Source organism: Flavobacterium zepuense, assembly GCF_007097145.1.
GTDB lineage: Bacteria > Bacteroidota > Bacteroidia > Flavobacteriales > Flavobacteriaceae > Flavobacterium > Flavobacterium zepuense.
Map to the genome: position 1 here is coordinate 1 of NZ_VJVZ01000014.1, position 57,671 is coordinate 57,671.

Here is a 57,671-nt window from a genome sequence, read left to right on the forward strand (position 1 = left end):
AATTAATACTACACCGGCACCGGTTAGTGATGATTTTACATTTTGTGCGGGTGCTACGGTTGCCAATCTTAATCCGGGAGGAGCCAGTGTAACATGGTATGCTACCGAAGGTGGTACTGCCCTTGCTGAAACTGAAGTTCTTGCTACAGGTACGTACTATGTAACGCAAACACTAAATGCATGCGAAAGCCCTGCTACTGCTGTTCAGGTTACTATTAATGCTGTTCCTGATGCTCCAACGGGTGTTGCTACACAAACTTTCACAGCCGGTGAAACTGTTGCCGACTTAGAAGTTACTACCGTTGAAGGCGCTACGGTTGTATGGTATGTTGAAAATGATATTGATGGCTACACTGCTATCCCAACTACCACCGTTCTTGAAGAAGGCGTTACATATTATGTAAGCCAGTCTACCAACGATTGCGAAAGTGCTTTATTTGGCATCACTGTAAGCCAGACTACAGGTACACGCGACTTTACTGTGGACAACCTTAAAGTATACCCTAACCCTGCTAACGAGTTTGTAACAGTATCACATACTGCACAAATATCTCAGGTAACGGTTACTAACCTTTTAGGCCAAACGGTTATTACACAATCGGCTAATGCCAATATGGTTCAGGTAAACCTTTCATCATTATCAGCAGGCACGTATATTCTGCAGGTTAATGCACAGGGTGGTACTGCTACCGTAAAAGTTGTTAAGCAATAAGCTTAATTCTCATACAATGTTTTAGAGCCCCGCAATTGCGGGGCTTTTTTTATGGGTTAGTGGCAAAAAGTGGGTCTTCAGCACAATAAATTTGAAATGTGATTTTAACACATAAACGCTGTGTATTTCTTATATTTGAAATTCCTCCAACCACATATACTTCAAATGCTTAAAGACGCAATAAATAAAGCCTTTTTATTTACCCTTATTATTGCAGGGGGTCTGTTTTGCAATGTATTAAGTGCGGCAGGATTACCTCCCCAAAAAAAGTGCGATTCGCTTATAAATGCAGGACGAAGGGAACTGGATAAAAACAACCACCTTAAATCGCTTGAGCTAACAAGCCAGGCATTAAAGCTTGCCGAAAAGAACCATTGGCAGGAGCAGTTATTCTCGGCTTACAGTAACATCGGTACCAATTACTTTGCCATGGTAGATTATAGCGAGGCGCTTAATAATTACCTGGTTGCCTACAACATTGCTATTAAAGAACACTGGCCGGAAAAAGAAATTCAAATACTCAATAATATTGCTGTGCTCTATGTTAAAGAGAAAAAGTTAGACAGGGCACACACCTATTTTAAAAAAGCCTATGATATATCTAAAAAGCACAACGACTCAGCAAGGATAGCGGGCTATACGCTTAATATGGGCCTGCTTATGAGCGATATGGGCAGCCTTGACAAATCACGTGCTTATTTAAACGAGGCGCTTGCCTTTGCTAAACCAGACCCTTCTTTTAGTTTGGTTATACAATGCGCCATTGCAGAAAATGAAATGCTTAAAAAACATTGGGCTAACGCTAAACAATTAGCAACTGGCTTATTAAATTCCATAAAAAACAAAGAAGGAGATAATACTGCGGTTAGCCTGCAACTCGTTTTGGCAAAAGTTTATATCCAGGAAAAGGATTATACAAAGGCTTTGGCTTATACACAATCGGCTTTGCAAAATAATAAAGACCTGGATACTAAAAAGACCATTTATGGAATTTTGGCCGATATACATACCAAAAGTAATTCGTTTTTAGAGGCGTTGCGCTGCAAGGATTCTATTTTTTCGCTACAGCAAAAGATCAATGAGGTTAAAGACGGCCGTGCTTTTGAAAACAGCCGTGCACGGTTTGAAATACAGGAATACCAAAACCAGATAGCACTTAAGGAAGCCGACATGGCTAATGACCGCAAGATATTTTATTCGGCATTGTTTGCAGTTACATCTGCCCTACTGCTTATTGTGTATGTTTTTAGGAACAGGGCCATACAGCACAAGCAAAAAAAGCTTATTGCCGAAAACAACCAGCAACTGCTTGCCCTGGAACTTGAAAAGAAAAAAACCGAAGCCCTTTTGCAGGAAAAAATGTTCCGCGAGCAGCAAACGCAAACACAGCTGGAGCAGGAACGGCTTAAAGACGAAATTGAGTACAAGAACAGGAAATTATCATCTAAGGCATTGCACATGTCGGGCAAGGATATGCTTATCGAGGAATTTGTGGGGATGCTCTCAGGCGAGCCCGAAGTGGCAAAGATACCCGCCGTGCGCAATCATATACGCCATTTAAAAAACACCCTTAAGACCGATAATGAGTGGGCAAGTTTCCTCAAACATTTTGAAGAGGTAAACCAGGGCTTCCTTAACCGCTTAAAGGCCCGCCATACCTACCTGACTGCAAATGACACCCGGTTTATTTGCTATGTGTACATGAACCTTAGCGCTAAAGAGATGGCAACCATGCTAAATATTTCTCTTGATGCCTGCCGAAAGCGTAAAGAAAGAGTAGCATTAAAGCTCGGATTGAATGATGCAACGGCACTTTATGGGTATCTGTCAGATATTTAAGGCTTTCCGATGTATAATATAGGGCAATGTCACAAATTTTCCGCCTGTATTTTTTCATACCATACACACATTACAGATTTTTACCATTCGCAAGTACGTCCCCAAAATGCTATTTGCGAAACTGTTATACTTTCACTACTAACAACTACAAATTTTTAATGTTATGAAAAAATTTACTTTAGCGGCCCTGCTGCTCTTTTCCGTTTGGGGCATGCACGCCCAAAATTTAATTTACTCTACCATTTTCCCATCGGGTGGCGAGCCATCGGGCTGGTCTCAGGAAATACTGGGTTTTGAGGCCGACAACGATTTTTACTTTGGCGATAGCTACATGCCCGGTGCCGGTAATTTCTCGGCACCAGCTGCTATCATTAACGATGACATTTCGTTTGACGACACTACCAATGTAAGGCTTATATCGCCTGCGTTTGATACCAGCGGTTATGAAACCATTTTCCTGTCGTTTGAATACAGCCTGAGCAAGACCGGCGATAACCTGGGTACATTTCAGGTAGAAGTTTACACGGGTACGGCCTGGCAGCAGGTTTTGTTTGTAAACACACATACACCTCCCGTTAACAGCGGAGACATTGATGTTACAGCTTACAAAAACGCTAACTTTAAAGTGCGCTTTACCTATAACGACCAGTTTAGCAGCAGCACATGGGGAGCGGGTATTACCAACTTTTTAGTGGAAGGCACTTATGATGTTGTACCAAACGACCTTATTGCAAATGCTTTTGCACTAACGTGCGATCAGACTATAGTTGGTACAACTGTTACCGCTACGGCTGAAACCGGCTTACCTGCGTGTAACAATGTAGATGGCAATACCATAGGTGTTTGGTATAAATTTTCAGATCCCGGGTTCCAGTCTACCGTTACCGCCAGCCTTTGCGGGTCGGGTACTGATTTTGACAGCCGACTGAGCGTGTTCAAAGGCCCTCTTACAGCATTAACCTGTGTTACTGCCAATGATAACAGCTGCGGCAACCTGAGCAGCGTTACTTTTGCTTACGATGGCTACTCTGATTACTACCTGCTGGTTTCCGGCGCTGCCGAAACTACGGGTAACTTTACCATTGCGGCTACCTGTACCCCTATACCCCCGGCAAATGACGAAATTGCAAATGCTTATGATGTAGATACCTTTACACAGCCGTATACCGATCATGCCGTACAGTTTACCTATGCTACTGCGGAGTCTCAGTCTTTTGATTATGAAGTGAATGGTTGCGATGGTGGCCAGCTGCCCTACGTTTGGTATAAATTTACCGCTGCTGCAAATGGTACGGCATTGGCTACGCTTACCACGCCAAGCCCGGGCGGACTTAACCTGATCCATTTTTACAGTGCTCCTAACGAAAGCGCTACCGTACCACAAATAGATTGGGTAAACCAGGCTTCTAACGCCTGTAATGTGTTCGACGATTCGAGGCAGATTGATATTACAGCAGGTACAACCTACTATGTTGCCATAACGCTGGAGGGCGGCAACTCTGATGTTGTTATTACCCTTACCTATGATTGCGATACTCCTGCCGGGCCTGTTGCTACAGCTCAATCACATTGCGAAGGCGCAACCGTTGCCAATTTAACGGCTACGTGTGTAGAAGGAAGTACCATTAATTGGTTTGCAACCGAAGGCGGCGAGCCGCTTGCATCAACTACCGAACTAACATCTGGCACCTATTATGTTACACAAACTATCGGCATCTGCGAAAGCGAGGCTATCGAAGTTATTGTTACTATCAATGCTGTACCTGATGCCCCAACAGGTATCGCTACGCAAACTTTCACAGCCGGTGAGACTATCGCCGACCTTGAAGTTACTACTGTAGAAGGCGCCACATTAACATGGTATGTTGAAAATGATATAGACGGCTATACTGTTATCCCTGCCACTACCGTACTTGAAAATGGCGTAACCTACTATGTTACACAAAGTGTAAACGGATGTGAGAGCGATTATTTTGGTATTGCAGCAAGCCAAACAACAGGTACAGGTTCTTTTGCCTTTAATAGCCTTAAAGTGTATCCTAACCCTGCTAATAGCGTTATAAACATTGCTAACAATACTGCTATTTCTCAAATTACGGTAACCAACCTTTTAGGCCAGACGGTGCTAAAACAAACGGCATCCGAAAATAATGTGCAGGTAAACATATCGGCACTTGCTGCAGGCACTTACATACTACAGCTTCAGGCAGAAAATGCTACGGCAACAATAAAAGTTATTAAGCAATAATATATCGCTAACAGCGTAAAGTAAAATGGAAGCCAATTGGCTTCCATTTTTTATTTCTGGTTTGTGTAGCTGTAAAAATAAGCTTCGAGCCCCTTTAGTTCCTCGTCGGTAAACGTCTTGGTAAGGATGAGGTTGGTTTTCATGGTTTCAAACATTTCCGGATCTACAATAGGGTCTTCATTCCCTTTAAGGAAGCTAACCATATTGCCCTTTTTAGTTTTATAGATGTTGGCAATTTCCTGTATGCTTGGGCCCACCACTTTTTGGTCGGGTTTGTGGCAGGAGTAGCAGTTGCCTTTGCCATCAAAAACTTCCTGCCCCAGTTGTGCTTCGGGGCTTAGATCGGATGTAGTGCCTTCAGCTATAGCCGAATTGGTATCCTGGTAAAGTGGTTCTTTTTCTTCTTTTTCGCTTTTACATGAAAAAAGCAATATAGCAAGTAATAATGTTGATAACTGTTTCATAGCGTGTTATGAATGCGATTGCTGTTAACTAAAAACCCTATTCGTACCCTAATTTTACCCTAACACGGCCTAAAACCTCGTTAGCAATAACAGCAGCCTTAGCGGCACCGGCTTTAAGCAGGTTATCCACTTCGGGCAGGTTATCCATATAGTAGGTATATTTTTCGCGTTCGGTTTTAAACTTCTCCGTTATCAATTCGTATAAAGCTTGTTTGGCATGGCCGTAGCCATAGTTACCACCCAGGTAGTTGGCGCGCATCTGTCCAATTTCTTCCGGAGTAGCCAGTAGTTTATAGATAGCGTACACATTATCGGTATCCGGGTTCTTAGGATCTTCCAGTGGGGTGCTGTCGGTTTGTATGGCCATAACCTGTTTGCGCAGCGCCTTATCATCTAAAAAAATGTTGATGAAGTTGTTGCGCGATTTGCTCATCTTTTCGCCATCGGTACCTGGTATAATTTTAGTTTCTTCAGCGCTAATAGCTTCGGGTAATACAAATGTTTCGCCCATCTGGTGATTAAAACGGCTTGCCACATCGCGGGTAATTTCAAGATGTTGTAACTGGTCTTTACCCACCGGTACAAACTCGGCATCATACAAAAGTATGTCGGCCGCCATAAGCATCGGGTAGGTAAAAAGGCCCGCGTTAACATCATCCAGCCTGTCGGCCTTATCTTTAAACGAGTGTGCCAGCGTTAAGCGCTGAAACGGAAAAAAGCAGCTAAGGTACCATGAAAGCTCTGCCGTTTGGGGCACATCGCTTTGGCGGTAAAAAGTAACTTTATTAATATCAAGTCCGCACGCAAGCCAGGTAGCAGCTACGCTATAGGTATTTTCGCGCAGGGTTTTGCCATCCTTAATCTGCGTAGCAGAGTGCAGGTCGGCTATAAACAAAAACGATTCATTTTCGGGTTTGTTGGCCATTTCTATGGCCGGCAGTATGGCTCCTAAAAGGTTGCCAAGGTGGGGTGTGCCGGTGCTTTGCACGCCCGTTAAGATCTTTGCCATTTACAATACAGTTGAAATTTACACAAAGGTAAGCGTTTTGCCACAAACATAAAGATTGAATTATTACATTTGAACTTATATGAAAGCAGTGAAATATATTTTATGGGCCTTATGGCGCGTTTGGTTTTACATTCTTATGGGGGTGCCCATAATTATCCTGTCGCCGTTGCTGGTTATTTCTATATTATCTGAAAAAACCTACCCAATGTTTTTCTTTTTTGCCCGCCTGTGGGCAAAGATCATACTGTATGGTATGGGCTTTTACCCAAAAATTGAACGTGAGCAGCAAATAGAAAAAGGGCATAGCTACATGCTGGTTGCCAACCACGCGAGCATGACCGATATTATGCTGATGCTGGTTATTTGTAAAAATCCGTTTGTATTTGTGGGGAAGAAGGAGCTGGCTAAAATTCCTATTTTTGGATTTTTTTATAAGCGCACCTGCATACTGGTAGACCGCAGCAGTTCTAAAAGCCGCTTTGAAGTTTTTAAACGCGCACAGGCAAGGCTGAACCAGGGGTTGAGCATTTGTATTTTTCCCGAAGGTGGCGTTACCGACGACCACAATGTTTTACTGGACGAATTTAAAGATGGCGCTTTCAGGCTGGCCATTGAACACCAGATACCTGTTGTGCCTATGACGTTTGTTGATAACCGGAAACGTTTTTCGTTTAATTTTTTTAGCGGAAGCCCCGGCAGGATGCGTGCCATAGTACACCGTTTTATACCTACCACCAGCCTTACCCTTGATGATAAAAAAGACCTGCGCGATACTGTTAGGCAGGTTATTTACCACCAGTTGTTGAAGAAGCAGAAAAAATAAAAGCGCCCCTTAGGAGCGCTTTTACACTTAACTATAGGCTAACCAACAAGCCTAAAAACTAAAACTGATGCCGGAATAAAGGCCAATAAAATAAGGCTTAAAGTTACCGTTGTCCCTGCTATATGTATTTACCTGGTATTTAAAGGTAGGCTCAAAATTTGCCTCGAACGACTTAAAGAACCTGTATTTAAAACCAACACCCACATTGGTGCTAAAGTGTATGCTGTTAAGGTTTTGTGCTTCGCCCACCCGGGTACTGAAACCTTCGGTTGAAACCACACTTACATTATTATCATTAAGGAAAAGTGTGCTTACACCCCCTATAATATCGATGCCGAATTTTTTATTGAGCAGCGCATACGACAGTTCTACCGGAACTTCTACATAGCCTGTGCTTTGTATCATGGCGCCGTTGTAGGTTTCTTTAGGGATAACATCGCTAAAGGCCATAGGCATAGCGGCTGTACCCTCGGGCACGTTTGGAGTATTATTGCCCCTGTTTTGTACTACGATAGTTGCTGTGCCGCCCGAGCCTGCACCCGACCTTGCCATTACATTATTGTTGGCCCCGTTGTTAAGGCTGGCGTAAAATTCGATATCCTGGGTGGCATAGCTAAGGTTTACTGTATTGATACCGGAGCGTATTGATAGCCGTTTGTTAACGGCATAGTTAACGCCAAGGCCCACGCTAAGATCATTATCATAACTTTTGCTATTTGATGCAAATTGCCCGTCTATAGGCGATCCCTGCGACAGCGAACTGTAAAACACCGGTGCTATTTGCGGTTTTATCTTCCACTTAGGGTTGTTGGCGTCGGCTACTTCGTCTTTTTTATCTTCGTCTTTGCCGTTAAGTTTTTCCTGTAATAGCTTTTCAAGCTCGTTTTCAGGAACTACAGCGGTAGTATCTACGGTTGCTTCGGCTACTGCCTCGTTAACAGGTAGGTCTTTGTCTATAATCGTTGGAGGAGTGGTATCGTTAGCAGTATTGTTGATATTACTGCCTGTACCGTTAGCAGTATTAGTACTATTGTTACGCTGGCCGTTTGTAGTGCCGTTGCTATCAGCGCCCGCTACAGCTGTTTCCGGGTTTGTAACGCCGCCCTGGTTACTGCCATTACGATTAGGCAAAGTGCCGTTTACCGAATTAGCACGGTTAACATTGCCTGCCCCGTTATTGTTAGCCGGATTGCTACTCGAAGTATTCCCGCGGTTAGCACCATTACCCTCTGTAGTCGATACAGCATTATTGCGGTTATACAGATTGTTATTATTATGGCTGCGGCTGCGCTTGTGGGTATTTCTCTCTGTAGCGTTGCTGTTGCCGTTACGGCCACCGTGTGCCACCGCATTATTGCTATCGTTGAAATTTGCCTCACGCTTATTTACCGAAGTTTTTGAACCTTTCTTATTATTTCCAATACTTCCGTTATTGTTTGTTGCAGAGCCATTTGCCGAATTATCATTATCTGATGATGGTGCCTCATTGTTCACAATGGCACTGTTCACATCATTGCTGTTAACGCTGTTGGTACTATCGGTTATGCTGCCGCCATTAGGTATGGGATTATCTGTTGGCCGTATTTTTAGAGGCTGGCTGGGCTGTGCGGCATCATTTTGCAGCACCACGGGCGTATCATTACCCGGTGTTGTGTTATTTAGGTATGAGATACCCAAAAACAACCCCACGATAAGTATTGCCGCCACCCCGGATAGCCTCATCCAAAGCGGAATAACCCTTTTCTTTTTCTTTTCCTCTAACTCCTCCCGTATGTTTTCCCATACAAATTCGGGGGGAGCGGCCTCAAAGTCCTTAAACTTTTCCTGGAAAAGCCTGTCTATGTTCTTTTTATCACTCATTTTGCCGTAGGTATACTATTACCATTGCCCTGTCGGGCATCAATTTTTTCTTTTAATATCATTCTTGCACGTGCAAGGTTAGATTTAGAGGTGCCATCTGTAATACTTAGCATCTCTGCGATCTCTTTGTGCGAATACCCATCTATAACATACAGGTTAAACACCATCCGGTAACGGTCTGGCAGTTCCTGTATAATTTTCATCAGGTAATCCATACTTATATCTTCTGCCTCAATTTCCACATCCGGGGTATCGGGCAGGTTTTCGCTCACTATTTCAAATATGCCTTCGGTACGGTACTTTTGCAATACATTGTTTACCATAACCCTTTTGGCCCAGCCCTCAAACGACCCCTGAAACCGATACTGCCCAATTTTGCGGAAAATAAGCAAAAACCCATCCTGCAGGTTGTCCTCAGCATCGGCGCGGTTGCGGCTGTACTTTAAGCACACCGCAAACAGCTTTGGGGCAAAGAGGCGGTATAACTGCTCCTGTGCCTTAATGCTATTGTCCTGACAATCTTTTATGAGCTGCTCTAAACCCAATTGGTTTCCCTTTATTTGTTATTGTTCTGTAATGGGTACCTCTACCTCAAGAAACTCCTGGTTGCCGTTAGCATCAAGGCCTTTATAAAATTTAAACGTATACGCGGTGCCGGTGTATTGTGTAGGGCATTCAAAATTTAGGGTTGCCACTTCGGGCAGGCTGCCTTCTATGGCAACACAGTCGTTCTGCTCAAAAACCTTAGATTGTATGGCAACTACGCGGGCGTTATTTGTTGCATCAATATCATAATAAAAGCCATCAAACACGTAACAGTCGGTTGGCCTTTGGTAATATAATTTTATGGCATAGGTATAACCGGGCGTAACATGCTCCGGCATTTCTACACTAATTGTAGGGATAAACTCCACATGAAAATTGCTCTGCGGATCGTTACCATCTACAGAACAGGAAGCTATAATACAAAGGGTTGCAAGCAGCAATAAAAGCTTTCTCATAAATCGTTTCTAAAAAAGTATATAATTCTCCTTATGCAGGTTAGATACACAAAGCGGCAAAAGGTTGCGTGTATTTTACTATAAATTTAGCAAAGAACTCGTTTAAACTTTTTCTAATTGGCTGCAAAATAATCTTTTCGCCTAATCTTTTATCTATTTCTTACTCCGTAGCCCAGCTATGCAGTGCAAAAAAGCCAAAATCTAAGCCAAAAATCTTTATTTTTCGCTTCAATCAAAAAAGCTTAAACAAGTTCATAAAAAAACCCCGATGCACATCGGGGTTTAAATTTTTAAGCCATATTTTCTTTAATGGCATCCTTTATTTTATGTTCCAGCTCATCGGCCATCTCCGGATTATCTTTAATTAAAGCCTTAACGGCATCGCGCCCCTGGCCTAATTTAGTATCGCCGTAGCTAAACCATGAACCCGATTTTTTAATGATCTCAAACTCAACGGCAAGGTCTAATATCTCGCCCGTCTTGCTAACGCCTTCGCCATACATAATATCGAATTCGGCTGTTTTAAACGGTGGCGCCACTTTATTTTTAACGATCTTAACCTTGGTACGGTTACCAATTACATTTTCGCCATCTTTAATTTGAGCCGACCTACGGATATCTATACGTACCGATGCGTAAAATTTAAGTGCGTTACCACCCGTAGTAGTCTCCGGGTTACCAAACATAACACCAATTTTTTCGCGCAGCTGGTTAATAAAGAAAACCGTACAGTTGGTTTTGCTAATGGTACCCGTAAGTTTACGAAGCGCCTGGCTCATAAGGCGTGCATGAAGACCCATTTTAGAGTCGCCCATTTCGCCCTCTATCTCGCTCTTTGGCGTAAGTGCCGCAACCGAGTCGATCACCACAATATCAATCGCTCCCGAACGGATAAGGTTTTCGGCAATTTCCAGTGCCTGCTCACCGTTATCGGGCTGCGATATAATAAGGTTTTCTACATCTACATTAAGTTTTTCGGCATAACTACGGTCAAAAGCATGCTCAGCATCTATAAAGGCAGCTATACCACCCGCTTTTTGGGCTTCGGCAATAGCGTGTAAGGTTAAGGTTGTTTTACCCGAAGATTCCGGGCCATATATTTCGATGATCCTGCCGCGCGGGTAGCCGTTAACCCCAAGGGCAAGGTCTACACCCAGCGAGCCTGATGGAATAGATTCTACTTCTTCAACGGCGCGGTCGCCCAGTTTCATTACGGTACCTTTACCGTAAGCTTTATCTAATTTATCCAGCGTTAGCTGTAGTGCTTTTAATTTTGCTTCTTTTTCTCCGCTCATGGTGCTTTTATATGTTTGAGTAAAAGTAATTCTTTTTTGTTACAGCAAAGATAAGAAAATAATCTTATAAACAATTATTTTCTTTTAAAATAATCATAGTCAATAAATAAATTATTTAATTAAAAATGAATTGATGAAAAAATTTGATTATTTTTAACACTAAGGTTTTCTAAATTAATATAGTATGGCATCAACAGTAAATTCTGCATTTAGTGATTTCAATAAAAATACAGTCAATTTAGAAAAAAATAATACTGATAATGCTCGTTCAAGTAGAGATTGGCTTTTAAGTCAATTAAATTCATTTCCGAATAAAGTCGAAAATTTTCCTTTAGATTATCCTGACAAACATATTAAATACGGATCATTTGCTAGAAATACGAAGATTAAACCATTAGATGATATTGATTTGATGTATTGTTTGCATGGTTCAGGAGGTTACTATCAAATAGATTTCTATAATCGTAATACGTACTATATTCATACAGAAAATTCTTCTGAGAATTTACAAAAACTTTCAGACCAAAATAAATTGAATTCTATAAAAGTTGTAAATAAATTTGTTAAATCACTATCAAATGTTCCTCAATATTCTAATTCTTCGGTTAAACGAAACCAAGAGGCGGCAGTACTTAATTTAATTTCTTATGATTGGTGTTTTGATATTGTGCCATGTTTTTTTACGACAGAGGGATTATATTTGATACCAGATGGTGTAGGTAATTGGAAAGCTACAAACCCTTTAATAGATAACGAGAATGTAAAATCAATAAATTCGAATTATAATGGCAAAGTTTTGCAACTTATTAGGGTATTAAAATATTGGAATGTTAATTCTTTAAGTCCTAAACTAGGGTCTTATTTTTTTGAAATCATAGTTTTAAATTTTGTAAAATCTAAAGTTGAACTACCTAGTTTTATCGATTTCGCAATTAGAGATTTTTTTGACTATTTGTCTTTACATATATATTATGATGTTTTTGATCCGAAAGGCATTCAGGGCAATATTAATGATTTAACTTATGATCAAAAGGTAAAAATATCTAATAAAGCTAAGTCTTGTCTAGAAATAGCAAATGATGCAATTTATCAAGAAACTAGCTTAAAAAATCAAAAAAAAGCAATCGAAAATTGGTGTAAAATCTTTGGTGATAAATTCCCTACATATGAATGAATACTATAATCCTTTGAGAGAATCATTTAAGCTAGCCAAAAAATTAGACAAGATAACATTTTGGTTTATGATAGTATCGGCTGCATTGACAATTTTTAATTATATATTTAATATATATCTTCAGGATTATAAAAGTATAGCTGTTATTTTAAGTACAATTAACACAATTATAATTACAATATATGCTCTACTAAAATTCGCGATTAGTTACATCATCTTTCACACTTCTTTCGATAAACGTTCAGATTTTATAGATAACTCTTTTGGAACAAATTATTCATCTAATAGATCAAATCAATATTATAATAACGATACAATAGAAAATGGCATTTTAAGAATGGGGGCAAATAGCTTTGAAAGTTGTTTTTTTACCTATAATTTATCTGTAAAATCTTTACAATCCAAATGGATAATTAATATCGCTGTAACTGTAATTATTATTGGTCTTGCATTGCAAGGTTATAACTCAGCTTTATCAATGATTTTGCAATTGGCATTACCATTATATCTGATTTCAGATGCTGTTAATAATTCAATATTTTGTTTAAGGATCAAAAATATTTTAGATAATTTTTGTCGCCTATATAATGATTTATTAGATAGCTCGCAGTTACAAAAAAAAGAGCCCGAAATCATTCTTATAGTATTAAATTATGAAACCACGTTGTCAACATTCAATTTATTAATTAGCGAAGAAGTATATAATAAATATAATCCAGATTTATCAGTAAGATGGACTGGTTTAAAAGAACAATACAATCTTAAATAAATAGTGACTCCTAAATTCATTATTTTCTCTTCCCAATAACCTCAAACAACAACTCCGGTTCGTTGGTGGTAATAAAATCAACGTTTTGGTTAAGCAGGGTTTCCATTTCGGGTTTGTCGTTCACCGTCCAGGCGTTAATGGTAAGGCCCAGTTTTTTGGCTTCGGTAATATAGTCGGGGTGCTCTTTGTACACGCTGTAATGGTAATCCAACCCGGTGTAGCCGGCGGCTTTGGCTTCGGCAGGGGTTTTGTCGCCATTTAAGTAGGCTATCATAGCCTTTGGTGCCAACTCGTGCAGGCGTATGCCCACCTCAAAACTAAAGCAGATATACTCCACCTGTTTTTCGGCTTTAAGCTTTTTAACCATATCTACACACAATTGGGTAAGCTGTAGCGATCGCTCGGGACTGACTTCCGATGTTTTTATCTCAAGTATCAGTTTAGTCTTCTTTTGCTTTAGCCCCTCGGTAAGGTAGGCTTGCAGGGTGGGTATCTTTTCGCGGTTGGGGTGCTGCTTTGTCAGCAGTTGAGCGTAAGTGCTTTTTTCTATATCAAGGCCATAAAACTCATGGTCGTGGTTAACCACAATTACGTTATCGGCCGTAAGGTGCACATCAAACTCGCTCCCAAAGCATTTTAACGCCACCGCATGGTTTAACGATGCTATGGAATTTTCGGGCAGGTTATTATTTTTCCAGGCGCCGCGGTGGGCAATAACCACGTTGTTGTTAAACTGGGCATAGGCGGTAAGGGTAAACAGTAACGCCAGGCTTAGGGTATACAGTTTTTTCATTCGGAAAAGTTTAAGGGCAAAGTTCGGGATAAAAATAGAGTTGGGAGTTATGGGAGAGTTAAGGAGCAGGCCTCACACCTCTCTGATATTTTATGGAGAATAATACAATAGACGACCTCACCCCCCAACCCCTCTCCGAAGGAGAGGGGAGCCAGGAACGGGTACAGTTCGGATTATGTGTTGTAAATTTTCAATGCGATGAACATTTAAGTGTAGCTACCCCCCTCTCCTTCGGAGAGGGGTTGGGGGTGAGGTTTTACTTTTTAAATATTTCACCCCATAGCAACCCCGACACTCCGGTTTTTGACATAGTTAGCGTAACTCAAAGTCCGAAAGTGAAATATTAAGCCTTTTTGGGCGTTTTACAGCGATTTTGAGCCGCAAAAGTGTCGCTCCCTGATTTACAAAATAACGCTTCAGGTGTCAAAAACCGCGTTTTTTTACCAAAAGTGAAATATCAGGCACCATCTAAACCATAAAAATTATTACTTTTGCAGCGGTTCCGCCAACAGGAGCCAAAACATACTGAAAAATCTCACTTAAACTTGTATAGCATGCAACTGTTCAACACTTTAAGCGCAGAAGAAAGAGCCGAACTTATAGAGCAGTCCGGTAAACAGCGCCTTACGCTTTCTTTCTATGCCTACACCCAACTACCTGATCCTAAACAATTTCGCGATAGCCTTTTCCTTGCCTGGAACCCTTTAGAGGTTTTAGGGAGGATATACGTGGCCAAAGAGGGCATTAACGCCCAGCTTTCGTTACCGGCTGATAACTTCTATACCTTTAAGGATCATTTAGATACGATTGATTTTCTTAAAGATATCCGCCTGAATGTTGCCGTAGAGCACGACGACCTGTCATTCCTGAAGCTAACTATCAAAGTCCGCGACAAGATCGTTGCCGATGGCCTTGACGATGCCTCGTTTGACGTGACTAACAAAGGTATTCACCTGGGTGCCAAGGACTTTAACCAAATGCTGGAAGACCCCAACACCATTGTGGTAGATTTCAGGAACCATTACGAGAGCGAAATAGGGCATTTCCGTAACGCGGTAACCCCTGATGTTGAGACGTTTAGGGAGTCGTTACCCATTATAGAGAATCAACTCGCCGACCATAAGGAAGACAAAAACCTGCTAATGTACTGTACCGGAGGCATTAGGTGCGAGAAAGCATCGGCATTCTTTAAGCACAAGGGCTTTAAAAACGTGTACCAGCTGGAGGGTGGCATTATAGAATACACCCGCCAGGTAAAAGCTGAAGGCCTGGAAAGCAAGTTTATAGGTAAGAATTTTGTGTTTGACGCCCGCCTTGGCGAGCGCATTACCGATGATATTGTGGCCCAATGCCACCAATGCGGCAAACCCTGCGACAACCACACCAACTGCGCTAATGAGGCCTGCCACCTGCTGTTCATTCAATGTGATGAATGTAAGGAAAGCATGCATAATACCTGCTCTTCTGAGTGTTTGGAAATCATTCAGTTACCGGAGGATAAACAGAAAGAACTGCGCCGTGGCATTATGAAGGGCAACATGATCTTCCGTAAAGGGAAGTCGGAAAAACTGGCCTTTAAAAAGTCGGGCGAACTTACCGATGTGCCTCTGGCTGTTGCAACTAAAGTCAAAACCGCACCAAGGCAGCGAATTAAAAAGGTGCTTATAGGTAGGGGCGAGCACTACTACCCTAAGGCGGGCGTTGGCCAGTTTACTATAGAGAATGGCGAGCTAACCGTTGGCGACCGCATATTAATCTCGGGCCCAAGTACTGGTGAAGAGCAACTTACCGTTGAAGCACTTCGTGTAAACGGTCAGGATGGTACTGTAGCTATAGCAGGTGATAAGGTTACGTTTAACCTGCCGTTCCGCATCAGGTTGTCTGATAAATTGTTTAAAATATTGGGGTAATTACTTGTTCCTTAATAATTTAGAAACCTGCCATCGTGCAGGTTTTTTATTTTCTTTTGTCTTGAAACAAAAGAAACAAAAATTCAAGGCTCGAACTTCTTATGCTACAAATCAGGAACTTTGGCTAAACGATTTGAACTCGCGGCGCTCAAACACCAAATCGTTCTTAACGCCTAAGCTCCTGATTTGCTTAACGCAACGAAGTTTAAGGCCTTAGCTCCACTCAAGCCTGCTCACTCATAGCAGATTGCTTACTTCCGTTTCATTTGGTGAGGGGCTGGCGGTCAGGCCTGTGGATTTTGCACCAATCCCGCAAAAAAATACTATCTTTACCCGCAAAACGTTTTACTAACATTAGAATCGTAGTGGCTAAGCCACGATCTATATATATCTACATAAACTATGGCATGTACCAACTGTTCTACGGGATCCAAAGACGGGACCCCGAGGGGATGTAAAAATAATGGGACCTGCGGTACCGATAGCTGCAATAAGCTTACGGTATTCGACTGGCTTTCTAACATGAGCCTGCCGGGTGGCGAGGCACCTTTTGATGGTGTTGAAGTGCGTTTTAAAAACGGGCGTAAAGAATTTTACCGCAATGCAGAAACCGTAACCCTTAGCATTGGCGACATTGTTGCTGTTGAGGCTGCACCGGGCCATGATATTGGTATTGTTACCCTTACAGGCGAGCTTGTAAAAATACAAATGAAGAAAAAAGGCGTTAAGCCTAATGCCGAGCTTGGTAAAATATACCGCAAGGCTTCGCAAAAAGATATTGACATCTGGAGCGATGCCCGTGCTAAAGAAGAGCCTATGAAGGTGGTAGCGCGTGAGATTGCCATACGCCTTAACCTGGAAATGAAAATATCTGATATTGAATATCAGGGAGATGGCTCTAAAGCTACATTTTACTATACTGCAAATGACCGTGTTGACTTTAGGCAGCTTATTAAAGATTTTGCCCGTGAGTTCAGCATCCGTATCGAGATGAAACAGGTGGGTTTCCGCCAGGAAGCTTCGCGCCTTGGTGGTATAGGCTCATGCGGCCGCGAATTGTGCTGCAGTACCTGGCTTACCGATTTTAGGAGCGTTAATACCAGCGCAGCACGTTACCAGCAGTTATCGCTTAATCCGCAAAAGCTTGCAGGACAGTGTGGTAAACTTAAATGCTGCCTTAACTACGAATTAGATACCTATCTGGATGCGCTTAAAGGCCTGCCGGATATGGATACCAAAATATATACCGATAAAGGCGATGCTTTCTGCCAGAAAGTAGACATTTTTAAAGGGATCATGTGGTTTGCTTATACTAATGATATGGCCCACTGGCATATTATAGAGGCTGCACAGGTTAAAGAAATGGTAGCGCTTAACAAGCAAAAAGAGCGTGTATCATCGTTAGAAGATTATGCTGTTGAAGCAGCCGACGAAACTCCGGAGAAAAACTTCCAGAATGCAGTAGGGCAGGACAGTCTTACCCGTTTTGATGCTCCTAAGAAATCGAACAAAAAGAGGCCGAACAAAAATAAAAAGCCCAGAGTTACTGAGGCTAACAATGCAAATCCGGCTGGTCAGGCAGCAACAGGTACAGCACCAAAAGCTAAAATGGTAATTACGCCAAATACCGGTGGTGTTAAGCCAGCTGAAGGCAATGCTGCATCAAAACAGGCTAATACTAATGCCCCAAGGCCTGCTAATAACCGCCCTCCAAGGCAGGTAGGCGAGCGCAAGCCTACTACCAACCCTAACCCGGAAGGTGGCACTAACACAGGTGCTAACACTAATGGCGGCACCAAAAAGAACTTTAATAATAAGAGGATAAATCCTAATCAGAACCCAAATCAAAATCCATCAAACGATAAAAATGGTAATGATAAAAAATAGCCTGCTGGCACTTGGCTTACTTTTTTTACTGAGCTCCTGCGATGAGCATCGCTTTTTTGATGAATATAAGGAGTTTAACGGCAAATGGAATAAGGATAGTGTTGTAACGTTTTCTTTTGAGCAAAAAGATACGGTATCGCGCTACAATATGTTTGTAACCATGCGCAATACCAACAGTTACCCGTATAATAACCTGTTTTTGATAGTACAGCTGCAACAGCCGGGCACGAAACTTGTTAAGGTAGACACGCTGGAGTACCAAATGGCAAACCCGGATGGTACCCTTATGGGAGAAGGCTTTAGCGATGTAAAAGAAAGTGCCCTGTGGTATAAGGAAAACGTAAATTTCCCAAAGGCGGGTAAGTACACAGTTAGCATTCAGCAGGCTGTAAGGCAGGCGGGTAATGTTACCGGGATACAGGAGCTTGATGGAGTTACCGAAGTAGGTTTAAGGATCGAATCAAAAGAATAAAAGAATATCATGGCAGTAAAAAAAAATAGCAATACAACATCTGCAAATCAATACTCAGGCTACGTACGAAAGTTTTGGAAGATCTTTGGGATAGGCTTTTTCGCGGTTATCCTGTTCTTTCTTTTAGCTTCTTGGGGCGTTTTTGGGAAAATGCCCGATTTTGAAACACTGGAGAATCCAAACTCTAACCAGGCTACCGAAATTATCTCGTCTGACGGGCAAACCCTGGGCAAATTTTACCTTGAAAACCGTACACCCATAAAATATGCCGATTTACCCAAGCATTTGGTAGATGCACTTATAGCTACAGAGGATGAGCGTTTTTACGACCACTCGGGTATTGATACGAGGGGTACACTGCGTGCGGTGGCAACCCTTGGTACAAGCGGTGGTGCAAGTACCATTACACAACAGCTTGCCAAGAACCTTTTTCACGGTGAGGGGTCTAAAAACCTTATAATGCGTGTGGTGCAAAAAGCAAAGGAATGGATAATTGCCATACGCCTGGAGCGCCAGTATACTAAAGAAGAAATTATTGCAATGTACCTTAACACGGTAGATTTTGTAAATAATGCCGTGGGTATACGTTCGGCATCAAAAATATATTTTGGCAAAGAGCCCAAAGACCTTAAGGTAGAAGAAGCTGCCGTATTGGTAGGAATGCTTAAAAATCCATCGTATTTTAACCCTAACAGGGCCTCTAAAAAAGAACTGGTATTTAACCGCAGGAACACCGTTTTAAGCCAGATGGTTAAGAACGGCAAGCTTGAGGAGGCCGAAAAAGAAAAACTGGCTAAGGAGCCGGTTAAGCTTCATTTTTCTCCCGAAAGCCACAAAGAAGGTATTGCTACCTATTTTAGGGAGTACCTAAGGGGCTTTATGGATAAATGGGTAAAAGAAAATCCTAAAGAAGATGGCAGCGATTATGATATTTACCGCGACGGTTTAAAGATCTATACCACTATCGATTCTAAAATGCAAATGTATGCCGAAGAGGCGGTACAGGCGCACCTTGCTAACCTTCAGGAAGAGTTTTTTATCCAGCAAAAGAAAAATACCAATGCACCTTTTGTAAATATATCTGAAGCTGAAACCAATAAAATATTAGACAGGGCCATGCGCACCAGTGAGCGCTGGAGGATAATGGATGGTCAGGGCAAAAGCGAAAGCGAAATAAAGGCATCGTTTAAAAAGAAAGCAGAGATGACTGTTTTTACCTGGAAAGGTGAACGCGATACACTAATGACACCATTGGATTCTATCCGTTATTATAAAAACTTCCTTCAAACAGGGGTTATGAGCATGGAGCCGCAAACCGGCTTTGTAAAAGCATGGGTAGGCGGTATCAACTATAAACATTTTCAGTACGACCACGTATTACAGGGCGCACGCCAGGTGGGCTCTACCTTTAAGCCGTTTGTATATGCTACGGCTATAGAGCACTTGCACCTTTCGCCATGCGACTCTATTCGCGATGAGCCTTTTAGCATGCCTAAAGGTAAATTTGGCATTGATGCCGACTGGAACCCTCAAAACTCTAATGGCCAGTATAGGGGCATGGTTACACTTAAGCAGGCGCTTGCCAACTCTATTAATACCGTATCGGCCAAGCTTATAGACAGGGTAGGCCCTAAAGCTGTGGTAGATATGGCACATAAGCTGGGCATAACCAGTAAAATACCAGAGCAGCCATCTATCGCGCTGGGTAGTGCCGATATTACCGTAAGCGAGATGGTTGCGGCCTATAGTACCTTTGCTAACCAGGGTATGTATGTTAAGCCAATAATCATTACAAAAATAGAAGATAAGAACGGTGTAGTGCTTTTTCATAGTGCTCCCGAAACCCACGAGGTTATAAGCAAGGATATTGCCTACGCTGTAGTGAAACTGCTTGAGGGCGTTACCGAAACAGGATCTGGCGCCAGACTTAAGTGGGGCGGGGGCGGCGGTACGGGCTATAACCGTATGACGGGCTATCCGTATAAAATAGTAAATCCTATTGCCGGTAAAACCGGTACTACACAAAACCAGAGCGACGGTTGGTTTGTAGGTATGGTACCTAACCTTTGTACAGGTATCTGGGTAGGTAACGAAGATAGGTCGGCACACTTTAAAGGCCTTATTTACGGGCAGGGCGCTACAATGGCGCTGCCTATATGGGGTATTTATATGCGCAAGATATATGATGACGACAGCATGGTGTTTAAAGTTTCAGAAAAACCTTTTGAGCGACCGGCAAACCTGTCTATTAAAGTAGACTGCTGGAAACCGCCGGTTAAAGATACTACGGCAGTTGACAGTTTAGATATAGGCGACGAATTTGGATTATAATACTAAAAACACCTTCAATTGAAGGTGTTTTTTTATATATTTATACGCGAAAACTAAAATTAATTGTATGATTAATAAAAAAGTAAATAACGTTAGCGAAGCGCTTAGCGATATAAAAAGCGGTATGACCATTATGCTGGGCGGTTTTGGCCTGTGCGGCATACCGGAGAACAGTATTGCCGAACTGGTTACTAAAGGCGTGTCAGATCTTACCTGTATCAGCAACAATGCCGGTGTAGATGATTTTGGGCTGGGACTGCTGCTGCAAAAAAAGCAGATTAAAAAAATGATCTCATCTTACGTGGGTGAAAATGCCGAATTTGAGCGCCAGATGCTTAGCGGCGAGCTCGAAGTAGAGCTTACCCCCCAAGGCACACTGGCCGAAAAATGCCGCGCTGCACAGGCGGGTATCCCTGCATTTTATACGCCTGCCGGTTATGGCACCGAGGTTGCCGAGGGTAAAGAAGCCCGTGAGTTTAACGGTAAGATGCATATAATGGAAGAGGCTTATAAAGCCGATTTTGCCATTGTAAAAGCCTGGAAAGGCGATGAGGCCGGTAACCTTATCTTTAAGGGTACTGCGCGTAACTTTAACTCGTGTATGGCCGGTGCTGCTGCCATTACCGTAGCAGAGGTTGAAGAACTGGTTCCTGCCGGAACGTTAGACCCTAACCAAGTACATATTCCCGGAATTTTTGTAAAAAGGATCTTTCAGGGAGAGAAGTATGAAAAGCGTATTGAACAGAGAACAGTGAGAAAAAGATAATTCGTTAATTCGGTAATTTGTTGATTTGAAGGGGCGACCCCAAATAACCAAATTGCCAAATAACCAAATCAACTATATATGGCATTAGGCAAAGAAGATATAGCTAAAAGAATAGCAAAAGAAGTAAAAGACGGTTATTTTGTTAACCTTGGTATTGGTATACCTACACTGGTTGCCAATTACGTAAGGGAAGATATTTCGGTTGAATTTCAGAGTGAGAACGGCGTACTGGGTATGGGGCCTTTCCCTTTTGAGGGTGAGGAAGATGCCGATGTAATTAATGCCGGCAAGCAAACCATAACTACTATGGCGGGTGCCTCATTTTTTGATTCGGCGCTGAGCTTTGGGATGATACGCGGCCAGCATGTAGACCTTACAATTCTTGGTGCGATGGAAGTTGCTGAGAACGGCGATATTGCCAACTGGAAGATACCGGGCAAAATGGTTAAAGGCATGGGCGGTGCGATGGATCTTGTGGCCTCGGCAGAGAATATTATCGTGGCCATGATGCATGTAAACAAAGCAGGCGAATCTAAACTACTAAAGCGTTGCACGCTGCCGTTAACGGGCGTAGGCTGCGTTAAAAAGGTTGTGACCGAACTGGCTGTTTTAGAAATTGTACCCGAGGGTTTTAAATTATTAGAGCGCGCTCCCGGTGTAACTGTTGAAGATATTATAAAAGCTACCGAAGGTAACCTTATCATTGAAGGAGAGATTCCTGAGATGGTTATTGATTAAAGCAATCAAAACGCGTTCAATGCGTCTTAATAATATAACCTGTAAGACTTAGGCTTTACAGGTTTTTTATTTACTCAGCCTTTACAATCTCGTTTATCTTATCAATAACGGCTTGTGGGCTGATGCTGCGTATAGCATCCTCATAGCCTTCTATAATTTTATTTCCGTAGATAGAGGTAGGCAGCATGGGATATTGCTCCCTGTTGGCGGTTAAGGCATTTTCTAAAGGCTGTTTAAACGGTGCAAAGCCCGCATACGGGTGGGTAGCCCCCCAAAGGGTAACAACAGGTACACCCAACATGGCTGCCATGTGTGCATTGCTGCTGTCCATGCTCAGCATCAGGTTTAAGTGGCTTATAAGTTTAAGTTCCTGCCTTAAAATAAGCCTTGCTCCTGCTACAACTTTAATATTGGGCTGTTGGGCATATTCGTCTAACAATTTCGCCTCCTGCCTGCCCGACCCGAAAAGAAAAAGCGTTGTATTTGCTTCTGCCGCCAGGCCATTTATAACCTGCTGCATAAGGTCTTTAGGGTATACCTTGCCCCTATGCTGTGCAAAGGGCGCAATGCCTATCCACGTGCCGTTTTTAGGGCCTGTAACATCGGTAATGTCTTCGGTAAGCGGCTGCTTTGGTGCGAATGGCGCTGCATTAACATCTATCGGGAAACCCAGTTGTACAAACACTTCGGCATGGCGCTCTGTAACCGGTGGTAACGGACTGATAATCTTGTCGGCCTTAAGTGCCGTAAGCTGTGCCCGCTCTTTACGGAATTTATTGGTTGTTGCCGTTTTCTTGCCTCGTAGCGAAAATAAAAAGGTTATAATACGGGAACGCAATACGTTGTGAAGATCGGCTACGGCATGTACATGTAGCCTCCTAAGATCCTTGTAGAGCCTTAAGATACCCAGCAAACCCTTGTGCCTGCGTTTCAGGTCGGGTTCAAAAAAGTATACGTTAGGGATGCCTTCAAAAAAAGCCCTGAAAAGCCCACGCGACACCACCGTAACTTTTACATTGGGGTGCTGCTGCGTTAAAGCGCGCAGTACGGGTACCGTCATGGCAACATCGCCCATGGCCGAAAGCCGTATTACCAATATATGCCTGTGCTTTTTACCCGATGACATCCGGGCTTACTTTTTATTTTGATATAAAACGGGGTTAAGTTCCTCGTCGTTATACATTTTCATTTGCTTGTACACCTTCATGAACTTCTCGCCATTTTCGATGTCCGATAAAAGGTCATCAATAGCAGTGCTAAGGTCTTTTTTCTGCTCCAGCAAAACAGCCAGCTTTTCGTTGCATTTTGCACGGTGTTCCGGCGAGGCATCCGGGCGGGTAGCCTCTTCGTTCATGTGATAAATTTTAAGCGCCAGTATAGACAGGCGGTCTAAAGCCCAGGCAGGGCTCTCTGAATTTATTTTAGCGCCATCTTTAACGGCAATGTCTTTGTATTTGTCTAAAAAATAGCTGTCTATGTACTCTACCATATCAGTACGCACCTGGTTAGAAGCATCAATTTTACGCTTTAGTACAAGGGCCTCAATAGGGTCTATCTCCGGGTTACGGATGATATCCTCATAATGCCACTGCACGGTATCTACCCAATTTTTTGCATAAAGCAAATGCTCTATTTTATCTTTACGAAAAGGGTTATTAATAGGCTGGTCTACGCTGTCATACTGGTGATAGTCGTTAATGCTTTGCTCAAAAATAGGGAATGCGATACCTGAAAACATAATGAATAAATTTTTACAAATATAGTTTTAATAGTTTTAACCTCCCAACACATTTTTTTTGGCAAAATGCCGATGGGTTGTTGCACTTAAAATAATGAAAATCTTAAAATTACAGCTGCATTACAAATATAAGGACAGCTATAACGGCTATAAGCGCGGCAGCAATTTCGCGCACCCAAATGTTATCCTGGCTTTCCAGGTAATTGGCACCCATAATTGCCATTGGCGCAAAGGTAAAGGCTAAAAAACTGTTGTTTTTATTGGCCGAAAGCACATAAATGCCCACCCCTATAAAAAACGAGAATAGTATTTTTTTGTGCGATGACTGCAAATTCAGCGGCTTGTTGGGTATAGATATCACGTAGGGCGCTACAAATAATGCAGCAATGGCAGCATAAATGGCAAGCGCTATATTCTGGTAAATATTCTCAAAATACGTGAAGTCAAAACTTGGGGTAAGCTCCTCTATAATATGGTCAAAAAATTCGTGCCCTACCATAAGGCCCAGCATAAAATAAATGATGCCTACCGCAAAAAAGGCTATAAAAGGGATGATCCAATTGCGGTAATCGCGCGATACGTGAAATACTACCGAGATAAAAACCAAAATAATGTAGATGATGCACCAAAAGTGAAAAAGTGCCGCAGCAAAGATCCAGAAAGAGGCATCAAATATCTTTTCTTTAGGCGTTACCAGCGATTGGAGGGAGATAAGCCTGCGCAGCGCCAACAACAAAAAAAAGTTGGCTATAATTACATTTACATTACTTAATGTACTGGGAAACAATACCTGAAAAAGCAAAAATAGCAGTAGCGCGTAACTGTTGGTTTTGGTAAGCGTATTCTTTAACGTTATAAAACCCGTTAAGAACAGCGTACCGGCAAGAAGCAGCAGCAGGGTAACTTTTAACCCTATTGTAGTGTACGATCCCAGCCAGCTTTGGTCTTGTAGCATGTGCAAGGCATAGAATAAAACAAGGACGCCGCCAAGCAAAACATAATTTATGGGCCTTGTTTTACTAAAAATACTTGCTAACATGGTATTATTTTATATTTTTGTGACTGTAAATATAACACTTGTCTAAAAATGAAAGCATTTTTTGAAGCTATAGGGTCACTCTTTACTGATTTCCTTTTTATCCCTTTGGATTTTTTCCGCAAACTGGAACTGGAAAACTGGTGGACCGCGAACATCCTTACATGGATCTTTATTATCATTTGCTGTGTAGCCTTTGTATACTGGATGAAACAGTTACAGATCTTTAAAGCAAACCACGAAGACGACCAGGATACTACGGCTCACTCGTTCTTATCATAAGTCGAAGCCGATATCTTTTCTAAAATACATCTTATCAAAATTTAGTTTATCTATGTTTTGGTAAGATTTTTTTATGGCCTCTTTAAAGTCATTTCCGTATGATGTTACCGCTATAACTCGCCCACCGGCTGTTACTGCCTGCCCGTCTTTAAGGGTAGTGCCTGCATGAAACGCAATAGAACCCTCTACATTTTCAAGGCCGGTAATTACCTTACCTTTTTCATAATCCTCCGGGTATCCGCCCGAAACCATCATAACCGTAGCAGCGCTCCTTGGGTCTATGGTTAGTGTAGCCTCATCTAACTTACTGTTAGCTACGGCTACAAACAATTCTACAAGGTCGCTTTCCAGCCTTGGTATAACAACCTCAGTTTCCGGGTCGCCCATACGCACGTTGTACTCTATTACAAACGGGTCGTTACCCACTTTTATAAGACCTATGAATACAAAGCCTTTGTACTCTATGTTATCATTTTTAAGGCCTGCTATAGTCGGTTTTACCACGCGCTCCTCGATCTTTTGCATAAATTCGGCATCTGCAAACGGAACCGGGGAAACCGCACCCATACCGCCTGTATTAAGGCCGGCATCGCCTTCGCCTATACGCTTGTAGTCTTTAGCCGTTGGCAGTATCTTATAGCTTTTGCCATCAGTAAGTACAAAGCAGCTAAGCTCTATACCATCTAAAAACTCCTCTATAACCACTTTAGCACTTGCATCGCCAAATTTTGCATCTACAAGCATGCTCCTAAGCTCATCCTGGGCTTCCTCAAGGCTGTTTAGTATTAAAACGCCCTTTCCTGCCGCCAGTCCATCTGCTTTAAGCACATACGGCGCTTTAAGCGTTTCCAGGAACTTACAGCCTTCTTCTACCGTTTCTTTGGTAAAGCTGTCATAGGCTGCCGTTGGGATATTATTTTTGATAAGGAACTTTTTAGCAAATTCCTTGCTGCCCTCTAATTGCGCACCATGCTGCGACGGGCCAATAACGGGGATATCTTTTAACTCCGGGTCGTTTTTAAAAAAGTCATACACACCTTTAACCAACGGGTCTTCGGGGCCTACAACAACCATGTTTACACCATTGGCAAGCACGTGCTGCTTAATGGCATCAAAATCGGTGGGGCTTATGTTTACATTGTGCGCTATGGCAGCAGTACCGGCATTACCCGGTGCTACAAACAGTTTTCCGCACAGTGGGCTTTGTAACATTTTCCATGCCAGTGCATGCTCTCTTCCTCCTGATCCTAAAAGTAAAATAGTCATTGTAATATAATTTGTTTGTGGCAAAGGTACATATTAATAGGCTTTTTCTTCACCCATAAATATGTTAACCACGGTTTGTATAATTATTTTTAAATCGAATAAAAGCGACCAGTTCTCTATGTAAAACACATCATACCTAATGCGGTTTATCATGTCTTCGGGCGTGGTTATCTCACCCCTAAATCCCTTAACCTGTGCAAGGCCGGTAATACCCGGACGAACGTAAAGGCGCACCATATATTTGTTTACCGCCTCGCCATACGCCTTGTTTTGCGACCATAAGTGAGGCCTTGGCCCCACGACCGACATTTCGCCCTTAAACACGTTTAAAAACTGCGGCATCTCGTCTAAACTGGTTTTACGGATGAATTTACCTATACGTGTAACGCGCGGGTCGTTTTTAGTGGCCGATGTATCGGTAGTATTGTTAACCTGCATAGAGCGGAACTTGTAGCAAAAAAACTCTTTTTCGTTAACCCCGGGCCTGCTTTGCATAAAAAACACAGGTCCTTTAGATTCCAGCTTTATAAGTAATCCCATAAGCGGTACCAGCCACGACAATACTAAAATTATTACCAAAAGCGAGAACAGGATATCGAAACCTCGTTTTATAATTTGCTCCGGCGGCTCGTGCAGCGCGGTCTTTCTAAGGGATAGTACCGGGAAAAATTCGTAATAGTCTATACGCAGGTTTTTAGAGAATATCTCTTTAGCATCCGGGATAAATTTAATGACCTTACCTTCCGAATCGGCAAAGTCTACCAACTCTTTAAGCTCTGCATTGCTCATCTCGTTTAATGAGCAGTAAATCTCATCAATGGCATTATCCCTAACAAACTGAGGGATGTGGGCAACAGATCCTTTTACATCCGGGTTAGTTACCTTGTCAGAAAAGAACCCAAAGAAACGGTAACCATACTCTGCTTTTTGCTCAAAGAATTCCCTTAGCTGTAATGATTCGGGAGTATAACCTATAATAATGGCATTACGAAAGTTACTGCCTGTAGTTATACGGTATTGCTTTAAATAATAAAACAGTAAAAGCTTAAAAAGGCCTATGGCCACAAATATAGCAACCATGTATTTTGCCGTTGCCGCACCGCTAAACACTGTGGTTTTTGCAAACGGAAAAAAAGCGATTACTACAAGCAGGAACAACAGCCCCTGCTTAAAAAGCTTAGAGAGCAACTGCTGCACGGGAGTATAACGGTAAACTTCGTAAAATCCTGAAAAATAAGCAATAATGCTCCACGCAACAAACTGATACGCCCCAAAATGCAGATTGTTAAGGCCCAGGTTTACAAAGAAAACAGGGAACAGCACTGTTATGATCAAAATATCGAAAGATATATTGATGAGCTTTAAGTATTTAGAATAACCTTCTCTTGCCGATAAAATCATGTAATATGTATTGCGTTGAAAACGCTGTTGCTTTCTTATTTATAGTTTTAAACGCTTGGTTACAGGCTATATTGCCTGCTCCCTGTTGCGTGAAATTGTTGGGATCCGGCTGGTAAAAGGCCGCAGATCGTTAAACAGGCAATAAAATACCGTGAAAAATACTACCCCCCTTTGGCGCCATAAAAATGATTCCGTCAAAAATAAGCTTATCATAAGTACAGCGAAAGCAATATGAATAAAATATTTATGCCTTATACCGTTAATAAGATTGAGCAGTGCCATTGTAAGGACAAGGACCAAACCAAAAATGCCCAAATCAGCAAAAGCCTCTATATACTGATTATGAAAATTAAGCTGGTTATAACTTTCATTTTCTCCATTTTTATGGTCAAGTGAGTGCTCTATACCTTTATTTATTACTTTAATTTCGGATGCGTTAATGCCGTAACCTGTAAAAAATATAGGCTCTTCCCTTAGCATTTCTGTAAAAATCCTAATTTGGTAGGCCCTAAATGCGGTACCGTTAAAGTAGTAATTAGCCGCAAATTTAGGCCTTTGCCAGGCTTCGGCAATAGTTACGTGGTGAATCCCGTCTGAGGTATCTACCTGCTCCGGAGCAACCATTTCGTGTTGCAGCCGGTCGTATATTTTACCATAATAACCCAAGCCAAGTACCATTATGCTTATTACCCCAACAGTTGCTATAATTGTTTTACGGCTCAGGCCGGAATAAAACAGGTAATAGCACATTATGAGTAGTACATCTATTATAATGATGTTTTTGCTGGATAATAAAAATATTACTACAAGCAAAAACAGCGATGCACCATAGCCCCAAAACGTTTTATCTTTTTTATCAATAAACACAAACAAGGCGAGCGAAAGCAATACTGATAGGTAAATGGCATTAAGCTTTTGGGTGGCCAGTTCATGGTAAAAAAACACCTCTATATTACCAGTGTCTGCATACCGTATAATGGCCCGAATTACAAAGTAAACGGCAAAAAGGCACATACAGATACCATAGTTTTTAAGTACATCGCTCACGCTCCTTTTAGCAAGGCTGCGGTTTAAATAAAATGCTACGGGAATGAATATCAGCGCCGACTCTTTACCCAGTGCCTTTAACGACTCTTTAAAGTTTATAGACCAGGACAGCGATATAACCATGAGCAAAAACAACAACACCGGAAGCAGCAAGGCCACACGTGCACTGTAGTTAGATTTATGTGCCGCAAGTATAGAGTACAGCACAAAAAAGATTATAGAAATGCTGTTGTACACATAACCCATGGGTATGGTAACAACAACAAGCGATAATAAAAACACCAAAAGCTTTTTACCCGGAGACAGGCCTATTCTTTTGAGTAACGCATTGCTCGAAAAATTGTAAATATTCGCCATTAATCTTATCCCAGTTAAAGTCGTGAACTATTGCATTGTAATTATTCTCTACCTTTTGCAGGTTCTCTTCCTTTTTAAGGGTAGTGAGCAGATGCGCTGCCTCCTGAGGGTTTGCAAAATAGTAAGCGTTATCTTTTAAGATCGCTTTATTAAAATCGTTATTATGAGCTATAATAAACGCATTAGATGCCATAGCCTCCAGCAAAGACGGGTTGGTACCCCCTACCGAATGCCCGTGGAAATACAACTTGCTGTAATAGCGAAGGTTGTTTAAGTAGCCTATGTTAAATATCCCGCCGGTAAACTTAATATTGGTATTAGCTGCGTATTTGGCTTTTAGGTATTCGCCATATTTTGTGGTATGGTTGCCCACCACAAGAAAAGGTGTAGGGTCGTTACCCTCTACTACGCCCTGCAATACCATATCTATATTATTCTCAGGCTCAAAACGGGCAATAATCATGTTATAGTTGCCTTTTTCTACGCCGTATTCCTTTAAAATAGCATCGTCGGGGTTGGTAAACGGATGTGCCCCATACGGTATGTACTGCGAATCTTTATTATATTTCTTTTTAAGGAACGATTGTATGCCCAATGAATCGGCAACAAGAAAATCGCTGCTGTTAGCAGCAAGCTTTTCGGCAAATTTTAAAAACTTTTGTACGGGTTTAGAATATTTAGAGCGTTTCCACTCCAGGCCATCCATATTAGTAATAATTACCGGCTTTTTAGGCAGTAAAAAATACCAAACCGAATTACTGGTATATCCCAATTGCAGTATTACGTCAAAATTGTGCTTGTGTGAGTCTTTAATGCAATTATAATCATAGATAAACTGTCCAAAAGTACCAAGCTTGTATTCCGGATCGTATTTATGGATAAGGTTAACCCCCTTAAAGGTTTTTTCCTGATATAGATGGTTGTGTGAGTTATAAACGTACACATTGTGCCCCTTATCGGCAAGGTATACCGAGAAATATTCGGCAAACTGCTCAAAACCACTATAATGGTTAGGTATACCACGGGTCCCTACAATAGCTATCTTCATTAAATTTTTCTTAATCGGGAACAAAAATAGGCATTTTTAGTCTTGCATAAAAACTGTTTGCTTTTATCGCAAGGCTAATTCATAGCCTTTAATAGTTTGGCTGGCTGTTTTTTCCCAAATATAATTTTCCAGTATCCTTTCTTTTAGTTCAGGGTTAAAAGGTGCAGCATAAGCCTCATCTATAGCTTTCCTGATGCTTGCCACGTTATCCGGCTCGCAATAGTATGCGTAATCTTTAAAATAATCCTCTGTATCGCCTTTTTTAGTAACAACAATGTTACAGCCCATTGCGGCAGCCTCTAAAGATGATAGCCCGGGGGTTTCCATCCAGCTTACTAACGCGTGCACTTTGGCTGCCTTATATAATTTTTTGAGTTGTTCGTGCGGCATAATACCTAAAAAATGAACATTACTGCCTGCAGCGGCATGCACCTGCTCTACGTATTTTTTTTGATTGGCCGACTCCTTGCCAACAAGTACCAATTGATAAGGCGAATCTTTAACCGCCTGTACTAAAGTAAGGGTAGATTTTCTGCCCTCTATGCGCGCAGCGCACAAAATGCAGTCTTTGTACTGGCTAAATTCGTTATCTAATACAGTAGTATCATCTGTAAAAACCTCTTTATCTATTGCATTAGGCACATTAAAGTAATTATAGCCTTTTAGCTTAAATTCTTTAGCCACACGCAGCATTTCTGAGTCAGAATTTGGTAAAAATACACTTGTATTGTCTACAATTTCTTTCATCATGCCATAATAGCCTTTAAAAAGCATTTTATAAACACCTTTATGCATCCTGCCTTCGGCCACATATTTTATAATGGTTTTTAGGTATCCTATCTGGTAAGGCGAAAGTACATTTGCCACATACTGAAAGAGGCCGCCCCTGGCTTTGCGCTCAAACTCGGTATACAGGCCATAAATGGTAGAAAGAACCACCTTTTTATTTTGCTTTTGGGCATTTTTAAGCTGTATGTATATATCTTGGGGCTCCATTAAATTAAACAGATGCACAAGGTCGTACCCGGTAAGATCTGGTTCGGGCTCTAAAGATATATCAACTATAACACCTTCTTTTTCAAGGTATTTTTTTGTTTTTTCCATCTGAACCAAATCGCCTCCGGGAGCTGTATACAGGTTTGCCCTGGACTGAAATAATACTTTCATTCGTCTTTTTTTAAGCATTGCAAATATAGTTTTAATTAGTAGCTTTACAGCCAATAATAACACTGCACGATTAATTTGCCTGATGAAAAACATTTTATTTCTTTTTGGTACACGCCCCGAAGCCATAAAAATGGCGCCTCTTGTTAAATCTTTTTCGCAGGATCCTGCTTTTACCGTTAAAGTGGCCATAACGGCACAGCACAGGGAAATGCTGGACCAGGTGCTTGTTTTTTTTGATATACAGCCCGATTACGACCTTAATGTAATGGTACATAACCAAACATTGCATGAGCTTACGGCAAACCTTATAGCCCGTATTACATCTGAAATATTGCTTAAAGAAAAATTTGACCTTGTTTTTGTGCAGGGTGATACCACTACGGTATTAGCGGCATCTTTAGCGGCATTTTACCAAAAAATTAAAATTGCCCATATTGAGGCAGGCTTAAGGAGCCATGATATGTACTCTCCTTTTCCTGAAGAAATGAACAGGGTACTTACATCCAGGCTGGCGGCTTTTCATTTTTGCCCTACGCCAACTGCTAAAGAAAACCTTATACAGGAAAATATTACCCAAAACATACATGTGGTGGGTAATACCGTTATAGATGCACTTTTTACAGGTTTAGAAACCATAAAACAAACCGGTGAAAGCCAAATTTTAAGTCATTTTGATGCTATAGATTTTAGCAAAAAAATAATTTTAGTTACCTGCCACCGCAGGGAAAATTTTGGCGAACCTTTTAATCATATATGCAGTGCCCTTTTAGAAATTGCCGATGCCTATAAAGACACGGTACAAATTGTTTACCCGGTACACCCTAACCCTAATATTAAAGAAATTGCACATAACCTCCTGGTAAGGGATAATATTAAACTGATAAAACCATTGGATTATCATGAGTTGATATGGATGATGGAAAAGAGCACGCTTATACTTACCGATTCTGGAGGGATACAAGAAGAAGCACCAAGCCTGGGCAAACCTGTACTGGTTATGAGGGAAGTTACTGAGCGTATGGAAGGCGTAGATGCAGGTACGGCTGTACTTGTAGGGTCTAACAGAGAAAAAATAGTAGCCCAAACCCTGCGCCTTTTAACCGATGCCGATTATTATGCCCTAATTGCTACGGCACAAAACCCTTATGGAGACGGCACAACAAGCCTACAGGTAAAAAATATTATTGCAAATGCGGCCTTTTAGCCTGCGCAAAATATAGGGCACCACCCAGTATAAATATTATAATATCCCTACCGTTATACACCCCAGATATGGTTAAGGTAGATATTAGGTATATAAGACCTATGGCAGATACCATAATTGTTTTTAAATTATTGGGCTTGTATATATAGCCATACCACCGGGCAAGCAAAAATAAATATAGTAAAATGCCTATTATACCTGTTTTGTAAAATACATACATATAGCCGTTATGCAGTTCCGAAATATATCGTACCCCTTTAGGCTCGCCCGTTAAGGGGGCATAAAATTTAAGGTTTATTAAAGAACCATGCCCTGTACCTATAATAAATGAAGAGGGTTGCTGTTTCATTAAAGCAAGCGCACGCGCTGCCTCATAGCCTCTCCAGTGGTCCCAGAGTGCCGCTAAATTTTCACGGTCTACCTGTCCTGCAAAAATTTCTTCGGGCGCCATTTTTAACTTGTATAAAAAACCCTCTAACCCCGGCTTACCCCTTTGTATATTGGCATTATCTAAAAATGCGTATAACATTATAAGCAGTACTGTAAATGCTCCTGCAATTCTTAGTGTAAGCGCAGTAATGCGCGTTAAACCATACATAGATACTACAAGTATACCCGCTACGATAATCATGGTTCTTGAAAAATACAGAACGCAGGATGCAAAAAGAAGTGCAATAAACAGTACGGTATAAGCCTTGGAAAATAAAGGTTTGCGTTCAAATTTTCTATAAAATATTAAAAGTATAAGTGCAAAAAGATCCAGGAAATTATCTTTTGTAAACTCCCGTATACTCTCTATGTTAGACCATGATTTTACCATGAATATTAAAATGAATGCGTGTATTGCTACCGATATCATTGCTGCTATTACAATACTTTTTATAAATAGATGAAAATTACCTATTCTTTTAAATAAAATATAGCCTAAAAATAGCCCGGTTAGAGGTTTTATAAAATGAAATACATCTTTTAAAATATCATACATTTTATACTTAAACACAACGGTGCTAATAAAGCCTACAGCCAATAACAATACAAGTGGCAAGATGTGCCACAAAAACTTTTTAGAGAAGCTTACATTGCCTATTAAAGCGCAAAAAGCAAGTGTTATAAGCTGTAAAAATACATTTGCCTTAAATGAAGGGAAATACAGCTGTAGTAAAACAAGCATTATAAATAAAGGCTGGTATATTTTTTCGGGGCGTATTATCATCTTAAACTATTTTCTTATTGTTTTTTTAAACCATTTAACAGTTTTATTAACCCCTAATGCCATAGTGCAAAGCTGTTTGTAAATGCCGTTGGTATGCTTATTAATATAGGTTTGTAAACCATTTACAATAAGATGGTCTTTAGAATTATTATATCCCACAAAATGTATGTAGCTATAGTGTGGTAAAAATATTCTTTTGTAGCCTTTATCAGCTATTTTTTTACAAAGGTCTACATCTTCAACATACATAAAATAATCCTTATCAAAACCTCCTATTTCATCATAAATGCGTTTAGGCATAATAATAAATGAACCACCAAGCCAGTCTACATTATAGCGTTCTTTTTTAAAGGTTCCGCTTTTAAATTCGGGGCCCATTAAAAACATATTCTTAATCCTGAAAAGATTAAACGGCGACGGAAAATTACCCGCAGCCTGCAGATAATGCTTATTCCCGTTAAGCATATTAATGCCTGCAGCCCCTACACTACTGTCATGCTTTATAATATCTAAAACCGGCAGTAAATTATCAAGCACAATAGTATCATTATTTATAAGCAGTAAATAGTTGCCCCTGGCCTTTGCTACAGCGGCGTTATTGCCACGACCAAAACCCAGGTTTTCTTTACTTTGTATAAGTACCACATCCGGGTAATTCTCTAAAATAAAGGCGCAGCTCGCATCGGGCGAATTGTTATCTATAACTACAATTTCATAGGTAATGCCTTGCAGTGTTTTTTGCAGTGACTCAAAACAATCCTTAAGGTATCTTAAACCGTTATAGTTAACAATAATTACTGACAGCTCTATATTCATAACCCTCTCCCTAAAATGTTTTATAATTATGCAAAAGTATAGAAACCCAGTTTCTTTTTAATGTAATGCACGCAAACCATGTTAAATAATACATTAGTTATAAGGCTGGCCATGGCCGACCCATTAATGCCATAACGTGGTATTAACGCAGCATTTAGTGCAACGTTTATTACAAAACCACCAATGGTTAGGTTTTGCAGTATTTTCTGATTGCCCGTCATGTTTAATATCTGATCTACATTACCTGTTGCGGCGTTAAGCATAAATCCGACCGATATGATTATAAGGGCTTGGTGCCCGCCACTAAAGTCTTTGCCAAAAAAAGTTAGTATAAAATCAGAAAAAAGTATTATCCCTAATACTAAGGGCACAGTTAAAACTATTATTAAGTGGGTGGTTTTTTTTACGGTTTTATGCAGCTCATGTAAATTGCCCTCGCTAAATAATGCTGCTATCCTTGGGGCGAGTACCACATTCATAGACATAATTACCAGCATGCCTAAGGATGCTACCTTGTAGGCGAGGTTGTAATGTCCCAGTTCTTCGGAAGATGTCATGGCGCCCAGCATAAAAACATCTGTCCAGTTAAGGAGGTACATCATGATACCGCTAAACATCATGGGCGATGAAAACTTTACCATTTGTCTTAACGAAACTGTTTCTATATCCGCCTTAGTGTGTCTTTTAAGGGCAAATAACAGCTCTATGGCTAAAACGCTGTAAACTGATATGGCATAAAACAGGAATGTATGGTGGCCAGGAACATTTTTAATAAAGAACAATAGTGCCAGCAATATAAAATTAGGCACCACGAACATAAAGATATTAAACTTAACAAAGTTACCTGTGCCTATAAAAAAATATAGCACAAACTCGTGCAGTACCATTGCCGGCACTGTTATGGCTGCTATAGCTATGTAACTGGTAAAAGCAGGATCGTTAAAAATATGAACGGCAATAAACTCAGAACCAAAAAAATAAATAACCAAAGGCACCAGCGCTATGGGTATAAGCAGTTTTAAGCCCTTTTTTAGCATGTGCTGGGAAAAAGGGTGGTTAATAGATTTTAAGCCAAGGTAACTCACTATAGCGTTTGGGAAGCCCAATGCGAATAACAACCCTGTAGCCTGTGCAAGCGTAAAGGCTAAGGAGTAACTGCCATACACGCCATCGCCATAGGTGTGGGTAATAATATAAATAACTAAAAAGTTTAACCCCAGCCCACCTATACGGAACATAAACGTAAGCCCGCCCGAAGCCATTAATTGCTTTAACGGATTAAAGGATTGTATGGCCCTATGTATCTTCTTTTTTATCAACTTATTGTTTTTGATGTAGGTACTATCTACTATACGAATTATATTATTTTACTGCAATTTTTTTATCTGTAAGTATAAATGCATCCTTTTTTGCCGCTTTGTTACTCACTATGATGCCCAATTTGTATTTACCTTTAGGCAGATCTGCCTTATTAACACGTATTTCAAAACCGGCATTATCGTAGTTAATACCATCGTTTAATGCTTGGGTAATATCTTTCCTGATGTTTGAATGGGTTTGAATGGTAAAATTTTCGTTTTCTCCCATAAATACTATCTTAACTACAGTTTTAGAGGCATTTATTCCTTTAATTGTGGCCCAACCGTTAATTACAACGTAATCATTCCCCTCAAGTACAGTTTCTAAATTAGATGGCAAAAGATCATCCTGAGGCGGTAATTTTTTTATCTTTTCTGGTTTATTAGCTAAAAAATTAACTGCCGGCCCAACTGTGGAATATGTAAATTGCCCTGCTTTATCTTTTATTGCAATGCCTAACACTACATCTTCTAACGACTCGCCATCAAGAATAATATCCGATGTAAAGCCCGAACTGTCAAGGTGCTCTTTTTTAAAAGCGGCATTAAGGTCAGGTCTCGCTACTTGTGTGGTTTTAGCAAGATATGTTTTACCACCGCTATTTATAGTTACAAAAACAGAGTCGCCGGTATTATTGTTTTTTTCTACCAGGTAGGCCCAGCCATTTACAACCATAGTGCTGTGGTTAACAGTAACGTTCTCTATATTAAAATTTATTTTACTATTATTCTGTATTAGGTCAATTGTATTTATTAAACTTAAACGTGGCTTAGTATACAATGCATTTACAGAGTCGCACAGCTTTTGTGCCTGTACCGTTTGGGCGCTAAGAGCTATATTTTTAGTTTTAGCATATAAAACATAGTAGCCATCCAGGTATAGTATGTTGAGAAGGTTTTTGTAAAGAGGTGCCTTAAATGCATCAAGGTATTGGGGGGTGGTTACATAAATTTCATCGGTATGTATAACAGCACCTTTTAAGTTATAGGTAAGCTCATCGGTAAAAATAGTATATGCTTTTCTGTTCTCTCTTGCGCTATAACCGGTGCTTATTGCATTGTGATTTTTTAGGGCAAGATAACACAGGTCCTGGTAATCCATATTGTTTAATAGGTGGTTGTTGTAGGGTGGGTAGGTAATAATGGTTTTAAAGTGGGGTAACAGAGCATTCCATTTCGCCTCGGTAAGGGGTGTAACATAGGTACCGCCTTCCAGTTTTCTAAGGGTAAGTAATGGCATTGTATCATACGCCTGTATGGCCATAACCACGACCAAAAAACTTATTTTTAACCAATTTGTAACCTTTGCCTTTACCAATATAAAAATAAAGAAAAACAGTATAAAGTAAAACGGCACCCAAAAAAACCTTCCACTGGCCCTAAAAATACCACCAAGCTTAATTAAAAATTTAGGGAACGGCAGTGTAAATAAAACCTCGCTGTTGTAACTAATTACATTGGTTACTGCAAAAATTGTAAAGCCTGCAGCTAATACAAATAGTGGCAATAATTGCTTATTATTTTTAAACCATTGTGCTACGTTACCTTTAAATATAAAGTATGCAAACGACACCACTATGAGCAGCATCATGCCAACGCCCAGATACGTATAACCTTCGTACTGCGCCGGATTAACCCACGGCATTTGGGGCAGTAAGCGGGAGAAACCCCCGGAGTTAAACAAACCGTTAAGGTTAAGGGCGTACAAGCCGTAAGCATCGCTAACCTCCAGCCTTTCGCCGTGCGAAAATGTAAGCATACCCAGTAAAAACCATACTACAATAATAGAAAAGCACGATAAAAAAGGATAAAGCAATGCCTGCTTTTTTGTAAGCAGCTTATCGTAAAAATAATGCTTTAAAGGCAGTATAAAGTTAAAGCCTACTACCATAACCGTTATATACGGATTGGTTAACGCGCTTAATGCTAATAAAATAACCTGGTCGCGGTTAATACGTACCACGTTGTTTTTGTTGGCAGCTTTTAAATAATAATATAATGATGCCAGTAAAAATCCATGGGCGCATAAGGCAGGATGCATACCCCTGAAAATTAATACCGGATTACTAACTATTAGCAACACACCTATTATGGTATATACCGGCTTAATATTATACAGGTTAAAAAGCTTTATGCTGTAATGGGCGGTAGTAAGATAACATAACAGCAACCAAAACCCTATATATTGAAAATCCTGTGGTAATAGTGCCGAAAATGGTTTGAACAAAAGGGCAAATAGTGGTATGCCATCCCAAAAACCTACATTAGTGCCCGATGGATAACACAACGCATCTATTTTACCTAACGGAAAGCCCCAAGGCTCATCACGGTAAAACGCCCAGCCCAAATAATGCTGACCCCAGTCGTGGCGTGCATCCAGCAGCCACTTAATGTTAACCGAGTTAACTATCTTTAAACCGTAGGTACAATGAAAAAACAGTACGGTAAGTACCATAATAATAGCGTAATATACCTTGCTGGCATTTTTCATCTATAGTTTGTATAAAGTGTATATTTCTTTTAATATTTTAAATGATGTTTTCCAGCCCAGCTTAGAGCCATCTACGTCTTTCCATTCTTTTAGCGGAAGTTCTTTACCTAATTTTAATAAGCCGCTTTTTTGCAGGCGTATAAATAGCTCAATATCAAAAAGCCACGAAGTATTAAAAGGCTTGCTAAATGCTACGGCTGCAATATGTGCCGGAAATATTTTTGCTCCGCATTGTGTATCATAAATACCCAGCTTAAATTTAAGGTTTACAATAGTTACAATAAACCGGCCTATTATGTGCCTGTAGGTTTTACGCTTTATATCAGAATTTAAAAGCAGTACCCTGGAGCCTATTATAAAATTCTGGGGCTTTTTATCTATCCATTGCAGCATCCTTATAGCTTCTTGCGCGGGAGTAGAAAAATCAGCATCAAAATAGCCTATATGAGTATACCCGCTATTTGCAAGCAGTGTATTTACTGAATTATAAATGGTATTGGCTTTGCCGCTGTTCTTTTTATAATCTATTACAAAGCACCGGCCCGGGTGTTGTGCAGCTATGCTGTTTAATACTGCCGTGGTGCCATCGGTACTGCCATCATTACATAAATAAACATCTGCCGTAGCATGTTGCAGCAATGCGGCTATCTTATCCTGCTCTATTCTTTTTTCCTCGTTATAGCAAGGGATAATTATGGCTACTTTTTGCATAAGCATTATAATGCTGCCCGGCGGCAGTAATAAATTTATCAGGTTATAAAATTTACAATGGCTTTAAGCTTTCTTCCCAATCAGGAATAGCAAGCCCAAAAACAGTTTTTATTTTTTGTTTATCCAGTACACTGTATACCGGCCTTTTTGCAGGCGTAGGAAATGCATGTGACAGTATGGGCTGTAAATTAATCTTTACATTATTTACCTCAAATATTTTCTTTGCAAAGCCATACCATGTACACTCCCCTTCTCCACTGTAATTATAAATACCAAATGCATTAAAACCGGGATGACTGGCAATGTGCTGTATTATATCTAAAATAGCTTGGGCAAGGTAGTTCGCATTAGTAGGCGTACCGATTTGATCGTTAACCACGTTTAGGGCATCACGTTCAGAAGCCAGCCTTAACATGGTTTTCATAAAATTATTCCCAAATTCTGAATATACCCATGATGTCCTCACGATGATGTAATTGCTAAACACATTAGCTATAGCCATTTCGCCATCGCGCTTAGTAGCGCCGTAAACACCCTGCGGGTTGGTGATATCATCTTCGGTATACGGTTTGGTACTGTTACCATCAAAAACAAAATCAGTACTTATGTGCACTAAAACAGCGTTGTGCTTTTTACAGGCTTCCGCCAGGTTTTTGGCTCCGGTTACGTTAATTGCATAGGCTTTATCCTGCTCGCTTTCGGCTTTATCTACTGCGGTATAGGCCGATGCATTAATACAAAAATCAGGCTGTACTTTAGTAAATATCGACTCAAGGCTATCGGCACTGGTAACATCAGCTTCTGCTGATGAGGCAAAATAAAACTGAACCTCAGGATGCTTTTGCGCCTGGGCCTGTAATGCCTGCCCTACCTGCCCCTGACCTCCTGTAACTAATACTACCATGCTTTTTTACTGTCTTTCAGGGTTGGCAATACTGTATCTTTATCAGATATTATAAGGTCGGCATCCGGCAAAGACCAGTCGATACCAATGGCAGGGTCGTTATAAATTATACCACCTTCCGACTCTTTATTGTAAAAATTATCACACTTATAAAAAAAGGTAGCGGTGTTGCTTAGCACTAAAAAGCCGTGTGCAAACCCTCGCGGAACAAACAGCTGCTTATTATTCTCGCCGGAAATCACAACTGCCACGTACTGACCATGGGTTTCAGATCCCGGGCGGATGTCTACCGCAATATCCAGTACTTCGCCCTCTATAACCCGTACAAGTTTTGCCTGGGCATGCTGCCCGGTTTGGTAATGCAGGCCACGCAAAACGCCTTTACTGCTATACGACTGGTTATCCTGTACAAAATGTGCCTTAATGCCTGTAGCTGCCTCAAAACGGGCCTCATTAAAGCTTTCCATAAAGTAGCCCCTCTCGTCCTTTATAACGTTGGGCTCTATTATAACACACCCGGAAAGTGCTGTTGGTGTAACAATCATTATCTTAATTATATATTTTGTGTTAAGGCTTTCCTGTTACGTACCTGGCGCTTGTAGTATGCTATTACAAACATTATAGCGCAAAACAAACCAACAAATACTATTGGATATACAAACATCATTAAACCGGTAAGTTTACTCTTATACCTTACATTCATCAAAGTAGCCATCTCTTTAATTGTGCTGGTAAAGTTTTCCTTGTCAACCAGGTACTTGTCTCTTTTACCAATCGTTCTTTCTTTGATGTTAATTATGTCGCCAAGATCTGTTTCGTTATGGTAATACGTTAAGTTATTGTTTGTGCTGCGCATAATTGTAGAAAAATCAATCAGCAGGTTATCCATTTGCTTTATAAGCGTATCGTTTTGAGAAAGTTTATAATCCAGGTTTTGCTGGTAGGCTTTTTGAATTTTATTAAAATACTCGTTAGAGTTAAGGTATTTTAAAATTGGTGCAACCACATCTTCTTCGGTTGTTTTACCACCTGTCCGTATAATAATTGTATGATATTTATAGTTTTTACTGGTAGAATGTTCCTTAAGAATGGCGTTTATATCGCCGCTTTCAGAAATCAGTTTAAACAGGTCAAACTTTTTATCGTTCATTTCATACGTTTCTACATCATCTACAAAATCATAAATATCTACTACAGGCTGCACTTCTATCTTAGCCAGTTTACCGGGATATTTTACGCCTAATTTTGCAAAATAATCAAGATCCTCCTCTCCAATCTTGTTGTTTAGTTTTTCTGCCTGCTTGTACAAGTACTCTACGCTTTTAAAGTTAGGAATTACAAGCACCTTATGTTCATAAGCCTCATCTAATGAGTCTTTATAAAAGCCATAGGCAAAACCAGCCACAGCGATAATAACGATAATAATGATGTGACGTTTAAAGAACATTATAAAGTCGAAAAAATAATCGTTGGCCTTTGTTGCAAAACCTTTTACTTTTTGGCCTACATAATGCAGGTCTACCTCATTGCTTGTATTTGTCTGATTGTCCATAGATAATTATTGGATATTGAATATTTGCTCTAAAATTTTTATAGTGATAAGGTATGTAGGCTTTACCCCTGCCGTACCAAGCCCGCCGGATGCCAGCGTGCTGCCGGTTTCCAGCGGATTATCGGATGCGTAGTAGGCATAACGTATTTTTACATCGGGTGTTATACTCTTGCGTATTTTTGATGCCGACTGTATGGCTTTTTGATAGTAGGCACCCTCCATCTCCAGGCCTATAACGCCCCAGGTGCTCTGGTTAAAAAATGTAAGCAAATCGCGGTTTTGTAACGATGTGCCCAGTACGGTTATCATTGGGCCTGCATAAATGGGTATGCCCTGGCCTTCCAGCATTTGCGCGGTAAGCTCGTTAGTAAATGGGTAATTATCGCCGGTACCCTCGTTAATGTGGGCAGACGGTATCATGATATCGCCCTTGTTACCTTCTAATATACCCGCCTTGCCCATTATAGAGACCGACTGTACGTTTAGAAACGTTTTGCTGCCGCTTTCCTTATAGGGTTTAAGGAGCTCGTCTATAGTTTCGTAAGCCTGCTCGCCAAAGGCGTAATCCATAACCACGATGATGGGTTTGTCATCGCCCATGTTTGCAGTTGGGAAAGCCGTTTGTGCAAAGTCTATCTTAGCGGTATCAAAAATCTGTACGTCTATATTAGTACCCGATGTATCGGGCATATACACCATGCCGTTTTTAAGCGCCGCCTCCTGAACCTTATCGCGGAACGGGTTGTTACCGGTTTTGCTCAGTTCTTCAAAAATATAAAAATCGGTCTTATCTTTAAATTTGGCCTTTAAAAGCGGCGGAGCAAATAGCGAGTTCATAACGCTGTGCATGTTAGCGCTTATAATATGTATAGGACGCTCTAACAGCCCGTTTTGCTTTAAGACGGCCTTTATGTTGTCGGCCCAAATTTCGCCGTGTATGTGGTGCCCAAGGCGTTCCTGTAATATGTTGCTAAAGGTAACGGTGCGCTTAGGCCCACCCATAGCCTCTTCTATTGCCAGTTTGCCCAGCCAGTAGATGATGTGCAAAAATCGGTCCGGTGCTGTACTGGTGGCAAAAGCATCATAAATATCGGTAATTTCAGAAAATGTCCTCGATAAGATATTTGATACGTGTGATATGGCCTGCTCACGCTCCTCAAGCGTTAACGGCTCCTGGGTAGCGATGATCTGTTCAAGCTTTATCCAGTCGCGGGCTATTTCACCATTATCATCTATCAAGACCCTGTTCTTTATTTTTTGCGATTCGATAAAAATAAAGGTAAGGTGGGTAAGTATGTCGTAAATGTCGCTGCGGCCGCGGGTAATTTCCACGTTCATCTGCTCATCGTCTATACGGTAGCAGTTGCGCTTGCGCTTGGGCGGAACAATGGCCTTAAAATGCGATTTGGAGTAGCCTTCGTCTGATGTCAAGTTAATAAACCTACACTGCTCTATGCCTACAGGCAGGCGTTCTATAACATAGAGTAAACCATTAAGCTCGGCTTTCTCTTCGGCAATAGAGCCATAAATTTCAGGGCGGAGTGACAGCAATGCTTCGCGAAGCGTATCGCCCGAAACCCCCATGGGCTTATAGAACCCGCGGTTAAACAGGTGCCTCATGGTAATATACAGGCGCTCTATGGCCGCAGAAGATTCCTGTGCCCGCGAGCGTGATATGTTCTTAATTCCCTGCATAGTTAATTTTACCGCAAATGTAAGTTTTTTATTTTTTAACCGAAACCTTTAACAATGCGCCTTTAGCGGCTGTATAGCGCATGATTTTGCAGGGCTACCCTGCAAAGACGCAAAAAAACAGCAATGGTTGCTTTACAAATGCTGTTATTTTAAGGCATCGGCAATTTTACGGTCGTTGCTAAGGCGGGGCAGCTTGTTTTGCCCGCCCAGCTTACCAATAGATTTCATATACTCTTGGAAGCCGTTCTTACTCACTTTGGTAATAATTAGTGTGCGAAGTACGCTGCCGGCAATAAGATCGTCATAATACACATTCTGTTTACGCATGGCGGTATCTATAGCGAGGGCAAAGATTTCGATATCTTCAGGCTCGGTTTCAAATTCTATAAACCACTCATGGTATGGCAGCCCGGCTTCGGGTGTTATTTGCGGGGCAACGGTAAACTCGTTTACGGTAACGTTGGTTCCTGCAACGGCCTGGTTTAGGGCGCTTTCTACCTCTTTGCTTATAACATGCTCGCCAAAAGCCGATATGTAATGTTTTATCCTGCCGGTTACCACCACCCTATAGGGGAAAGTTGACGTAAATGCAATGGTATCGCCAATGTTATAGGCCCATAACCCGGCATTGGTAGAGATAATGAGCGCGTAGTTTACACCTACCTCAACTTCGCCAATGGTATAGCGACGCGGATTATTGGTAAAAAAGTCATCGGCTTTTATAAATTCATAAAAAATGCCTGCGTTAAGCAGCAGCAGCATTCCTTTTTCGGACTGCGAATCCTGGTAGGCAAAAAATCCTTCCGATGCCGGGAACAGTTCTATACTGTTTACTCTGCGGCCAATAAGGCTTTCAAATTTAGCACGGTACGGCTCGTAGTTTACGCCGCCGTATATAAACAGGTTAAAGTTCTTAAAGATATCGCCCACGGGCTTGTTGCCTTTTTGCTGCAACTTTTCAAAATACATTTGTACCCAGCTTGGTATGCCCGATATTACCTGCATATCTTCATTATACGTTTCTTCTACAATGGCATCTACCTTGGTTTCCCAGTCGTCTATAACATTGGTTTCCCAACTGGGCATGCGGTTTTTTTGAAGGTAGGCCGGTACAAAATGGGCTACGATACCGCTAAGGCGGCCAAATTTAATACCGTGTTTTTCATCGAGTTCAGGGCTGCCCTGTAAAAAGATCATCTTGCCGTCTACAAAAGCCGACTTTCCGGTTTCGTGTATGTAGGCCAGTATGGCATTGCGCGCCGCTTCTATATGGTAGGGCATGCTCTCCTTAGTAAGCGGAATGTACTTGGCCCCGCTTGTAGTACCCGATGTTTTGGCAAAGTACAGCGGCTTGCCCGGCCACAGTACATTTTCTTCGCCATGCACTACGCGGTCTACGTAGGTTTTAAGTGCCTCGTAATCGCGTACGGGCACTTTGGCAGCATAATCAGCATAAGATGTTATTCCTTCAAAACCGTGGTCTTTACCAAATTGGGTATCTTTTGCGGCAGCCAGTAATTTTTTAAAGACTTTTTGCTGCGTTTCTACAGGGTTTTGTGCCCATTTTTGGGTTTTACCATGAATAATGGCAGCGAATATTTTTGCACCAAATGTTTTTAACGACATGGCTGGTAGTATTTAGGTGTGTTAATCTTTTGATAGCGATAAAGCTATCGTATGCTTGGCGTATACGCTTAATCGAAATCAATGAACTGGGTTGGGTTTATAGGGTAGCCGTCTTTCCAAAGCTCAAAATGCAATTGAGCACCCGCTGCCTGGCTGCCTGTAGTGCCTGCAAGGCCTATAACCTCGCCGCTGCGCACAATATCGCCCTGCTCTTTAGTAAGCGATGCCACTTTTTTGTAAACCGATATTATACCATCGTTATGGCGGATGATTATTACGTTGCCGTAGGTAGGCGTCCAGTCGGCCAACACTACCGTTCCGGCGGCAATAGCCTTAACAGGCGTGTTGTTTGCCAATGCTATCTCCAACGCAAAATGCTTTTGTGCAGGGTTGTACGGCTGTGTAATGTGCCCCTGTACCGGAGCAAAAAGCACCACGTTTACTTTTGGTTTGGCCTTTTCAAACAGGTTGTATTTATCTTCCAGGGCTACCTCTTCGCGAAGTTTCATGTCGGCCTCACTGGGTTTCATGTCGTCTTCGGTAAGTTCTTTCTGGTCGGCAGGCTTTATAGAGTCGCGGCTCAGGTGGCTGCGGTCCAGCTCTCCGGTAAGTACTTTTTTGACTGATGCCAGGTACATCTCATTTTCCTGTATAACCTTTATTAGCGAGTCGGACTTTGTGGCGTTAGCCGTGGCTTCGCGCTTAAGTTTTGTAGAGGCATAACCCGGTATGTATTCCCTTAATGGGGTAAAGGCTATAATGTAGGTAACAAGCGCTATCATTACAATACTTATGCTTGTAATGCCCACAAAAACATTCATAAGGTTGAGCCTTAGCGAAAAAATCTCTTCAAATGTATCTTCATTAAGTATTACCAGGCGGTTCTTGGTCAACAACTTTTTCCTGATAATTTGCTTTTTAAGCCTCTTTGCCGACATAATAACGGTTTAATTGACAAATATAGTAATCCTGCCCTATTTATCCCTGATTTGTTGCCCCTAAACATTACAGGAGTTAAGGGCATCTTAAAAATTTTATTTTATTTAACGCAAACCATAATCAAATAATTGTCGTAAATAGTAACAGGAACTTATTTTATATTTAACTTTGTTCGATAATTAAAACTTTTTGTCATGGGTAGATTTGGTGTAACTGAATGGATACTGGTAATTGCAGTTGTGTTACTTCTTTTTGGAGGTAAAAAAATTCCTGAATTAATGAAAGGGCTTGGATCTGGTATTAAGGAATTTAAAAACGCAGCTAAAGAAGGTAGTGATGAGCAGTCTGCGGCTAAAAAACAGACAGCCACAGAAGAAAATAAATTATAATACTTTTATTATAAAGATATCAAACCCCTTTATGGCGCTGCCTAAAGGGGTTTTTGGTATGGTGTAATCTATAGCTCAAATTGTTTAATGATAATTTATTTTGCTGTGGACTTTAAATCTTTTGAAACCGAACGCCTGCTGCTTGTGCCAACATCTGTAGATGATGCGGCTTTTATTTTAGAATTGCTCAATTCGCCAAAATGGATACAGTTTATTGGCGACAGGAATGTTACAACCCCCGAGGAAGCTAAAGCCTACATAGAAAACCGTATGATGCCGCAGCTCCACCGGCTGGGCTATGGCAATTATACGATATTACGTAAGCATGACAGAGCTAAAATAGGCTCGTGCGGGTTGTATGACCGCGAAGGCCTTGATGGTATTGATATTGGTTTTGCCCTGCTACCCGCCTTTGAAAAACTGGGCTATGCTTTTGAAGCCGTGAACCGGATTAAAGAATTCGCCGTTAACGACTTACACCTTAGCCAAATCAGCGGTATTACCACTAAAGATAATATATCATCCCAAAACCTGCTTGTAAAAATTGGGCTCCGGTTTGAAAAATACGTTACCATACCTAATGACACCGAGGAGTTGTGTTTGTATGTGTGGAAGGGTTAATTTTGGGATCTGTGGATTTGGTTGACTACAACGGGTACATGTTTAACGTCATCACGAGCGCAGCTTGCGGAGCGCGGTGATCCCACTCGAAAAACATATTGTAGTGCTACAAGTGGGATCGCTTCGTCGTGCCTCCTAGCGAGGACGGTGCGTGAAAAACTTAATTTAACAGTACCCGTTGCCGTCATCACGAGCGAAGTGCAACGGAGCGCGGTGATCCCACTCGGGAAAGCTATTTTATAAATGGTTTTCAATTTCAAAGTATAAATCTTTCCATTCCGGATTTATACTAACAATAAGCCCAACCTTCTTCGCTTTCGAGCCCGCTTTGAGTTGCTTTTCACGCGTAATGGCATCTTCAATCATTTGAAAAGTTTCAAAGTAAACTAATTTATTCAGGTTAAATCTGGCAGAAAACGAATTGATGTGGCGCTTTTCTTTATGCTCTTTAATACGTTGATGTAAATCAGATGTTACACCAATATACAATGTTGTATTGTATTCATTTGTAATGATATAAACATAACCGGGCTTCATAATATATTGTATTACTTAATTTGATGGGATCGCTTCGTCATGCCTCCTCGCGAGGACGGTGCGGGAAAAAGGCTGACTTTATTTGGTGCTTATATCCATGCTCTGATCACGAGCGAAGTGCAACGGAGCGTGGTGATCCCACTCAGTAGTAGCTGTACCCGCGCTACGAGAAGGATCGCTTTATTGTGCCTCCTCGCGAGGACGGCGCGTGAAAAACGTTACGGTTAAAACCAACCACCATAATAATGGGATCGCTTCGTCGTGCCTCCTTGCGAGGACGGTGCGTGAAGAATAATATATCAAATAACCAAATCCACGAATCAACAAATCCACCTTATAAGATCATTGTAAGTTGAATTCTTTTGCGCTGTTCGTCTACCTCAACCACTTTTACCTGCACATGCTGGTGTAACTTCACAACTTCGTTAACGTCGCTTACAAAGCCTTCTTTAAGCTGAGAGATGTGTACCAAGCCACTTTCTTTAATGCCCATATCTACAAAGCAGCCAAAGTTGGTTATGTTGTTTACAATGCCCGGCAATATCATACCCGTGCGCAGGTCGGCAATTGACTTAACGTTAGGGTCAAATTCAAACACTTTGGCGGCTTTACGGGGATCTAAGCCCGGTTTTTCGAGTTCTTTTAAAATATCTTTTAAGCCAAGCTGACCAATTTCTGCCGTTACGTAGCTTGCCACGTTTACTTTGGCAATGGCCTCTTTGTTAGATATCAGGTCGGATGGCTTAAGTTTTAAATCCTTAGCAATTTTTTCTACAATGGGGTAGGCTTCCGGGTGAACGGCGCTATTATCCAGCGGATTTTTACCGTTAGGGATACGGATGAACGCCGCCGCCTGCTGGTAGGCCTTCTCCCCTAGCCTTGGCACTTTTTTAAGCTGCTTACGGTCTTCAAACGGGCCGTTCTCGCTCCTATATGCCACGATATTCTCAGCCAGCTTTTCGCCAATGCCGGATACATACCCCAACAACGACTTACTCGCGGTATTAATGTTTACCCCCACCGAGTTTACGCAGCGCATAACCACGGTATCCAGTTCGTCTTTAAGGTTACCCTGGTCTACATCGTGCTGGTACTGCCCTACCCCAATGGCTTTCGGGTCTATCTTAACCAGTTCGGCAAGCGGGTCGCTCAGCCTACGGCCGATAGATACGGCTCCCCTAACGGTAACATCGTATTTTGGAAATTCGTCCCTGGCAATTTTAGACGCCGAATATACCGATGCCCCTGCCTCGCTTACCACAAAAACCTGCGGCGGCGTATCAAAAGCTATTTTTTTAATGAAATGCTCTGTTTCGCGGCTTGCTGTACCGTTACCAATAGATATGGCATCTATTTTATAAGCGTTTACCATAGAGCGGATCTTTTTCATGGCAATGGCGCTCTCGTTTTGCGGCGCATGCGGAAAAATGGTTTCGTTATAGAGCAGGTCGCCTTTTTCGTCCAGGCATACAATTTTACAGCCGCTCCTGAAACCCGGGTCGATCGCCAGGATGCGCTTGGCACCCAACGGCGGCGCTAATAAGAGCTGACCCAAATTACCGGCAAATACCTGTATGGCAACTGCATCGGCCTTGGCTTTGGCTTCCAGCAGCACTTCGTTAGAAATTGCCGGCGCCAACAGGCGCTTGTAACTATCGTCGATAGCTTTTTTAAGGTGTACCGATGTTTCTTTTTTGTTCTTGATGATGGCTTCGTCCATCAGGTCGAGGGCCTCTTCGCTATCAATATCGACCTTAAATTTTATTATGCCCTCGTTCTCTGCGCGAAGCATGGCCAGCAACCTGTGCGACGGCGCTTTGGCAAGGTTCTCGCTCCAGTCGAGGTATTGCTCAAATTTTTTGGCCTTCTCCGGGTCGGCGGTTTTAACGGCCTTGGTGGTAATGGCCGCTTTGCGGCCAAAAATGCGGCGCAGGCTCTTGCGGATGTACACGTTCTCGTTAATCCATTCGGCAATAATATCGCGGGCTCCTTGTAGTGCCTCGTCTTCGTTACCTACCTTATCGTTTAGGTATTTGGCGGCAATAAAATCGATATCATCGGCATTCTGACCCATAATTATCTTTGCCAGTGGCTCCAGCCCTTTTTCGCGGGCGGCATCGGCGCGGGTTTTCTTTTTCTTTTTGTAGGGCAGGTACAGGTCTTCGATCTCGGTAAGGTCGAAACTGGCTGTTATTTTCTGGTTTAATTCGGGCCTAAGGGCGTTTTGTTCGGCAATGCTTTTAAGTATGGCGTCTTTGCGTTTTGTAATGGCATCATACGCTTGGCTAAGCTTGGCAATTTGCTCTATAACCACCTCGTCCAGATTGCCGGTCATGTCCTTTCTATAACGGGCAATAAAGGGTATGGTACAGTCGTCGGAAAGGAGCTGAACCGTGTTCTCTATGCTTTTTTGCGGCGCAGCAACCTGGCCCAGTATGTATTGTATGTTTGTCATGGCTTGTAAAATAAGGGATACAAATATGCCAATTTAATTGGAGTTATTGGAATGTTTTTTAGGTGGGATTTTTTTGTAGGTTAGAGGCTAATTTAATTTCGATGAAAAAAGTAAAAGATTATAATAAAGATTTAAGAAGTAACATCCTAATTAGTTCAATCAGGGTTGAAGAAGCTGCGTCAAATGTTTTAGTATATCTTTTCAGGACAATTAAACCCGACTCAAAGACTCTTGGAAATAAATCTAGTAGTCTATCGTTGAAAAATAAAATTGACCTCTTATATGATTTGGAAGATATTGAAAAAGCTGATTATGCAGGAATGATTAAGTTTATGGAAATTAGGAATCAGTTTATACATAATCCAAATTGCAGTTGTTTTTTGGATTTATCCAAAGACTTTCCAGAAGGTTTAAAATATTTAAAGACAAATTATCCTGTACAAGAAAATAATGCGGAAATAATGTATCAGACGTCTTTTTTCAATCTGTGGAAAAGTGTTCTTGGTAAGCTCATCTTGTTAAAATTTGAATATAGTAAAGGTGCTGAGGAAGAAATGAAAAGGTTTGTTAACTCTCAATCAGTTATGAAATTTAATGAAATATGTAATCTCGCTATAGAAAACTGGAAAAAGAGAAAATCGGAAGATGAAAATATACCTTTTTTAGGCTACACTTTTGATCAATTACAACACGAAATACAAGTTTTCACAAATCAGCTTCAATATGATTTACTTGATGAACAAATTAAAGTTCTAGACTCTATAGATGATAATAAAATAGTAGCTAAAGATATATACAGACGAAAGATTAGTATTATTGAAGAATTAAAAAAGACAGAACTTAAACATTAGTAAATTCTGTAGTATATAATTTCCAAGCAAATAGTGCAACATCACGCTCGTACCCAAACTAAATTATAAGGCACGGGCAAGATGCCCGCGCCAGCTCTTTTTCTACTATCTCACAAACCTAATCGGTGCCCAGTAAAAGTTTTTAAGGGTGCCAGTTTTTATACGTATCGCCACGTAAATAGGGTAGAAGAAGTTAATGGCATACAGTACTATTGTAGCATAAGCAAAGCCATTATAAAATTCGCCTTTCAAAATTTTTGATGTAACATAGATACCAAATACTATATTGGTAACTATCGCCCACACTATTTGGAAGTTTAAAATATTGGAACCTTGATTATGCACCTCAACAATCCTGTCGCGTTTGTTGAGCCATAAAATAAGTGGCAGGATAATGTTGCCAAAGGGTATTAACACGCCCCCCAGTACCGAAAGGTGCAGGTACATAATGTAGCTTTTGTCTTCTATCTTACCGTAATCAAGTATGTCTTCTATGTTTATGCCCAAGGCGGTACAGATGCCGCTCAGGGTGTTGCCGCGGGGTTCGGTTTCGTCTTTTTCTATACGCTGTAAGGTGCGCAAATTTATTTTAGAAAGGTCGGATAACTCCTCTTGCGTTAGCCCTTTTTGTTTCCTGATCCCACTAATTTTTTTGCCAATGGTTGTCATAATGATTTTGTTTAAAAGTTTAGGCAAAATTACCGCCGCAGCTATGCCCGTTGTAGCGGTTTTGCTACGGCATTTTTACGGCATTTGTGCCTAAAGCCTGTAAATAAAGGGTTTTTGTTTCCTTATTTACATTTAAAACAAAGATGAGAAAAAAAATTTACCACAAAGGCACAAAGGATTTTTCACGAAGTTTCACAAAGGTTTTTGCTAACTATTAACAACTTATTGCCTTACAAAGAACAGGAGGCTGTGTATAATTTTGTGGAAAACGCATATAAAAATTCCGCCCATGAGGCGGAATTTTTATGATAATTAGCTAAATACTTAGCACGACATTTTATCAACCCTTGTTTGGTGGCGGCCACCTTCAAAAGGGGTATCAAGAAAAGTATCCACCATTTCTATAGCCTGTTGTATGGATGTATAGCGTGCCGGGATGCTTATAATATTTGCATTATTGTGTTGGCGCGCAAGCGCCGAAATTTCTTTGGTCCAGCACAGGGCCGCCCTGATTTTTTGGTGTTTGTTGGCCGTAATGGCAGCACCGTTTCCGCTTCCGCAAATGATGATGCCAAGATCTACCGCACCATTCTCTACATCGGTGGCAACCGGGTGTACAAAATCAGGATAGTCTACACTATCGGTAGTATCGGTACCATGGTTTATCACTTCAATACCTTTTGCTTCAAGATGTTTTACAATGGCTTTTTTATAGTCAGGCCCGGCGTGGTCGTTACCAATAGAAATTTTCATAAAAATGTGTGTTATTTTGCAGTACAAAGGTATCAAACAAACTGTAATACAGCAATAAAGAGGGCAATTTTAATGCTTTACAGGTAGGTGCACGTGCGTTTAAGATACTATAAAAACTGTTAAAAAACTACATTGTTAGTAACTATTGAAAGCCATTGAAAACAAAGGAGATAAGAATTAACCAACTTTGTTGATAACTATACAATCAAAAAAGAAAGATTTTTTGCCATCGTAAGCTAATTTTTATAATGCAAAACGTAAATCAATCCTGCAACTTTATTTTTAGAATTTTGCTTAGAAGTTATCAGACCCTGAGTAGGATTTATTAACACAAATTAACAAAGGTTTTAGTGAACATTTTTAATGTAAATAACCTTTTAACCATTGTTAATAAGTGTTGGCGAAAATTACGAAAACAACTCATTTATATTTGTTTACATTCTCTTAACATTGTTGAAACATTTGTATAAAATTGTATAACTGCCAATACAGCGATTATCGTAAAAAGTTATACCGGTTATTAACACGCTATAATAACCACCATAAATTTTATAAATTTTAAAAAAAAGAATTGTTGTTATTAATAAGTGTTGATAACAATTTTGAAGATTGAATTTTTTTCAGACAATTTTTAAATTGTTGTCTTTGTCAAATGCTGTAAGGATGCGGTTTACTGTATCAAGGTCGTTGGGGTGTACTTTAAGTTTAATGCCACCCAGGGCGTGGGCATACATGGGTACAACGGTTAGCATGGTTTCGTTTTCAAAGTAAAACTGCAGGCCGGCATCCTGTAATATGTGTTTTAGTATGGCAATTTCATGCGGGTAGGTAAAAACTGCTGCTGTTATAAATTGTTTCATGTCAGCATATTATTAAGTAATATATGTATAAATGTAGCCATTTAAAAGTTATTATTTCATTAAAGGGGCTTACAAATCTATTTGTTATTTGTAAATTTCAGCATTATTTTAAAAAATGTATGAGTAAGAGAAACGGAAAACCGTCGGCAAAAAAGGAAAAAGACTTTTCTGCAAAAATTTATAAGATACTCGCTAAAGATCCCAATAAATCATTTAATTACAAGCAAATAGCAGCAGTGCTGGAGCTTACCGACACCCAGAGCAGGAACGAGATCATAAAAGAACTTAAGCTGCTGGCCGGAAGGGAAAAGATTGAGGAGATAGAAAAAGGCAAGTATACTGTAGTATCTAAAGCTGACTATGTAGAAGGAAAGATTGACATGACCAGCAGGAAAACAGCCTATTTTGTTTCGCCTGAGCTGGAAGAAGATGTATTTATACCCACCAATAACCTTAACAAAGCCCTTGATAAAGATAAGGTTAAGGTATATATATACAACAGGAGAAAGGGCAGGAGGCCCGAAGGTGAGGTTGTTGAAGTAATTGAACGATTTAAAACAGAGTTTGTAGGCGTTATAGACATACAAAAGAATTTTGCTTTTGTAAGTACGGCCAATGCAAAAATGTATACCGATATTTTTATCCCTAAGAACAAACTGGGCAATGCCGAGAACGGTGATGTTGTGCTTGTTAAGATGGACGACTGGCCTGCTAAAGCCGACAGCCCTTTTGGTGAAGTGATCCGTGTACTGGGCCGCCCGGGAGAACACAATACCGAAATTCATGCGATATTGGCCGAATATGGTTTACCGTATGATTTTCCTATTGATGTAGAGGTATTTGCACAAAAAATTGATACTGAGATTCATCCGGAAGAGATTGCAAGGCGAAGGGATATGCGTAATGTATTAACCTTTACGATTGACCCGAAGGATGCCAAGGATTTTGATGATGCGCTATCGTTCCAAAAACTGGAGAACGGTAATTATGAAGTAGGTATTCATATTGCAGATGTATCGTACTACCTGCAGGAAGGTACCATACTGGACGCCGAAGCTTACCAAAGGGCAACATCGGTTTACCTGGTAGACAGGGTAGTACCCATGCTTCCGGAAGTACTGAGTAACTTTGCGTGTTCATTGCGTCCAAATGAAGAGAAATATACGTTCTCTGCCATATTTGAGATCAGTGAAAATGCAGAGGTAAGAAACCAGTGGTTTGGCCGTACGGTTATATATTCCGACCAGCGTTTTGCTTATGAAGAAGCACAGCATATTATAGAAACCGAAGGCAATACCATACCGGCTGAAATATCCTTAACCGGTGCTGAGTATACCGTTTCGCCCGAAATTCAGTTCGCTACCTTAAAGCTTAATGAGTTATCTAAAGTACTTCGTAAAAAGAGGATGGCTAATGGTGCCATATCTTTTGATAAGGTAGAGGTTAAATTCAACCTTAACGAAGCCGCAGAGCCTATAGGTGTGTTCTTTAAAGTGGCTAAGGATGCCAATCACCTTATTGAGGAATTTATGCTTTTAGCCAACCGTAAGGTGGCTGAATTTATTGGTAAACAAAAACCTAAGAAAACATTTGTATACCGTATTCACGATGAGCCTGACCAAGATAAGCTTATTAACCTGCAAACGGTTATATCTAAGTTTGGTTATAAGATCGACTTTAAATCTAAGGGCGATATATCAAAATCGTTGAATAACTTACTAACTGAAGTTCAGGGTAAAAAAGAGCAGAACCTTGTAGATACCCTTGCCATAAGAACCATGAGCAAGGCTAAATATTCAACAGAGAACATAGGGCACTATGGGCTTGCGTTTGATTACTATTCGCATTTTACATCGCCCATACGCCGTTACCCGGATGTTATGGCACATAGATTGTTACAGCATTACCTGGACGGAGGCGCATCGGTAGATGAAGAGGTGTACGAAGAGCAGTGTAACCACTCTTCTAACATGGAAGGGCTGGCTGCCAATGCAGAGCGTGACAGTATTAAGTACATGCAGGTTAAATACATGCTGGACCATAAGGACGAAGAATTCCTTGGGGTTATATCGGGCGTTACTGAGTGGGGTATTTATGTAGAGATTGTATCGAACAAGTGTGAGGGTATGTGCCGCATACGCGAAATTAAAGATGACTACTACACATTTGACGAAAAACAGTATGCCTTGGTAGGGGAGGTTACTAAAACGCTCTTACAGCTGGGCGACGAGGTTTTTGTTAAAGTTAAAAATGCCGACCTGGTTAAAAAACAGCTCGACTTTACCTACCTGCGTAAAAACGAATAGTAAAAATTGCGTTTTGTATAGAATCTCAAAGTCCGAAAGTGAAATATTAAGCGTTTTTTATCGTCTTTAAGACGAATTAGAATATCATCAAATAATCAAAAATAAATTCAAAAATGAAAAAAGTAATTTTAATAGCCTTTTTAGGTGTAAGCCAGTTTATAGCGGCACAGGTAACTAAAAACCTGGGCGATTTTAGTACTGTACGTGTATTTGATAAAATTAACGTTACCCTGGTTAAGAGCACTGAAAATAAGATAGTTTTAAGGGGCGAAGGCTCTAATGATGTAGAGGTAGTTACTAAAAACAACGACCTTAAAATACGTATGAAGCTTACCAAGATACTTCAGGGTGAGAACATTGACGCTACCGTTTACTACAAAAGCGTAGATGTGGTAGAAGCCAGCGAAGGTGCATATGTAGGATCGTCTGACACCTTTAAAAGCACTGCTTTTGAGGTAAATGCTAAAGAAGGTTCTACTATCAAATTAAACTTTGAGGTTCAGAAACTTAAGTCGAAAGCAGCATCTGGCGGTATACTGGAGTTAACGGGATCGGCTGATAACCATGCTGCTACGGTAACATCGGGTGGTATCTTAAAAGCTAAAAGTCTCGAAACAAAACAAACTACCGTAGGCATTACCGCAGGTGGAGAAGCCGATGTGTATGCCTCTGATTTTGTGGATGCTAAAACCACTGCCGGTGGTACTATAGATGTTTTTGGATCGCCAAAACAGGTTAACCAGAAAACATCGGCCGGTGGGAAAATAAACGTTATTAAATAATACTTTTTATCGTAACAATACAGTAGTAACCTCTTAAGATACAATTCTTAAGAGGTTTTTTTTTTGAGCAAAACTGTAACGTTCAAAAAAAAGTGCAGTCTTTACCATGAACAAATTAATCATACTAAACATTATTACTCATGAAAGCATTATACGTAACAGCAGCCCTGGCTGTATTTAGCCTGGCTTCAGCCCAAAAAACGACTGATCTTAAACCTTTTAAAAGCCTTACTATAGGGCCTGATGTTAAGGTTAAACTGGTACAATCTAAAGAAAATAAGCTTGTTATAGAAAGCGGTGAAGAAGAGGAACTACAGATAAATAATGCCGGTGGAACCCTTTCACTTAACGGCCCTGACCTTAGGCTGACCTTGTATTATAAAGATGTACTGGAAAATATCTCCTTACAGGCAGATGCTGAAATTGAGGGAGGTGATGAAATAAAATCGAATAACCTAAACATTAAGGCCAATGCAGATGCAAAAGTAAACCTTAAGATAAATGTAAAAAAACTGAATACAGAAGCTGATTCTGATGCACAAATAACCCTTACCGGTAAAGCTAAAGATCATGCTGTAACGCTATCATCTGATGCACAATTACATGCGAAAAGCCTGGTTACTGAAAATACTAATGTAGAGCTGTCATCTGATGCTACGGCAGATATTACCGTAAAAGACACTGTGAATGCTACTGCATCGTCTGACGCTTCACTTAAAATATACGGCAACCCTAAAAAAGTAAACGAGGTTAAAGGAGATGATGCTAAAATAGAGCTTGTTAAATAACCCTTTTCAGTTAAATAAAATGTAATTATTAAGGCCTTTTTTTAATTTAAATTTAAAATGGTAACTTGCAGTCACTAAACGCAATTAATGTTACACGATATTTTAAAGGCCATTCCGTTAGGATTTTTTTTAAGCGTAATGCCGGGTGCAGTTTTTTTTGTATTGCTGGAAACCAGCGTACTAAAAGGCTTTAAAGCGGCTATTGCTTTTGATCTTGGTGCGGTTACATCTGATGTTGTTTTTATACTTATAGCTTATTTTAGCAGCTATAAATTACTAGAAAAGATTAAAGATGAGCCGGGACTCTTTATTTTTGGAGGCATTATTATGCTTACCTACGGTATTATATCGTTCTTAAAGATTAATAAATCTAACAAGAATGAGCTGGTAGACGATGCCGCAAAAGACATTATAAGTAAAACGCGAACCAACTACTTTAGCCTGTTTGCAAAGGGTTTCCTGCTTAATTTTATCAATATTGGAGTATTGCTGTTCTGGTTGGGTATCATTATTACCTGGGGCCCGCAGCTGGATCTTAAACCATCCCGAATGTTTGTATTCTTTACATCGGTAATTGGTACTTATTTTATAATAGATATTGGTAAAATAATGCTTGCCAAGCAGTTAAGGAGCAAGCTTACCATGGGTAACATCATGAAAATAAAGCAGGGTATAAGCATTATACTTATGATATTTGGTATCGCTTTACTGGTACAGG

Annotated in this window: 52 protein-coding genes (1 of these 52 running past the window's edge); 21 read left to right on the forward strand and 31 right to left on the reverse strand. The window is 40.8% G+C overall.

Annotation, left to right across the window (positions count from 1 at the left end; translation table 11 throughout):
- The 3 genes from FMM05_RS18205 to FMM05_RS18215 form a co-directional block, all read left to right on the forward strand.
- Window positions 1-712 (forward strand): T9SS type A sorting domain-containing protein (locus FMM05_RS18205; RefSeq protein WP_185965628.1); only part of this gene is annotated, 712 nt, incomplete at its 5' end.
- Window positions 713-877: 165 nt separating this feature from the next.
- Window positions 878-2,551, forward strand: a complete 1,674-nt coding sequence (locus tag FMM05_RS18210) for a tetratricopeptide repeat protein (RefSeq protein WP_143374858.1) — start codon at window positions 878-880, stop codon at window positions 2,549-2,551.
- A gap of 163 nt (window positions 2,552-2,714) precedes the next feature.
- A complete protein-coding gene (locus FMM05_RS18215) occupies window positions 2,715-4,799 on the forward strand; it encodes a T9SS type A sorting domain-containing protein (RefSeq protein WP_143374859.1) in 2,085 nt (694 codons plus the stop codon).
- Window positions 4,800-4,849: 50 nt separating this feature from the next.
- On the opposite strand, the gene FMM05_RS18220 is transcribed toward FMM05_RS18215, so the two are convergent.
- Window positions 4,850-5,263, reverse strand: coding sequence for a c-type cytochrome (locus tag FMM05_RS18220; protein ID WP_143374860.1), 414 nt, complete (start codon window positions 5,261-5,263; stop codon window positions 4,850-4,852).
- Window positions 5,264-5,300: 37 nt separating this feature from the next.
- Window positions 5,301-6,272, reverse strand: a complete 972-nt coding sequence (gene trpS, locus FMM05_RS18225) for a tryptophan--tRNA ligase (RefSeq protein ID WP_143374861.1) — start codon at window positions 6,270-6,272, stop codon at window positions 5,301-5,303.
- Window positions 6,273-6,351: 79 nt separating this feature from the next.
- On the opposite strand from trpS, the gene FMM05_RS18230 reads away from it, so the two are divergent.
- Window positions 6,352-7,095, forward strand: a complete 744-nt coding sequence (locus tag FMM05_RS18230) for a lysophospholipid acyltransferase family protein (protein ID WP_143374862.1) — start codon at window positions 6,352-6,354, stop codon at window positions 7,093-7,095.
- Window positions 7,096-7,146: 51 nt separating this feature from the next.
- Here FMM05_RS18230 and FMM05_RS18235 read toward each other — a convergent pair whose 3' ends face one another.
- The 4 genes from FMM05_RS18235 to recA form a co-directional block, all read right to left on the reverse strand.
- On the reverse strand, window positions 7,147-8,955 hold the full coding sequence (locus tag FMM05_RS18235; protein WP_143374863.1) for an outer membrane beta-barrel protein: 1,809 nt from the start codon (window positions 8,953-8,955) through the stop codon (window positions 7,147-7,149).
- On the reverse strand, window positions 8,952-9,500 hold the full coding sequence (locus FMM05_RS18240; protein ID WP_143374864.1) for an RNA polymerase sigma factor: 549 nt from the start codon (window positions 9,498-9,500) through the stop codon (window positions 8,952-8,954). The genes FMM05_RS18235 and FMM05_RS18240 overlap by 4 nt, the downstream gene beginning before the upstream one ends.
- An 18-nt stretch (window positions 9,501-9,518) precedes the next feature.
- Window positions 9,519-9,956 (reverse strand): hypothetical protein, encoded by a 438-nt coding sequence (locus FMM05_RS18245; RefSeq protein WP_143374865.1) that lies wholly within the window; start codon window positions 9,954-9,956, stop codon window positions 9,519-9,521.
- A 290-nt stretch (window positions 9,957-10,246) separates the two neighbouring features.
- Window positions 10,247-11,251 (reverse strand): recombinase RecA, encoded by a 1,005-nt coding sequence (recA, locus tag FMM05_RS18250; RefSeq protein WP_143374866.1) that lies wholly within the window; start codon window positions 11,249-11,251, stop codon window positions 10,247-10,249.
- Between the two features lie 184 nt (window positions 11,252-11,435).
- On the opposite strand from recA, the gene FMM05_RS18255 reads away from it, so the two are divergent.
- Window positions 11,436-12,425, forward strand: coding sequence for a nucleotidyltransferase (locus tag FMM05_RS18255; RefSeq protein ID WP_143374867.1), 990 nt, complete (start codon window positions 11,436-11,438; stop codon window positions 12,423-12,425).
- Window positions 12,418-13,194: a hypothetical protein gene (locus FMM05_RS18260; RefSeq protein ID WP_143374868.1), complete on the forward strand. Its 777-nt coding sequence runs from the start codon at window positions 12,418-12,420 to the stop codon at window positions 13,192-13,194. The genes FMM05_RS18255 and FMM05_RS18260 overlap by 8 nt, the downstream gene beginning before the upstream one ends.
- 19 nt (window positions 13,195-13,213) lie before the next feature.
- On the opposite strand, the gene FMM05_RS18265 is transcribed toward FMM05_RS18260, so the two are convergent.
- The gene (locus FMM05_RS18265) at window positions 13,214-13,987 is read right to left on the reverse strand and encodes a glycerophosphodiester phosphodiesterase (protein WP_143374869.1); all 774 of its coding nucleotides are present in this window, start codon (window positions 13,985-13,987) and stop codon (window positions 13,214-13,216) included.
- A gap of 554 nt (window positions 13,988-14,541) precedes the next feature.
- Here FMM05_RS18265 and trhO point away from each other — a divergent pair.
- The 6 genes from trhO (at window position 14,542) to FMM05_RS18295 (ending at window position 22,091) form a co-directional block, all read left to right on the forward strand.
- Window positions 14,542-15,897 (forward strand): oxygen-dependent tRNA uridine(34) hydroxylase TrhO, encoded by a 1,356-nt coding sequence (gene trhO / locus FMM05_RS18270; RefSeq protein WP_143374870.1) that lies wholly within the window; start codon window positions 14,542-14,544, stop codon window positions 15,895-15,897.
- A 402-nt stretch (window positions 15,898-16,299) separates the two neighbouring features.
- Window positions 16,300-17,784 (forward strand): PSP1 domain-containing protein, encoded by a 1,485-nt coding sequence (locus tag FMM05_RS18275; protein WP_143374871.1) that lies wholly within the window; start codon window positions 16,300-16,302, stop codon window positions 17,782-17,784.
- Window positions 17,765-18,256 (forward strand): gliding motility lipoprotein GldH, encoded by a 492-nt coding sequence (locus FMM05_RS18280; RefSeq protein ID WP_143374872.1) that lies wholly within the window; start codon window positions 17,765-17,767, stop codon window positions 18,254-18,256. Before FMM05_RS18275 ends, FMM05_RS18280 begins: the two co-directional genes overlap by 20 nt.
- Window positions 18,257-18,265: 9 nt before the next feature.
- Window positions 18,266-20,587, forward strand: a complete 2,322-nt coding sequence (locus FMM05_RS18285) for a penicillin-binding protein 1A (protein ID WP_143374873.1) — start codon at window positions 18,266-18,268, stop codon at window positions 20,585-20,587.
- Window positions 20,588-20,654: 67 nt separating this feature from the next.
- Window positions 20,655-21,353: a CoA transferase subunit A gene (locus tag FMM05_RS18290; protein WP_143374874.1), complete on the forward strand. Its 699-nt coding sequence runs from the start codon at window positions 20,655-20,657 to the stop codon at window positions 21,351-21,353.
- A gap of 78 nt (window positions 21,354-21,431) precedes the next feature.
- On the forward strand, window positions 21,432-22,091 hold the full coding sequence (locus tag FMM05_RS18295) for a 3-oxoacid CoA-transferase subunit B (RefSeq protein ID WP_143374875.1): 660 nt from the start codon (window positions 21,432-21,434) through the stop codon (window positions 22,089-22,091).
- 70 nt (window positions 22,092-22,161) lie between these two features.
- On the opposite strand, the gene FMM05_RS18300 is transcribed toward FMM05_RS18295, so the two are convergent.
- The 3 genes from FMM05_RS18300 to FMM05_RS18310 all read right to left on the reverse strand — a co-directional run bounded on the left by FMM05_RS18300 (window position 22,162) and on the right by FMM05_RS18310 (window position 24,868).
- Window positions 22,162-23,217, reverse strand: a complete 1,056-nt coding sequence (locus tag FMM05_RS18300) for a glycosyltransferase family 9 protein (protein ID WP_143374876.1) — start codon at window positions 23,215-23,217, stop codon at window positions 22,162-22,164.
- A 6-nt stretch (window positions 23,218-23,223) separates the two neighbouring features.
- Window positions 23,224-23,829: a DUF4254 domain-containing protein gene (locus FMM05_RS18305; protein ID WP_143374877.1), complete on the reverse strand. Its 606-nt coding sequence runs from the start codon at window positions 23,827-23,829 to the stop codon at window positions 23,224-23,226.
- 109 nt (window positions 23,830-23,938) lie between these two features.
- Complete coding sequence (locus tag FMM05_RS18310; protein ID WP_143374878.1) at window positions 23,939-24,868, reverse strand: DUF6427 family protein; 930 nt, start codon at window positions 24,866-24,868, stop codon at window positions 23,939-23,941.
- Window positions 24,869-24,916: 48 nt separating this feature from the next.
- Here FMM05_RS18310 and FMM05_RS18315 point away from each other — a divergent pair, with 48 nt between their 5' ends.
- Entirely contained in the window at window positions 24,917-25,147 is a 231-nt protein-coding gene (locus tag FMM05_RS18315) for a DUF6341 family protein (protein WP_143374879.1), read from the forward strand.
- Here the strand turns inward: FMM05_RS18315 and purD are convergent.
- The 5 genes from purD to FMM05_RS18340 all read right to left on the reverse strand — a co-directional run bounded on the left by purD (window position 25,142) and on the right by FMM05_RS18340 (window position 31,433).
- Window positions 25,142-26,413 (reverse strand): phosphoribosylamine--glycine ligase, encoded by a 1,272-nt coding sequence (purD, locus tag FMM05_RS18320; RefSeq protein ID WP_143374880.1) that lies wholly within the window; start codon window positions 26,411-26,413, stop codon window positions 25,142-25,144. The two genes, FMM05_RS18315 and purD, sit on opposite strands and share 6 nt — an antisense overlap.
- Window positions 26,414-26,446: 33 nt before the next feature.
- Complete coding sequence (locus FMM05_RS18325; protein ID WP_143374881.1) at window positions 26,447-27,814, reverse strand: undecaprenyl-phosphate glucose phosphotransferase; 1,368 nt, start codon at window positions 27,812-27,814, stop codon at window positions 26,447-26,449.
- 66 nt (window positions 27,815-27,880) lie between these two features.
- Complete coding sequence (locus FMM05_RS18330) at window positions 27,881-29,218, reverse strand: O-antigen ligase family protein (protein WP_143374882.1); 1,338 nt, start codon at window positions 29,216-29,218, stop codon at window positions 27,881-27,883.
- On the reverse strand, window positions 29,154-30,266 hold the full coding sequence (locus tag FMM05_RS18335; RefSeq protein WP_143374883.1) for a DUF1972 domain-containing protein: 1,113 nt from the start codon (window positions 30,264-30,266) through the stop codon (window positions 29,154-29,156). The genes FMM05_RS18330 and FMM05_RS18335 overlap by 65 nt, the downstream gene beginning before the upstream one ends.
- Before the next feature lie 63 nt (window positions 30,267-30,329).
- On the reverse strand, window positions 30,330-31,433 hold the full coding sequence (locus FMM05_RS18340) for a glycosyltransferase family 4 protein (protein ID WP_143374884.1): 1,104 nt from the start codon (window positions 31,431-31,433) through the stop codon (window positions 30,330-30,332).
- Between the two features lie 82 nt (window positions 31,434-31,515).
- Here FMM05_RS18340 and wecB point away from each other — a divergent pair, with 82 nt between their 5' ends.
- Window positions 31,516-32,637, forward strand: coding sequence for a non-hydrolyzing UDP-N-acetylglucosamine 2-epimerase (wecB, locus tag FMM05_RS18345; protein WP_143374885.1), 1,122 nt, complete (start codon window positions 31,516-31,518; stop codon window positions 32,635-32,637).
- Here the strand turns inward: wecB and FMM05_RS18350 are convergent.
- The 11 genes from FMM05_RS18350 to FMM05_RS18400 all read right to left on the reverse strand — a co-directional run bounded on the left by FMM05_RS18350 (window position 32,615) and on the right by FMM05_RS18400 (window position 45,941).
- On the reverse strand, window positions 32,615-33,850 hold the full coding sequence (locus tag FMM05_RS18350) for an O-antigen ligase family protein (protein ID WP_143374886.1): 1,236 nt from the start codon (window positions 33,848-33,850) through the stop codon (window positions 32,615-32,617). The genes wecB and FMM05_RS18350 overlap by 23 nt on opposite strands.
- Window positions 33,851-33,856: 6 nt before the next feature.
- A complete protein-coding gene (locus FMM05_RS18355; RefSeq protein ID WP_143374887.1) occupies window positions 33,857-34,666 on the reverse strand; it encodes a glycosyltransferase family 2 protein in 810 nt (269 codons plus the stop codon).
- Between the two features lie 26 nt (window positions 34,667-34,692).
- Window positions 34,693-35,985, reverse strand: coding sequence for a flippase (locus FMM05_RS18360; protein WP_143374888.1), 1,293 nt, complete (start codon window positions 35,983-35,985; stop codon window positions 34,693-34,695).
- Between the two features lie 43 nt (window positions 35,986-36,028).
- Complete coding sequence (locus FMM05_RS18365) at window positions 36,029-38,515, reverse strand: DUF6311 domain-containing protein (protein ID WP_143374889.1); 2,487 nt, start codon at window positions 38,513-38,515, stop codon at window positions 36,029-36,031.
- Window positions 38,516-39,226, reverse strand: a complete 711-nt coding sequence (locus FMM05_RS18370; RefSeq protein ID WP_185965629.1) for a glycosyltransferase — start codon at window positions 39,224-39,226, stop codon at window positions 38,516-38,518.
- Between the two features lie 52 nt (window positions 39,227-39,278).
- A complete protein-coding gene (gene rfbD, locus FMM05_RS18375) occupies window positions 39,279-40,130 on the reverse strand; it encodes a dTDP-4-dehydrorhamnose reductase (RefSeq protein ID WP_143374891.1) in 852 nt (283 codons plus the stop codon).
- On the reverse strand, window positions 40,124-40,675 hold the full coding sequence (gene rfbC, locus FMM05_RS18380) for a dTDP-4-dehydrorhamnose 3,5-epimerase (RefSeq protein WP_143374892.1): 552 nt from the start codon (window positions 40,673-40,675) through the stop codon (window positions 40,124-40,126). The genes rfbD and rfbC overlap by 7 nt, the downstream gene beginning before the upstream one ends.
- An 8-nt stretch (window positions 40,676-40,683) precedes the next feature.
- Entirely contained in the window at window positions 40,684-41,682 is a 999-nt protein-coding gene (locus tag FMM05_RS18385; protein WP_143374893.1) for a hypothetical protein, read from the reverse strand.
- A 6-nt stretch (window positions 41,683-41,688) separates the two neighbouring features.
- Window positions 41,689-43,377, reverse strand: a complete 1,689-nt coding sequence (locus FMM05_RS18390; protein WP_143374894.1) for a DUF6909 family protein — start codon at window positions 43,375-43,377, stop codon at window positions 41,689-41,691.
- Window positions 43,378-43,521: 144 nt separating this feature from the next.
- The gene (locus FMM05_RS18395) at window positions 43,522-45,003 is read right to left on the reverse strand and encodes a GH3 auxin-responsive promoter family protein (RefSeq protein WP_143374895.1); all 1,482 of its coding nucleotides are present in this window, start codon (window positions 45,001-45,003) and stop codon (window positions 43,522-43,524) included.
- 68 nt (window positions 45,004-45,071) lie between these two features.
- Window positions 45,072-45,941: a M23 family metallopeptidase gene (locus tag FMM05_RS18400; RefSeq protein WP_143374896.1), complete on the reverse strand. Its 870-nt coding sequence runs from the start codon at window positions 45,939-45,941 to the stop codon at window positions 45,072-45,074.
- 195 nt (window positions 45,942-46,136) lie between these two features.
- Here FMM05_RS18400 and FMM05_RS18405 point away from each other — a divergent pair, with 195 nt between their 5' ends.
- On the forward strand, window positions 46,137-46,331 hold the full coding sequence (locus FMM05_RS18405; protein WP_143374897.1) for a Sec-independent protein translocase subunit TatA/TatB: 195 nt from the start codon (window positions 46,137-46,139) through the stop codon (window positions 46,329-46,331).
- Between the two features lie 105 nt (window positions 46,332-46,436).
- Window positions 46,437-46,952: a GNAT family N-acetyltransferase gene (locus FMM05_RS18410; protein WP_235894429.1), complete on the forward strand. Its 516-nt coding sequence runs from the start codon at window positions 46,437-46,439 to the stop codon at window positions 46,950-46,952.
- A 237-nt stretch (window positions 46,953-47,189) separates the two neighbouring features.
- Here the strand turns inward: FMM05_RS18410 and FMM05_RS18415 are convergent, their stop codons facing one another.
- Both FMM05_RS18415 and FMM05_RS18420 read right to left on the reverse strand, forming a co-directional pair.
- Window positions 47,190-47,489, reverse strand: a complete 300-nt coding sequence (locus tag FMM05_RS18415) for a GIY-YIG nuclease family protein (RefSeq protein ID WP_143374899.1) — start codon at window positions 47,487-47,489, stop codon at window positions 47,190-47,192.
- 334 nt (window positions 47,490-47,823) lie between these two features.
- Window positions 47,824-49,944, reverse strand: coding sequence for a Tex family protein (locus FMM05_RS18420; protein WP_143374900.1), 2,121 nt, complete (start codon window positions 49,942-49,944; stop codon window positions 47,824-47,826).
- 101 nt (window positions 49,945-50,045) lie between these two features.
- Between FMM05_RS18420 and FMM05_RS18425 the strand changes: the two genes are divergently transcribed.
- Window positions 50,046-50,795, forward strand: coding sequence for a hypothetical protein (locus tag FMM05_RS18425; protein WP_143374901.1), 750 nt, complete (start codon window positions 50,046-50,048; stop codon window positions 50,793-50,795).
- Window positions 50,796-50,900: 105 nt separating this feature from the next.
- Here FMM05_RS18425 and FMM05_RS18430 read toward each other — a convergent pair whose 3' ends face one another.
- The 3 genes from FMM05_RS18430 to FMM05_RS18440 form a co-directional block, all read right to left on the reverse strand.
- Complete coding sequence (locus tag FMM05_RS18430) at window positions 50,901-51,464, reverse strand: helix-turn-helix domain-containing protein (RefSeq protein ID WP_143374902.1); 564 nt, start codon at window positions 51,462-51,464, stop codon at window positions 50,901-50,903.
- Between the two features lie 324 nt (window positions 51,465-51,788).
- Window positions 51,789-52,217: a ribose 5-phosphate isomerase B gene (gene rpiB / locus FMM05_RS18435; protein WP_143374903.1), complete on the reverse strand. Its 429-nt coding sequence runs from the start codon at window positions 52,215-52,217 to the stop codon at window positions 51,789-51,791.
- Between the two features lie 620 nt (window positions 52,218-52,837).
- Window positions 52,838-53,077: a DUF2007 domain-containing protein gene (locus FMM05_RS18440; protein WP_143374904.1), complete on the reverse strand. Its 240-nt coding sequence runs from the start codon at window positions 53,075-53,077 to the stop codon at window positions 52,838-52,840.
- Between the two features lie 119 nt (window positions 53,078-53,196).
- Here FMM05_RS18440 and rnr point away from each other — a divergent pair, with 119 nt between their 5' ends.
- The 4 genes from rnr to FMM05_RS18460 all read left to right on the forward strand — a co-directional run.
- Window positions 53,197-55,383, forward strand: coding sequence for a ribonuclease R (gene rnr, locus FMM05_RS18445; protein ID WP_143374905.1), 2,187 nt, complete (start codon window positions 53,197-53,199; stop codon window positions 55,381-55,383).
- 113 nt (window positions 55,384-55,496) lie between these two features.
- Window positions 55,497-56,165 carry a head GIN domain-containing protein gene (locus tag FMM05_RS18450; RefSeq protein ID WP_143374906.1) on the forward strand — a complete coding sequence of 223 codons (669 nt, stop codon included), beginning with the start codon at window positions 55,497-55,499 and terminating at the stop codon, window positions 56,163-56,165.
- A 140-nt stretch (window positions 56,166-56,305) separates the two neighbouring features.
- Window positions 56,306-56,953, forward strand: a complete 648-nt coding sequence (locus tag FMM05_RS18455) for a head GIN domain-containing protein (protein WP_143374907.1) — start codon at window positions 56,306-56,308, stop codon at window positions 56,951-56,953.
- Window positions 56,954-57,040: 87 nt separating this feature from the next.
- On the forward strand, window positions 57,041-57,671 hold the 5' portion of the coding sequence (locus FMM05_RS18460; RefSeq protein ID WP_143374908.1) for a LysE family translocator. 56 nt of this gene lie beyond the right edge of the window; 631 of the gene's 687 nt are visible here — the first part of the coding sequence; the start codon lies at window positions 57,041-57,043; its stop codon lies beyond the right edge, outside the window.

Excerpts from the sequence above, each read along its gene's own strand:
- FMM05_RS18210 (WP_143374858.1), top strand. The coding sequence starts at position 878 with ATGCTTAAAGACGCAATAAATAAAGCCTTTTTATTTACCCTTATTATT.
- FMM05_RS18215 (WP_143374859.1), top strand. The coding sequence starts at position 2,715 with ATGAAAAAATTTACTTTAGCGGCCCTGCTGCTCTTTTCCGTTTGGGGC.
- FMM05_RS18220 (WP_143374860.1), bottom strand. The coding sequence starts at position 5,263 with ATGAAACAGTTATCAACATTATTACTTGCTATATTGCTTTTTTCATGT.
- trpS (WP_143374861.1), bottom strand. The coding sequence starts at position 6,272 with ATGGCAAAGATCTTAACGGGCGTGCAAAGCACCGGCACACCCCACCTT.
- FMM05_RS18230 (WP_143374862.1), top strand. The coding sequence starts at position 6,352 with ATGAAAGCAGTGAAATATATTTTATGGGCCTTATGGCGCGTTTGGTTT.
- FMM05_RS18235 (WP_143374863.1), bottom strand. The coding sequence starts at position 8,955 with ATGAGTGATAAAAAGAACATAGACAGGCTTTTCCAGGAAAAGTTTAAG.
- FMM05_RS18245 (WP_143374865.1), bottom strand. The coding sequence starts at position 9,956 with ATGAGAAAGCTTTTATTGCTGCTTGCAACCCTTTGTATTATAGCTTCC.
- recA (WP_143374866.1), bottom strand. The coding sequence starts at position 11,251 with ATGAGCGGAGAAAAAGAAGCAAAATTAAAAGCACTACAGCTAACGCTG.
- FMM05_RS18255 (WP_143374867.1), top strand. The coding sequence starts at position 11,436 with ATGGCATCAACAGTAAATTCTGCATTTAGTGATTTCAATAAAAATACA.
- FMM05_RS18260 (WP_143374868.1), top strand. The coding sequence starts at position 12,418 with ATGAATGAATACTATAATCCTTTGAGAGAATCATTTAAGCTAGCCAAA.
- FMM05_RS18265 (WP_143374869.1), bottom strand. The coding sequence starts at position 13,987 with ATGAAAAAACTGTATACCCTAAGCCTGGCGTTACTGTTTACCCTTACC.
- trhO (WP_143374870.1), top strand. The coding sequence starts at position 14,542 with ATGCAACTGTTCAACACTTTAAGCGCAGAAGAAAGAGCCGAACTTATA.
- FMM05_RS18275 (WP_143374871.1), top strand. The coding sequence starts at position 16,300 with ATGGCATGTACCAACTGTTCTACGGGATCCAAAGACGGGACCCCGAGG.
- FMM05_RS18280 (WP_143374872.1), top strand. The coding sequence starts at position 17,765 with ATGGTAATGATAAAAAATAGCCTGCTGGCACTTGGCTTACTTTTTTTA.
- FMM05_RS18285 (WP_143374873.1), top strand. The coding sequence starts at position 18,266 with ATGGCAGTAAAAAAAAATAGCAATACAACATCTGCAAATCAATACTCA.
- FMM05_RS18290 (WP_143374874.1), top strand. The coding sequence starts at position 20,655 with ATGATTAATAAAAAAGTAAATAACGTTAGCGAAGCGCTTAGCGATATA.
- FMM05_RS18295 (WP_143374875.1), top strand. The coding sequence starts at position 21,432 with ATGGCATTAGGCAAAGAAGATATAGCTAAAAGAATAGCAAAAGAAGTA.
- FMM05_RS18300 (WP_143374876.1), bottom strand. The coding sequence starts at position 23,217 with ATGTCATCGGGTAAAAAGCACAGGCATATATTGGTAATACGGCTTTCG.
- FMM05_RS18305 (WP_143374877.1), bottom strand. The coding sequence starts at position 23,829 with ATGTTTTCAGGTATCGCATTCCCTATTTTTGAGCAAAGCATTAACGAC.
- FMM05_RS18310 (WP_143374878.1), bottom strand. The coding sequence starts at position 24,868 with ATGTTAGCAAGTATTTTTAGTAAAACAAGGCCCATAAATTATGTTTTG.
- FMM05_RS18315 (WP_143374879.1), top strand. The coding sequence starts at position 24,917 with ATGAAAGCATTTTTTGAAGCTATAGGGTCACTCTTTACTGATTTCCTT.
- purD (WP_143374880.1), bottom strand. The coding sequence starts at position 26,413 with ATGACTATTTTACTTTTAGGATCAGGAGGAAGAGAGCATGCACTGGCA.
- FMM05_RS18325 (WP_143374881.1), bottom strand. The coding sequence starts at position 27,814 with ATGATTTTATCGGCAAGAGAAGGTTATTCTAAATACTTAAAGCTCATC.
- FMM05_RS18330 (WP_143374882.1), bottom strand. The coding sequence starts at position 29,218 with ATGGCGAATATTTACAATTTTTCGAGCAATGCGTTACTCAAAAGAATA.
- FMM05_RS18335 (WP_143374883.1), bottom strand. The coding sequence starts at position 30,266 with ATGAAGATAGCTATTGTAGGGACCCGTGGTATACCTAACCATTATAGT.
- FMM05_RS18340 (WP_143374884.1), bottom strand. The coding sequence starts at position 31,433 with ATGAAAGTATTATTTCAGTCCAGGGCAAACCTGTATACAGCTCCCGGA.
- wecB (WP_143374885.1), top strand. The coding sequence starts at position 31,516 with ATGAAAAACATTTTATTTCTTTTTGGTACACGCCCCGAAGCCATAAAA.
- FMM05_RS18350 (WP_143374886.1), bottom strand. The coding sequence starts at position 33,850 with ATGATAATACGCCCCGAAAAAATATACCAGCCTTTATTTATAATGCTT.
- FMM05_RS18355 (WP_143374887.1), bottom strand. The coding sequence starts at position 34,666 with ATGAATATAGAGCTGTCAGTAATTATTGTTAACTATAACGGTTTAAGA.
- FMM05_RS18365 (WP_143374889.1), bottom strand. The coding sequence starts at position 38,515 with ATGAAAAATGCCAGCAAGGTATATTACGCTATTATTATGGTACTTACC.
- FMM05_RS18370 (WP_185965629.1), bottom strand. The coding sequence starts at position 39,226 with ATGCAAAAAGTAGCCATAATTATCCCTTGCTATAACGAGGAAAAAAGA.
- rfbD (WP_143374891.1), bottom strand. The coding sequence starts at position 40,130 with ATGGTAGTATTAGTTACAGGAGGTCAGGGGCAGGTAGGGCAGGCATTA.
- rfbC (WP_143374892.1), bottom strand. The coding sequence starts at position 40,675 with ATGATTGTTACACCAACAGCACTTTCCGGGTGTGTTATAATAGAGCCC.
- FMM05_RS18385 (WP_143374893.1), bottom strand. The coding sequence starts at position 41,682 with ATGGACAATCAGACAAATACAAGCAATGAGGTAGACCTGCATTATGTA.
- FMM05_RS18390 (WP_143374894.1), bottom strand. The coding sequence starts at position 43,377 with ATGCAGGGAATTAAGAACATATCACGCTCGCGGGCACAGGAATCTTCT.
- FMM05_RS18395 (WP_143374895.1), bottom strand. The coding sequence starts at position 45,003 with ATGTCGTTAAAAACATTTGGTGCAAAAATATTCGCTGCCATTATTCAT.
- FMM05_RS18400 (WP_143374896.1), bottom strand. The coding sequence starts at position 45,941 with ATGTCGGCAAAGAGGCTTAAAAAGCAAATTATCAGGAAAAAGTTGTTG.
- FMM05_RS18405 (WP_143374897.1), top strand. The coding sequence starts at position 46,137 with ATGGGTAGATTTGGTGTAACTGAATGGATACTGGTAATTGCAGTTGTG.
- FMM05_RS18415 (WP_143374899.1), bottom strand. The coding sequence starts at position 47,489 with ATGAAGCCCGGTTATGTTTATATCATTACAAATGAATACAATACAACA.
- FMM05_RS18420 (WP_143374900.1), bottom strand. The coding sequence starts at position 49,944 with ATGACAAACATACAATACATACTGGGCCAGGTTGCTGCGCCGCAAAAA.
- FMM05_RS18425 (WP_143374901.1), top strand. The coding sequence starts at position 50,046 with ATGAAAAAAGTAAAAGATTATAATAAAGATTTAAGAAGTAACATCCTA.
- FMM05_RS18430 (WP_143374902.1), bottom strand. The coding sequence starts at position 51,464 with ATGACAACCATTGGCAAAAAAATTAGTGGGATCAGGAAACAAAAAGGG.
- rpiB (WP_143374903.1), bottom strand. The coding sequence starts at position 52,217 with ATGAAAATTTCTATTGGTAACGACCACGCCGGGCCTGACTATAAAAAA.
- FMM05_RS18440 (WP_143374904.1), bottom strand. The coding sequence starts at position 53,077 with ATGAAACAATTTATAACAGCAGCAGTTTTTACCTACCCGCATGAAATT.
- rnr (WP_143374905.1), top strand. The coding sequence starts at position 53,197 with ATGAGTAAGAGAAACGGAAAACCGTCGGCAAAAAAGGAAAAAGACTTT.
- FMM05_RS18450 (WP_143374906.1), top strand. The coding sequence starts at position 55,497 with ATGAAAAAAGTAATTTTAATAGCCTTTTTAGGTGTAAGCCAGTTTATA.
- FMM05_RS18455 (WP_143374907.1), top strand. The coding sequence starts at position 56,306 with ATGAAAGCATTATACGTAACAGCAGCCCTGGCTGTATTTAGCCTGGCT.